The organism is Acetivibrio ethanolgignens, assembly GCF_001461035.1.
Lineage (GTDB): Bacteria > Bacillota > Clostridia > Lachnospirales > Lachnospiraceae > Velocimicrobium > Velocimicrobium ethanolgignens.
In genome coordinates this window covers 1-46596 of record NZ_LNAM01000148.1, presented here as the reverse complement: position 1 = coordinate 46596, position 46596 = coordinate 1, and the positions used below count along the sequence as shown (strand labels likewise).

Below are 46596 nucleotides of genomic sequence, written 5' to 3'. Positions count from 1 at the left end.
AAAAAGAATAAGTCTGTAAGCTAATTATCCTTGCTTACAAACTTATTATACGAGGAGAAAAAAGATGGATAAAAAGGAGGAGATTAATCGGCTGCTGTCTCTGCGGCTCAGGCGGCTTTTAGGAGAGACAAAAATAGACTATGAGAAACTGCAGGAGATACGGCTTAGAATTGGCTGGCCTGTGATGTTAATTTATAACAACCGGGAGCAGAGTCTTGGACAGGAAGGCGGCTTTGTAACAAAAAATGAATTGCGGGAAACTATGGAATATATTTGCAACTATTCGATGTATGCCTTTGAAGAGGAACTGAAACAAGGATTTTTAACGATTCAGGGCGGACATCGGGTGGGGGTAGGTGGCAAGGTCATTGTAGAAAAGGAGAAGGTTAAAAATATAAAATATATTTCCTGTTTGAATATCCGATTGGCTCATGAAGTTAGGGATTGTGCGAGAGGTGTTATGCCGGAGCTTTGGTGCAATGAGGAAAAAAGATGGTATTCTACTCTTGTTGTTTCGCCTCCCAGGTGTGGAAAAACTACATTGCTGCGAGATATGATACGGGCAGCCTCCGAAGGAAATATAATTAAAGCTGGTGGCCAGAATATCCCGGGAGTCAACGTAGGTGTTGTAGATGAACGTTCGGAGCTGGGAGCCTGCTATCTTGGAGTACCGCAGAATAATTTGGGAAGAAGGACAGATATTCTGGACTGCTGTCCTAAGGCCGAGGGAATTATGATGTTGATTCGTTCGATGTCGCCAACGATAGTGGCAGTTGATGAAATTGGTGGACAGAGAGATAAAGAGGCACTGGAGCAGGCGGTAAACTGTGGCTGTACTATTTTTGCTACTGCCCATGGAGCCTGCATGGAGGATATTAAAAGAAGGGGACTGGAGTGCTTTTTTGAACGCATTCTTATCCTGGAAGTGGCAGGAGAACCGGGAAGAGTACAAGGAATTTATAACCGAAAAGGGGAGAGGGTATGTTAAAGCTTTTGGGTGGAATTTTAGTGCTTTTATCCTGTGGGGCGGCTGGAATCTGTATGGCAGAGGAGAAAAAACAACAGCTTCAGAGCCTTAAGGAAATACGGCAGTTTTTTATGCTTTTATCCGGTGAAATCCGGTATGGAGGAACCACGTTAAGTGAAGCAATCAAAGCAGCTGCTGGAAAGCAAAAGAGGAACAAAAACAGTCTTAAGGAGGCATTTGCTGAGATTGCAGTTAAAATGGAGGGAAGAGCGGCTGGCAGTTTTTTTGAAATATGGCAGGAAGAGCTCCTGGATAAAGCAAAGAAAGCATCGCTGTCGGGAAGAAATTTAGAACAATTGCTTCGTATGGGAGAGACCCTGGGAGGACTGGACAGGGAAACACAGCTTAACAGTCTTAACTGCTATCTGGAGGAGATAGAAAGGGAAATTATAGCAGAGGAAAAAAGGATTGGAGAAAAGGTTCGTTTGTATCGCTGGCTGGGGGCATTGGCAGGTGCTTTTGTCTGGATTTTACTGCTTTAAGATAAAAAACGGACTTAAGAAATGAGGAAGGGCATGAATATAAGTTTAATTTTTAAAATAGCGGCGGTAGGAATTCTGGTTTCAGTACTAGGACAGGTATTAAAGCATGCAGGGCGGGAGGAACAGGCCTTTTTGACCAGTCTTGCCGGACTGATTTTAGTACTTTTGTGGATTATTCCTTACATAGCAGAGCTGTTTGATACGATAAAAGGATTGTTTGCATTATGATTAAGGTGGCATTATTAGGAATTGCAGCGGTATTTCTGGCACTACCTTTTCGGAGTAGCAAACCAGAATTTGGGACAGGTATTAGTCTGGCTGCCTGTGTACTGATACTTCTTTTGGGGGTAAATAAGCTGGAGAATATTGTGGCGGGAATTGGAAAGATACAGAGCTATCTTGCATTTAGCGAAAGCTATATACAGCTGCTTTTAAAGATAGTAGGAATTACTTATGTAGCAGAGCTGGCTTCCGAGCTTTGCAGGGATGCTGGATATGGAACCGTGGCAAATCAGGTAGAGATGACAGGAAAGCTTACGATACTCACCATGAGCATGCCAGTGCTTTTAACACTTTTAGAAACGATTCATGAATTTCTGGCATAGGTGGAGTTTAGATATGGGAAAATGGAAAATTTTATGGCTTGTGGGATTTTTATGTCTGGGAGGTCTTATAAATCCTCTAAAAGCAACAGCCCAGGAAAATCCGGCAGGAATAGAAGGTCTGGAAGCATGGGATTTAGATTATGGAGAGGCAGAAAGGGTTCTGAAAGAAGAGCTTGAGCTTAATAGCTTTGATCTAGGGAGCTATATTCAGAAAATTTTTTCCGGGGAGGAGAGCTTTTCCCTGGATAGCATCTGGGGATATCTGAAGGAGGGGCTGGTGAAAGAGTTTGAGAAAGATAGAAATCAGCTTCTGCGAGTTGTGGTAATTGCTGTTGCAGCGGCAGTGTTTACCAATTTTTCAAACGTATTTAAAAGTAATCAGGTAGCTGATACCGGGTTTTATGTGGCATATCTTCTGATGTTTTCTGTGCTGGCAGCCTCCTTTTTTGAGATATCCAAAACAGCCTCTTTGGTTCTTGAGAGTCTGGCTGATTTTATGAAGGCTTTAGCACCAGCTTTTTTTACCACAGTTACGATGGCTTCCGGGGCAGGTACCTCCCTCCTGTTCTATCAGATAGCTCTGGTAGTAATCTGGCTGGTAGAAATGGTACTTTTAAAGCTGATATTGCCGCTGATTCATATTTATTTTGTGCTTCATCTTTTAAATCATTTGATGGAAAAGGATGTATTGTCTAAGACAACACAGATCCTTGAAGAGGGGGTTAACTGGAGCCTTAAGGCTATGCTGGGACTGGTGGCCGGATATAATTTTATTCAGGGAATTATGCTGCCAGCGGCAGATGAATTAAAAAGAAGTGGTCTAATGCGGGCGGCAACAGCGATTCCCGGAGTGGGAAATGCGATTGGCTCTGTTGCGGAAACGGTACTGGGAGCAGGGGTTTTAGTAAAAAATGCAGTAGGTCTTGGTGGAATTATGGCACTTCTTCTTTTGATGTCGGGCCCTGTGGGAAAGCTTTTCTGTTATATGCTTTTTTATAGGCTGGGAGCTGCTTTAGTGCAACCAGTTTCTGATAAAAGGATTCTGGAATGTATGTCAGGGGCTTCGGTAGCGGCAAAGCTTCTGCTGCTTACAGTATGCACGGGAGGAGCCTTATTTTTACTTACAATTGCGATTGTTATGTCGGCGACAAATCTGAGGCTTTAAAAGAAGGGAGAAGCTATGAAAATCATAAAGGAGGCAGTACAGAATCTGGTAATTTATATGTTTTTAGTTACCATCATTTTAAATCTGGTAAAAGCTTCCAGTTTTAAAAAGTATATCGAGCTTTTTACGGGTCTTATATTGATATTAATTTTATTTACTCCTGTAGTAAGGCTGATTGCCGGAGAAAATGTATTAGAGGAGTCTTTGAAGACAAAGCAGTTTCTTTTTGAAAGCAGGGATTCGGCAGAGTTTATTTATGAAGCAGAAGCAGACACGAAAAAGGAGCTTTTGCGGCTGTATTCAGAGAAGATGAAAGAACAGATTCAGCTTTTGGGAAAGGAAAAGGAGATGGAGATAGAACGTGTCAAAATAGAGCTTAGTGAAGAAGAGGAAGGTTTTGGGAGCATAGAAAGGATAGAGGTGTGGCTTAAGGAAAAAAAGGGACAGGAGAAATTAAAACAGCTTTTAATGGGAGTTTTTGAACTTGAAGAAGCAGCTGTGTCGGTAAAGTGAGGAGGAATAGAAATGGAAAAATTAGGAAAAGACAAGCTAATTATTCTTTTTTTATGCGGTGTATTTCTTCTGGTGCTTTCCTGGCCCACAGGTTCTTCGAAAAGGGAAAAGAGCAATTCGGGAACGGAGGAGAGAAAAGTGGCGGAAACAGTGCCTCAGGAGGAATATGTGCAAAAGCTAGAAAAAAAGCTGGAGAATATGTTGTCAAAGCTGGAGGGGGTAAAGCGGGTAAAGGTCATGATTACACTGAAAAATTCGGGAGAAAAGGTGACACTCAAGGATTCGCCTTATTCACAGGAAACCGATACCCAGAAGGAGGATGGACGGGCAACAGAAAGTACCCGGTTCAGTACAGAGGAGACAACAGTACTTGTAGAAACGGAAGAAGGGACGGAGCCTTATGTGATAAAAGAAAAGGAGCCACAGGCAGAGGGTGTACTCATATTAGTGGAAGGAATGGAACGGGCAGAGCTGAAAAGCGAAATTTCGGAAGCAGTAGAGGCATTATTTGGAGTGCCTCCGCATAAAATTAAAGTAATGAAAATGGATGCAGAATAAAGGAGGAGCAAGGTGAAAAATATATTTCGGAAAAATCAGGTGATTATTACCGCATTGGCGATTATGATTGCTGTTGCAGGCTACCTGAATTTTGCAGAGGAAAAGGGAGCTACAACGGAAACGGCTACATATGGTGAACTAGGAAATGTGGAGGATACCAGCCAGATAGACCTGGGCTTGACAGAAAGTGATCCGGATTATGAGATTTCGGATGCAACACTGGCAGAGGCCGAGAACGAAACAGAGGTTGGAGATGCTGTTTTAGTAGGTAATACTATTGGAAGTGACTTTTTTTCCTCTGCACGTCTGAACCGGGAGCAAACCAGGGCAAAGAACAAGGAAATGCTGATGGAAATTGTGAATAATGCAAATGTTTCCGAGGCCCAGAAGCAGGAAGCAGTGGATACTGTTGTTAAGCTTACGAATATTGCAGAAAAGGAAACAGCAACAGAAAATCTTCTGGTGGCCAAAGGCTTTTCTGATGTTGTAGTAAGCATTGTAGATGACAGCGTGGATGTTATCGTAAATGCAAATGATCTGACAGAGCAGCAGATTGCCCAGATTGAGGATATTGTAAAGAGAAAAACAGAAATTAGTGCAGAAAACATTGTAATATCTCCCGTTGGGGTAAAAAATTAATTGCAAAAGTCTTGAATTTTGATATAATGGTTATAGACTTGTGATATACTATAAGTATGATGAATTTTGACAGAGAACATAGGAGGTTATGCTTGTGAGTAAGGAAGTTGAATTTAAGAGTTCTTATAAAGTGTTAGAAAATGGACAGATTGGTGAGGTAAGAATTGCCGACGAGGTTGTAGCGATTATTGCAGGACTGGCAGCGACAGAGGTAGAAGGTGTAGCTTCTATGGCGGGTAATGTCACCAATGAGCTGGTAAGCCGCCTTGGTATGAAGAATCTCTCAAAGGGAGTTAAGGTTGAGGTGACAAGCGAGGCAGTCAGTGTTGACCTGGCACTTAATATGGAATATGGTTACAGCATCCCTAAGACCTCTGAGCAGGTTCAGGACAGAGTAAAACAGGCCATTGAGAACATGACCGGACTTTCGGTAGATGAGGTCAATATAAGAATTGCTGGTGTAAGACCGGAAAGACAGAAATAGAGAGAAGAGAAGACTTTTCTTTTCAGAGTTTGTGGCTACTTTGCGGTCACAAACTCTTTGTTGTAAAAGTAGGAGGAAAAATTTTTTATGAGCAGAAGAGAACTGAGAGAGCATTTGTTTTTAATGCTGTTTCGCAGGGATTTCTATGAAACGGAAGAACTGAAAGAACAAATGGAGCTTTATCTAGAGCAGCTTGAGAAGCCTTCGGAAAAGGATTTAGTTTATCTGGAGAAAAAGTTCCAGACTGTGCTTGAGTATATGCAAGAATTGGATGAGAAGCTTTCCTTCGTTGCTACGGGCTGGAAGCTTAACCGTATGGGTAAGGTGGAATTGACGATTTTGCGTCTTGCCGTATATGAGATGGAATATGATGAGGATGTGCCGGTAAAGGTTGCTATTAATGAGGCAGTAGAGCTGGCAAAGAAGTATGGCGAGGATAACTCGGCCGGCTTTGTCAATGGTGTACTTGCCAAGGTTGCAAAAGATGAATAGCGAGCAGGTATATTCCGTATCGCAGATTAATCTGTATATTAAGAACATGTTTGCAAGAGAAAGCGTATTGAACCAGATTTATATCAAGGGTGAGGTTTCAAATTGCAAATATCATACCTCTGGTCATATTTATTTTACATTGAAGGATTCTAAGGGGCAGCTCGCCTGCGTTATGTTTGCAGGGCAGAGAAGCGGCCTCTCTTTTCGCATGTGTGAAGGTCAGAGTGTAGTTGTTTTGGGAAGTATCAGTGTCTATGAAAGAGATGGAAAATATCAAATGTATGCCAGAGAAATCCACCTGGATGGAACTGGGGCACTGTATGAAAAATATGAACAGTTAAAAAAGGAACTGGAGCAGAAGGGGTATTTTGATTCAGACAGAAAAAAGCCGATTCCCTGGTATGTGAAAAGGGTTGGAATTGTAACAGCGTCTACTGGGGCAGCTGTGCAGGATATTATTAATATCAGTACCCGGCGGAACCCATATATTCAGCTGATTCTATACCCGGCAAAGGTGCAGGGAGAGGGGGCTGCACTTAGCATTTCCCGTGGAATTGCAGCTTTGGATAAGCTGGGAGTGGATGTTATTATTGCCGGACGTGGCGGTGGATCAATAGAGGATTTATGGGCCTTTAATGAAAAAATTGTAGCAGAGACAATTTACCGCTGCAATACACCGGTGATTTCTGCTGTCGGACATGAAACAGATACAACAATAGCCGATTATGTTGCTGATTTACGGGCACCGACACCTTCGGCAGCAGCAGAGCTGGCTGTATGTGATATTGCATCACTTTTGGAAAATTTAAGAGAATATAACCGAAGCCTTAATTTCAGGATGAGACAGAAAATTAACCAGGAGAGGTCAAAGCTGTCACAGTACGAGCTAAAACTTAAATATGCGGATCCGGTATATAAGGTGCGGCAGGAAAGACAGTATCTGACGGATATGGAGGAACGACTGAAGGCATTCATGAAGCAGAGGGTTATAAAAGAGAGACATCGGCTGGAGCTTTACATTGAACGACTTCGAGCACTATCTCCTCTGGAACGGCTGAAAATGGGTTATGGCTATCTGGAAAAGGAAACAGGAGAAAGTCTTTCTTCGGCAGAAGCTGTAAAAAAAGGAGACAGACTGCTGATTACAATGAAGGATGGAAAGATTACTGCGGTAGCAGAAAAGATAGAGAAAGGAAGACCTATATAATGGCAAAAACAAAGAGTCTGGAGGCTTCAATGGAGGAGCTGGAAGGTGTTTTAAAGGAGCTGGAAAGAGAAGAGATAAGTCTGGAAGATTCCTTCCGGCTGTACAATGAGGGTATGAAGCTTTTAAAAAGCTGTAATGATATGATTGATAAGGTAGAAAAGAAACTGGTTGTCTTAGAAGAAGAATAGATGGAGTAAGCTATGGATTTTCAAAAGGAATTGAAGCAGAAAATTGCAGAGACAGAAAAAGCAATCTGCCGTTATCTTCCCGAAGAAGAGGGAAAGCAGAAAATTGTAATTGAAGCGATGAACTACAGTGTTCTGGCAGGAGGGAAAAGGCTTCGGCCTCTTCTCATCAGTGAGGCCTATCGTGCCCTGGGTGGCTGCAATAAAGACGTAGCAGAACCTTTTATGGCAGCTATGGAAATGATACACACATACTCTCTGGTGCATGATGATCTCCCGGCGATGGATAATGACGAATACCGCAGAGGAAAAAAGACGACCCACGCCCAATATGGAGAGGCTATTGGTATTCTGGCCGGTGATGGCCTTTTAAATTATGCCTTTGAGACAGCAGTAAAGGCTTTTGAAAGCGAAGAAGAGCCGCAAAAAATTGCGAGGGCATTAAAGCTTTTAGCTCAGAAACCGGGGATTCATGGAATGCTGGGGGGACAGGTAGTAGATGTAGAATCCTGTGATAAGCCGGTTACAGAGGAGCTTCTTTCCTATATTCATACATTGAAAACAGGCGCCTTGATTGAAGGCTCTTTAATGATAGGAGCAGCCTTAGCTGGTGCTGATGAATTAACTTTGGAAAAAATGGAGCGGATTGGAAGGTCAGTTGGCCTTGCTTTTCAGATTCAGGATGATATATTAGATGTTACCAGTACGACAGAGATATTGGGAAAGCCTGTCAATAGTGATGAGAAAAATCATAAGACTACTTATGTTACGTTAAAGGGACTTGAAAAAGCCCGCCAGGAGGTGGCAGCGTATTCTGAGGAGGCAGTAGGTTTGCTACAGAGTATTGCTGGCGATACTGAATTTTTAGAACAGTTATTTTTATGGCTGATTCGACGAGAAAAATAAGGAAGGTGTAAACTTGCCAAATATACTGGATAAAATAGAAAAGGCGAATGATATAAAGAATATTCCGCCGGAGGAATTAGAGCAGCTGGCCTGGGAAATACGTCGGTTCCTTCTGGAGCATGTCAGTAAGACCGGTGGACATCTGGCATCGAACTTAGGTTGTGTAGAGCTTACGATAGCACTTCACCGATGTCTTACCTTTCCAGAGGACAAGCTGGTATGGGATGTAGGCCATCAGGCTTATACTCATAAGATACTGACTGGTAGAAAGGACGGCTTTGATACCCTGCGGCAGTTTGAAGGGATGAGTGGATTCCCAAAGACAAAGGAAAGTGACTGTGATGCCTTTGTAGTGGGGCACAGTTCTACTTCAATTTCTGCGGCTCTCGGTATGGCAGCTGCCCGGGATATGAAGGGTGAGAAAAACAAGGTATTTGCAGTGATTGGGGATGGTGCCATGTCCGGCGGTATGGCCTTTGAGGCCCTGAATAATGCCGCCAGGCTAAAGTCCAATCTGGTAATTGTAATCAATGACAACAATATGTCTATTACAGAAAATGTCGGCGGTATGGCAAACTATTTGTCAAATATTCGTACTGATGAGGGATACCAGCATCTGAAGGATGGCGTAGAGTCTGCCTTAAGAAGTGTGCCAAAGATTGGTGACCGTCTGGCAGACCGGATTAAGCGTTCTAAAGATTCCTTAAAACGTCTGGTAGTTCCGGGGATGCTTTTTGAGGATATGGGACTTACCTACCTGGGGCCGATTGATGGTCATAATATAGAGCAGATGGTAAGGACCTTTCATAATGCAAAGCGGATGAATGAAGCCGTGGTTGTACACGTTATTACAAAAAAGGGGAAGGGCTATGCTCATGCAGAAAAGAATCCCTCTCTTTATCATGGCGTGGATCCCTTTGAGGTGAAAAATGGTGTTGCAAAGCAGGGAAAGAAGGAGACCTATACTAAGATTTTTGGAGATATCTGTGTCCGAATGGCAAAGGATAATCCTAAGATAGCAGTAGTTTGTGCAGCGATGCCTTCCGGTACCGGCCTTATGGAGTATCGAAGAGAATTTCCACATCGGTATTTTGATGTAGGAATTGCTGAAGAACATGCAGTTACCTTTGCAGCAGGTCTGGCGGCTTCCGGTATGCGTCCGGTCGTAGCAATTTATTCTACCTTTTTACAAAGAGCCTATGACCAGATTTTGCACGATGTCTGTATCGACAAGCTTCCAGTGACTTTTGCTTTGGATAGAGGTGGTCTGGTCGGAAGTGACGGAGAGACACATCAGGGAGTTTTTGATTTGTCCTATTTATCAAATATCCCAAACCTGGTGGTTATGGCACCAAAAAATAAAGACGAGCTGGTAGATATGATGTACTTTTCTGTAGCCTATGACGGACCGACAGCAGTACGGTATCCGCGGGGGGAAGCTTACGAAGGACTTAAGGAGTTTAACCAGCGGATTGCTCTGGGGAAAAGTGAGGTCATTTATGAAGGACAGGAGATAGCTCTTCTGGCTGTTGGTTCTATGGTAGAAACAGCGGAAAAGGTCAGTGATAAGCTGCGTCTGGTTGGCGTTAATCCAACCCTTATTAATGTACGATTTGTAAAGCCGATGGATGAGGAGCTTTTACTTTCTTTAGCAGACCGTCACCGGATTTTAGTAACGATGGAGGAAAATGTTAAGAATGGCGGTTTTGGTGAGCATGTAGCCGATTTTCTTCTGGAGCAGAAGAGGACAGAAAATGAATTTATTAATGTGTCACTGCCGGATGCCTTTATAGAGCATGGAAGCGTTGAGACGTTAAAAAAGAAATTTGGATTGGATGCTGACAGTATTGTAGAAAGGATTATGAGCAGAAGATGAAGGAGCGATTAGACGTACTTTTGGTAAAAAGAGGCCTGGCTGAGTCAAGGGAAAAGGCAAAGGCTGTCATCATGGCTGGTGATGTTTTTGTAGCCGGGCAAAGAGAAGATAAGGCAGGAAGTATGTTTGATGATAAGGCAGAGATTACGGTTAAGGGAAATGCTCTTAAATATGTCAGCCGTGGCGGCTATAAGCTAGAAAAGGGGATTGAGCAGCACGGGGTTGATATTAGAGGAAAGATATGTATGGATGTAGGTTCTTCTACCGGTGGTTTTACTGACTGTATGTTGCAAAATGGTGCGACTCTTGTCTATGCGGTGGATGTAGGTACCAATCAGTTGGCCTGGAAGCTCCGTCAGGATGAGAGAGTCGTGTCCATGGAAAAGACGAATATCCGTTATCTTACCAGAGAGCAGATTGAGGATGATATTGCCTTCGCTTCAATTGATGTAGCCTTTATTTCTCTGACTAAGGTTTTGGAACCGGTAAGAGAGCTTCTGGCACCGGAGGGCGAGATTATCTGCCTTATTAAGCCACAGTTTGAGGCAGGCCGGGAAAAGGTTGGCAAGAAGGGAGTAGTCCGTGACGAAGCGGTACACAGAGAGGTCATTGATATGGTGATTTCCTATGCACGTTCTATCGGATTCACAGTATTGTGGCTGGATTATTCTCCAATTAAGGGACCGGAGGGAAATATAGAATATTTGATGGAAATTAAGAAAGGGGCGGCTGCTACGGAGTTTCCTTTGGAAGCTTCCCAGCTGATTGCAGAAACTGTAAAAAAGGCACATGGCAGCCTGGATTAGGATGAAAAAATTTTGTGTTGTAACGAATGTAGAAAAAGATAAGGGATATAAAACAGCACGGCAGCTAAAAGAACTGCTGGAGAACTTGGGTGGAGAATGCATACTGGTGCAGGACAGGTTTGTAGAGACCTGCGAGGATGAATTTATTGATTACCGAGATATTCCAAAGGATACGGACTGTATTATTATTCTGGGCGGTGATGGAACGCTGATACAGGCGGCGATTGATATGCATCAGTTTAAAATTCCGTTTTTAGGAGTGAATCTGGGAACTCTCGGATTTCTGACAGAAATTGAAGTAGAAAATCTGGAAAGAGATTTAAAAAAGCTTCTGGAAACAGAAGGAAGAATAGAAAAAAGAATGCTTTTAAAGGGGAAGATTTCTATTCAGGGAGCTTTGGAGGAAGAGCTGGCACTCAACGATTTTGTTATCAGTAAGGCCGGGCTGTGCCGTCTGATTACGTTGGATGTCTATGTAAACGATGAGTGGATTGATACCTATGTGGCAGATGGCCTGATTATATCCTCACCGACGGGCTCTACTGGCTACAATCTGTCGGCAGGAGGTCCTGTTTTGGTACCGGAGGTACCGGCAATGATTATTACACCTATCTGCCCACATTCTTTAAATAAAAGAAGCCTGGTGGTGTCATCCCAAGATAAAATTAAGGTAGTGGTAGGCCAGAGTAAGACCGCTGCAGAGGATGAGGCGGTTGTAATTCCGGATGGAAGCTGTACCGGCCGACTTGTAACAGGGGACTGGATGGAAATCTGCCCGGCAAAGGACAAGGTTCAGCTGGTTCGATTGAAGGAGATGAGTCTTTTAGGACGGTTAAGGCAGAAGCTTGGAAGAGAGCTGGAGTAACGGAAAGCTGGAGAAACAGAAAGTCTTTACAAGCAGCGAAAATAGTGGTATTATGTAAAAGATTGAGATTTGAAAAGGAGAATGATTATGTCAGGACATTCTAAGTTTGCGAACATTAAGCATAAGAAAGAAAAAAATGACGCAGCTAAGGGTAAAATTTTTACAATTATTGGACGAGAAATTGCAGTAGCAGTAAAAGAAGGCGGTGCTGACCCGGCTAATAACAGTCGTCTGCGTGATGTTATTGCCAAGGCAAAGGCAAACAATATGCCAAATGATACCATTGAAAGAGGTATCAAAAAGGCTGCTGGAGATGCCAATTCTGTAAATTACGAGAAGGTTACATACGAAGGCTATGGCCCAAGCGGTACAGCGATTATCGTAGTAGCTCTTACAGATAACAAGAACCGTACAGCATCCAATGTACGAAATGCTTTTACTAAGGGAAACGGAAGTATCGGAACACAGGGCTGTGTGTCCTATATGTTCGACGAAAAGGGCCAGATTATCATTGATAAGGAAGAGTGTGATATGGACGCAGATGACCTTATGATGATGGCACTGGATGCTGGTGCCGATGATTTTTCTGAGGAAGAGGACAGCTTTGAGATTTTAACGACTCCAGAGGCCTTCAGTGGTGTCAGAGAGGCTTTGGAGGCTGAGAAGATTCCTATGGCTCAGGCAGAGATTACTATGATTCCTCAGACCTATGTAGAGCTTTCCAGCGAGCAGGATTTAAAGAATATTAACCGTATCCTTGATTTACTGGATGCTGATGATGATGTGCAGGAAGTTTACCATAACTGGGATGAATAAAAGTATGACAGGCTGTTGCCAGGGCAGATGGATTATTTGCCAGGTGGCAGCCCCTTTTCATTCGATAGGAAAGTTCTGCTTTGTATGTATGTGACAAAATATTTTTCAAAATATTATACGAAAAAACGTTAAAAATTATGTAAAATATGCACTATAGCAATTTTTTAAAACCTGTGATATAACTAGGTCAGTATGCATTATCTGTTTAATCAAATAGAATTCTGGGAGCATATCTTAGTGTGGGAACATTTCGTTATTTTATCCAGAGGATATAGTAAAAAGAAAAGCAGAGGAGGTTATACGTTGACGAAAGCAGAAAAGAAAAAATTGCAGCAGGATGAGAATTTAAAAAGACTGAAGGCATTTCGTCTAATGGATGATGATTTTATGACGAAATGCTTTGAGGGAAATACGGAATGTACCGAACTGGTACTTCGTATTGTTTTAAATAAGCCTGATTTAAAGGTAGAAAGTGTAAAAATACAGTATTTTGTGAAAAATCTTATGAAACGTTCCGTGAAGCTGGACATATTTGCCACGGATAGTAATGGGAAAAGATATAATATTGAAATTCAAAGGGAGGACAAAGGAGCAGGAGCTAAACGTGCAAGATACAATAGTAGTATGATAGATGCCAATATTCTAATGCCAGGAGAAAGCTTTGAAGAGCTTCCGGAAACTTATGTTATTTTTATTACGGAAAATGATGTTCTAGGGAGAGGAGAAGCGGTATATCATATAGACCGGTATATTAAGGAGACAAAAGAAGTCTTTAGAGATGGAACTCATATAGTATATGTTAATGGTGCTTATAGGGGGGATACACCCTTAGGGCATTTAATGGAAGATTTCTTCTGTACAAAACCATCGAAAATGTATTATAATATATTAGCAGAGAGAACAAAGTATTTTAAAGAAAGTAAGGAGGGTGTTGCGGTTATGTGTAAAGCTATGGAGGATATGTGGGAGCAGGCTTTAAAGGAAGGCTTTGAAGAGGGACGTGTGAAAGGGGAGAAAGTAGGTCATAGGATAGGACGAAAAGAAGGACGAAAAGAAGGACGAAAAGAAGGACGAAAAGAAGGTCGAAAAGAAGGACGTGAGGAAAGCAGCCGGGAAACAGCAAGAAAATTGTTGAAAAAAGAAAAACTTACGATAGAAGAAATTGCAGAATGCTGTGGACTGACAGAAGAGGAAGTAAGGACATTGAAATAAATAGAGGGATAAATCACAAAAGAAATCCTGCTTGATGAAATTTGTAAATGTATATAAAGAAATAATATAGAAAAGAACGTTATGAAATGGAGAAATAATGGAACGATTATCTGATGCAGTTCTGCAGCATGCAGACATTATGAAAAGCTTTACACAAGAAACCTATAAAAAATCTTTTTTAGAATATAAGGATAGGTATTATCCGGTGATTGAGGAGATTTCTCTTTCATGGGAGGAAAAGGAAGAAAAAGAAAGAGCGTTTTATCTGGAGACAGTAGTGGATGAGTATCTGAATGAGATAGCGGTTGCTCTCGAAATCGTGGGAAAGAATAAGATGCTTCGTAACAATAAGATAGACGGTTACCGAATGGTACAGGCTCTTTATACGATTCCAATGATTCGTGAAACAAAGCTTCCTGCAGCAGAGAGTTTGGCAGAAATGCTTGTAGAAAAATGGAAAAAGGTGTATCCAAAGTATGCCTATAATTTGGGAGATTATGAAACTCTGAAGAGTGGCTTTGAAAAAAAGCAGTTTTGCTACATTACGACAGCAGTTTGTGAGACCCTAGGAAAACCGGATAACTGTTATGAGCTTACGATGTTCCGGCAGTTCAGGGATGGTTATCTTAGAAAGCAGCCGGATGGTGAAACATTGATTCAGGAGTATTATAAAGGAGCTCCCCAGATTATCCAGAGGATTGATAAGCTAGAGGATAGCAGAGCAACCTACCAGGGTATCTGGGAGGAGCATTTAAAGCCATGCCTTTCTCTGATTGAGCATGGAGAGGATGATGCCTGTAAGGAGCAATATGTCCAGATGGTCCGTACTTTGGAAAAACAGTTTCAGTAGGAAAAGGAAGGGATTGTTATGTGGAAGAGGCTGAAAGTGTTATTTTTGGTAGCTGTACTTTTTTTGACGGGTATCAGCTGGCCGCAGTTTGCAAAGGAACCAGCATCTGTTGAAGCAGCTGAGACATATATGATTTACTTTGACAGTCAGGGGGGCAGCCAGGTGAATCCGATTACCGGTCTGACTTACGGAAGCTATCTGTCAACTCTGCCTGTACCAACCAGAGAGGGGTATATTTTTGAAGGCTGGTATACAGACCTTAACTATACAACACAGTTTTATAGCTATACCCGTATTGATGAGAATAAGGTACTGTTTGCAAAATGGAAGGAAAAAACAATTATATCTATTTCTGCGACCTATAAGGAGACAACTGCGATAAAGGACAGCCTGCTGGATAAGAACAAGATTACAGTAAAGGCGGTCTACTCTGACGGGACTACCAAAATACTGGAAAGTAAGGATTTTGAAGTGGTTGATTTAAAGGTAGGAAATTATGGATATAATCTTTTTACTGTGCGTGCAGGAAGTGCTATGGCATATTTTTCTGTACAAGGGATTCAGGAACCACTTTACTCTGTATCCTTTTACAGCAATGGAGGAAGCTATGTAGCACCTATTAACGGTATTAGGACAGACCAGACCATATCCATGCCTGCTGAGCCGGCGAGAGAAGGATATGAGTTTAAGGGCTGGTATCTGGATAACAATATTTTTTCAAACCAGTTTACCTCTGAGTACAAGATTACAAAGAGCATCATTGTATTTGCAAAATGGGAGAAGCTGGAGGTTATTGTCGAGAAAACGGAATACGAACTAAATGCTACCAACTTAGAGCTTAAAGTAAATGAAGAGAAGAGCCTTTTTATTGAAAGCTATGATGAATTTCTGGAGGTTGAGTACTTTAGTGAGAATGATGATATTGCGACAGTCTCTTCGGAAGGTATTGTAGAAGGGAAAGCTCCGGGAATCGCCACCATTTATGTTATTACACCAGAGGGAAAGATGCTGGAGTGTACGGTAGCAGTCGAGGGCACGATGGCAAAGTCAATTAAACTGAATGCTACTTCGAAAAGGCTGAAAAAAGGAAAAACCTTTCAGATCAAAACGACTTTTTCGCCATCGAATGTTACCTCTAAGAAATTAAAGTATACTTCCACCAATAAAAAAATTGCTAAAGTCAGTTCTACAGGTAAGGTTACTGCTTTGAAAAAGGGAACCTGCACCATTAAAGTACAGACAACAGATGGAAGCGGGCTGACGAAAAATCTTAAAATTATTGTGTATTAATAAGAAGAATAAGGCGGCACCGAAAGGTGCCGTTTTTGCAACCCATTGCAAGCTTTTTATTCCTGATAGAAATGAAACTATCTCCAAAATTTTGCCATAAAGTTGCCAAATTATTGGAATATTATGAAAAAAAGCTTATAATTTTATAGTTTTTGTCCGATATATACAGATAGAGATATTTATGCCTTTGGCATACCTACAGGGAGGAATTGACATGAAGAAGAAACATTATCTGCTAGCAGGGCTTTTCGTGCTTGTGGCGATAGCCTGGTTTTTGGTGGAACAGGGAGGCACGATGCAGGCGGCAGCTACTTATATGATTCGGATTGGTTCGGAGGCAACAGCAGGAAGTGGAGAATATGTGCTGAAGAGGAAACAGATATCGGCGACTTATACAGACAGCGATAACAATACGCCTTCAGTGGCAAAGATTAGATGGTCAATTAATGATGATAAGGTTTTAAAAATTGATGGAGCGGCAGATCAGCCATCAGTCAAGTTAATTGCACAGGGGGCAGGAACTGTAGATTTAACTGCAGAGATTGAGGCAAATGGTACAATCTCTACGACAACCCGTACGATTATCGTAGGCTATGCGATAGATGAAAATCCATTAAATGGATTTACTTTGAATAAAAAAATGAGTAGTGAATCAATTATGGCTCTTTCTGTAGACCAGAGTGGTACATTAGACTTTATTTTTCCTGCAACTGCGGGCATAACTTGGAGTAGTGCAGATTCCAGAGTTGTAAGTATGAAAGCTGATGGCTTTTCAGAGGAAAATGACAATGGTTATTTTAAGGCTATTGGTACAGGTAAGACTACGATTACTGCCTTTTATAAAAATGCAGAAGGAAAGCTGGCAAGTGTTTCTGTAGACGTATATGTGGGACCAAAGCTGAGCTACAATAATGAAGAGATTAAAAACAATATTATTGTAGAAAATGGAGATATTATTCATACAGGGGCTATTCTTAGTGATACCAACAAGGTTATTAAGGATAGAATTGAATGGGTTATTAAAGACTCTGGGGACTTGCTTCTTGGGGATTCTCTGACAACTCCGGTAAATTTAGTTTCTGCGTCTCCTTATGATTCTTATCTGACGGTCAATGCCAGGGCTGGAGAGTATCATATTGATGTACATACTGTTGGCACTTATAGTAAAGGGGCCGATATTGATAAGCTTCGTAAGACCTTTACACTTAGAGTAAAGGCAGCCTGCAGGGATTATGTTAATACAAATAGTATTTATTTACAGGTAGGAGATAATTATGATATTGCACAAGTATTTAACATGACTCCAGAGGATTTTGCGGAATGTTTCGAAGTAACAACAGTCGATAATCCGGCACGTTATACTTATAATGGCAAAGGCGTTATTACGGCAGAGAAAGAAGGAAAGCAAAATATTGAGATTAAGCTTAAGGATGGGAAAGCTCCTAAGTTACAGCAGTTAATGAATGATTCCAATATAGGAGCAGGAACGGTCTATAAGCTGGAGGTTAATATTTATGAAAGCTTCCAGCTGGATCGTAGTGCAGTAGCTTTAGCAGTAGGTGGAAGCGTACAGCTAAAGCCGGTTTATGGTATTATTGGAAAGATAACCTGGAGCTCTGAAAATGAAAGCTATGTAAAGATAGATCAGAATGGCATTGTTAAGGGTATCAAGGAAACCCAAGGAAACATTAAGGTAACTGCTGCGATGCAGCTTTCAGATGGACGTACGTTAAAGGCAAGCTGTTCTGTAACGGTTCACAAAACAGCAGAAAAAATTAAGCTGAGTGAAACAGATTTACGGTTACAAAATGGACAGAGCAGTACCATTACTGCGGCCTTTGTGCCGGACAGTATTACATCTATTCCGGGATTAAAGTGGATTCTTACGGATGAGGACATTGTAGATTTGGATGTGAATTCCAATAAGAGCGTGGTAGTAACGGCAAAGAAAGCCGGAACTACAATTTTGACCGCTGTAAATGAGGATAATTTTATTTCTGCCTACTGTACAATTACCGTGTTATCTCCGATTTCCAGTCTTAGCCTCAAGGAAGGAGAAAGTCTGACAATGAAGCTAAGTCAGGAGGCGATTAAGTTCCATGCAAAATATGACAGTGATGCGACTGATATTGGACTGAAATGGAGCAGTAGCAATACAGCAGTAGCTAAAGTCGATGAAACAGGTTTTACCGAGCTGCTAAGTGCCGGAACAACAGTAATTACAGTAATGCCGGAATGGAATCCTAATAATGTCATGGCACAATGTCGTGTGACTGTAGTACAGTCTGCAACTGCATTTGCTTTGAATAAAACGGCAATTACTCTGGAGGTGGGAGCGAAGGAAACATTAACTCCTGCTGTAACTCCGGATAAGGCAACGACAACTATTACCTGGAAATCCTTAAACAGTAAGGTGGCAACGGTAGGTAGTGATGGAGTTGTTACTGCAGTAGCTGCCGGACAGGCTTATGTTGTAGCTAATACGGAAAATGGTTTTGTAGATAACTGTCTTGTAACGGTTACTCAAAAAGCCAGTGGTGTGAAGCTGAGTGATTATAACGTCACTATAAATGTGGGTGAAAGCTATACGGTAACAGCTACACCAAATCCGACGACCAGTACGGAAACCAAGTTTACCTGGACTTCTAAGGATCCAAGTATCGCCACGGTAAAGGATGGTACTGTAACAGGTGTCTCAGCTGGTTCTACGATTATTTTGGTAAAGACAAAATCTGGTGATGTAGCCTACCTGTATGTGACCGTTAAAGATAAAGCAAAAGGCATGGAGTTAAATTACTCCACCAAATCAGTAGCAAAGGGTTCGTCTTTTACACTGAAGCCAATATTTACACCAACAAATACAAGTAATAAAAATGTTACCTGGACCTCTTCGAATACAGGAGTTGCTACGGTGAGTGAAAAAGGAAAGGTAACTGGTGTTAAGGGTGGTTCTGCCATTATTACAGCTGTTTCTGAAGATGGTGGTTATGTGGCTACCTGCCTGGTAACTGTAGTGCAGCCGGTATCTTCCGTAAAATTAAATCATACCAGCTATAAGCTTGGACTTGGCAAGAGTGTTACCTTAAAGGCTACCGTAACCAGTAATACTTCATCTAATCCGAAGGTAAAATGGACCTCTTCCAATACGAAGGTTGCAACCGTTTCTTCTACTGGTAAGGTAACGGCTAAAAAGCTGGGAAGCTGTACAATTACAGCCAAGGTAACGGATGGAACAGGTAAGAAAGCAACCTGTAAGATTACGGTTGTACGCGAGGCAACCAGCATTAAGCTGAATCGCTCTTATTTAACTTTGGTGACAGGCAAGAACTACAGACTGAAGGCTACCATTAAGCCAACAAATGCGACCTACAAAACAGTAAAATGGAGCTCTTCTGATACAGCAATTGCCCGCGTTGATGACAGTGGTCTGGTAAGAGGGCTTTCGGTAGGAAGCTGCAATGTCGAAGCAGCTGCAAAAGATAATAGTAAGAAATCAGATTTTTGCTATGTAGAGGTTATAGAACCGATTCCATCAACCAGTGTTATTGTTGCAGATAAAAATATGGTTATGATTCGTGGAGAATCCCAGATGCTAAGCTACAGCATTGTGCCATCCAATTCTACTGACAGTGTTAAATTTGCTAGTGGAAATAAAAATATTGCAACCGTATCCAGTAGTGGTAAGGTCTATGCAAGAAGGGCCGGAGCTACCAGTATTACGATAACCACCAGCAGTGGAAAACAGACAGTAATACAGCTGCAGGTCATTGGATTGAATAAGACATCGCTTACGTTGGAGCAGTATGATACAGAAACTCTTTATGTGGATGGAGCAACTACTGGAGTTAGCTGGTATTCAGCAAATCCGAGCATTGCAACGGTTGTTAACGGTAAAGTAGTAGGGCGTAAAAAGGGGACGACTACTATTTACGCAAAGGTAAGCGGTATTACCCTTGGATGTAAGGTTACAGTAAAAAATATTTCATAAGGCTGAAAGACAGGAATCAGAATACGAGAGATGCTCTGTTCTGGTTCCTGTCTTTGGTATAGAGATTAAAAGAGAAGTATATGATTAAGTCTATTGGGAAAATAAAGAATTAGGACTTGCTTTTTTTGAAAAATATGATAAAATGAGAAAAAGAACATATGTACTGGGAGGGGTGGCCTTGTTAGCAAATCTGCATGTTAAGAACCTTGCTTTGATTGATGAGGCAGATGTTGATTTTTCGGAGAAACTAAATATTCTGACTGGAGAAACAGGAGCAGGTAAGTCGATTTTAATTGGATCAATTAATATTGCACTTGGAGGTAAATTTTCGCAGGACAGTATTCGGAAGGGAGCAGAGTATGCTTTAGTGGAGCTGACCTTTCACATTGAGGAGAAGAGTACACTGGAGCGGCTTAAAGCGATGGATATTCCGCTGGAGGAGGATGGGCTGGTGATTATTTCCCGCCGCTTAAAGGGAAATCGTGCCGTAAGTAAGGTAAATGGAGAGACGGTGACCAGCAGTTTTTTAAAGGAGCTAGCGGGGGTTCTGATTGATATTCACGGACAGCATGAGCATCAGTCGCTTTTGTATAAGTCCAAGCACCTGGATATTTTGGATCGTTATGGAAAGGAGCGGACGGCAGCATTAAAGCAGCAGATTAAGGTGCTTTATGAGGAGTATGTAAGGCTCTTAGGCGAGCTTAATCAGAATCTAATACCGGAGGAGGAGCGTCTTAGAGAACTTTCTTTTATGGAATACGAGAAGAAGGAGCTGGAGGAAGCACAGCTTCGTGAAGGAGAAGAGGAGGAGTTAGAGCAGGAGTTCCGCAGATTGTCTAATGGTGAGGCGATTATGGAGGGGATGGCAGCTGTTTACCGGCTGACCGGTGAAGGAACTGAATCTGCAGCAGATAGTCTTGGACGGGCTGTTCGACAGATTAATAGGCTTACTGAGCTGGAGGACGGCATTGGTGATTTTGCATCCCGGCTTACAGAGCTTGAGGAGCTTTTAAATGATTTTAATCGCGATATAGCTGCTTATATGGAGGACTTTACTTTTGACGAGGAATTGCTTCACACGACAGAAGAACGTCTGAATCTGGTCCATGGGCTGATGGCGAAGTATGGTGGTTCCTATGAGCAGGTGCAGGATTATTATAAAAAGCTTTTACATAAGCTGGAAAGGTATGCGGATTACGAAAAGTATAAAGTAGAGCTGGAGAAAAGGAAGGCAGAGACGGAAGGGCAGCTATTAAAACTATGCGGACAGCTTTCTGAATTACGAAAGGAAAATGCCGCCATATTAAAAGAGGCGATAAGGAAAGCTTTAGAGGAGCTTAACTTTTTGCAGGTGGAGTTTGATATAGAATTTCGTCGGTTGGGACAGCCTGGGGCGAACGGTTTTGATGAAGTAGAATTTATGATATCGACGAATCCGGGAGAGGATTTGAAGTCCTTGGCAAGGGTAGCCTCTGGTGGTGAATTATCCCGTATTATGTTGGCGATTAAGTCGGTTCTGGCAGATAAGGATTCGGTGGATACGCTGATATTTGATGAGATAGATACTGGTATCAGCGGCCGTACTGCTCAGAAAGTATCGGAAAAGCTGTCCGCGATTTCCAAAAGTCATCAGGTCATTTCAATTACCCATCTTCCGCAGATTGCATCTATGGCAGATGACCATTATCTGATAGAAAAGTATAGTGAGTCTGAAGTGACACAGACCCGGATTCATTGCCTTACTGAGGAAGAGTCTGTGATGGAGCTGGCTCGTATGTTGGGAGGTGCAAGGATTACTGATGCAGTAATTCATAGTGCGAAAGAGATGAAGGAACTGGCCTCCGGGTTAAAATGAGTAACGATTATTTTTAAGAAAATAAGACATACTAAGACAGTGATAATTGACAGCAATTACCGCTGTCTTTTTTATTCGATAGGAAAGTGCGTCCTATCGAATAAAAAAAGCTCCGCTAAGGATCGCACTGCGGCGGCGTGGCAGATGTCGCTTTCGCGACCCGCTGTAGGCGGAGAAGTTTGCAAAGCAAACTCTTTTTTATTCAATAGGAAATAATCGCAGGAGGTTTGGCAATGAAATGTATTACCCGGTATCGTAGAGCCTTGATTGCAGCTTTAATACTTAATTTAGCTGCAATCGCATTTTTATATTTTAAACAGATTGATAATCAGATTCCCAATCAACTGTTAGTTTTTGAAAATGGTGAGATAGAGCTAAATTATAACCTACCAGTATCTGGAGAGTGGGAGGAAGAAGATGTAAAGGTTTTTAATAACCAAAAAAGCTTCAATTTTCGTGAACCTGTTTATATGCAGCTTAAAAACCAGGGAAGCTATAAAATTAATTTAAAGCTATTCGGACTCATCCACTGGAAAAACATGGAAATCAGAGTAATTGGAAAGGAACAGGTAATTCCGGGAGGTATACCGGTAGGAATTTATGTAAAAACAGATGGTCTTTTGGTTTTAGGAACAGGAAGAATAACAGGAACAGATGGGCTTAACTATGAACCAGCTTTAAATATTGTAAAAACAGGAGATTATATTGAAACAATAAATAATATGCCAGTAGAGAACACCAGAGATTTTCAGGAATTAATTGAGAATTCGGAAGGAAAAGAAGTTCTTTTAGGAATCCGCAGAAATGGAGAAAAAACAGAGGTCAAGCTTGCACCGGTAAAAGGAAATACAGGAGAATATAAGCTTGGAATCTGGGTACGTCAGGATACTCAGGGAATAGGGACTCTGACTTATTATACAAAGGAAGGGAAGTTTGGAGCTTTGGGACATGGGATAACAGATTCAGATACCGGAGAGCTGGTTGAAATTGAAGAGGGAGGAATATATCAAGCTAGTATTGTAAATATTGTGAAAGGAAAACAGGGGCAGCCGGGAGAATTGGTGGGATATATTAATCGAAGTACATCGGCTATACTGGGAGAATTAAAGAAAAATACAGCCTGTGGAATCTTTGGAACACAGCTGGAGATGGAGGATAGGGTGGAATATAATGAACCAATGGAGATTGCTCTGAAGCAGGAAGTAAAGCCTGGAAAGGCTAGCATTTTGTGCCAGATGGACGGCGAACTTGAAGAATATGAAATTGAAATTAAGAAGCTTCGTTATAATCTGGAAAATGCTAATAAAGGCATGGTAATTGAGGTTACTGACCAGACTCTTTTAGAAAAGACAAATGGCATTGTTCAGGGGATGAGCGGTTCTCCTATCCTTCAAAATGGGCGAATTGTAGGTGCAGTAACACACGTATTGGTAAATGATCCGACTAAGGGGTACGGGATTTTTATAGAGAATATGCTGGAGGAAAATTAAGGATTTTAGAACAGATTATTAACAGGAAAAGGCTTTTTCTGTGGAATTCTCTTTCTTCTTGTCGATTTCGCGACATCAAAACTAAAAATAAGGACTTGAAATTAAAAGAAAAGAGATATATAATCGCATTATGGTAATATTTTACAAACCAGGAAAAATAGAAAAGAGGGAAAAATTATCGAATTTGTAAAATATTGCTATGCTATAGGGAAAACAGGGGAAATGCACATTCAGAACTATATAAAAGGAAAATGGGAGGACAAAGTTATGTCAAAAATTAATGTTGCCATAGCAGAGGACAATGAAAAAATGGCGAATCTGCTAAAAGAAATTCTATCGGAGGATAAGAATATTGAGGTTGTTGGGGCAGTGTCAGATGGAGTAAAAGCCGTAAATATGATTCAGGAGAAAAGACCTGATGTGGTACTGTTAGACTTGATTATGCCAAAACTGGATGGATTGGGTGTAATGGAACAGGTTAAGCATAGTGGGAATATAAGTAAGGTTCCTTCTTTTATTATTTTAACGGCTATTGGACAGGATGCGGTAACAGAAAGTGCATTTGCAGCAGGGGCTGATTATTACTTAATGAAACCATTTGATGCAGGTGTGCTGCTTTCCAGAATTAAAACCATTCAGAGAGAAAGTCCCTTGAAAGAAGAGGAGACAGCAAAGGTTACAAAAAGGATGGATAAGGAAGCCTATAAAGAAAGGAATCTGGAAGCAGATGTGACAAATATTATTCATGAAATTGGGGTTCCGGCACACATTAAGGGATATCAGTATCTTCGAGATGCTATTATGATGTCTGTGGATGACGGAGAAATGTTAAATTCAATTACCAAGCTTTTATACCCAACGATTGCTAAAAGACATAAAACTACACCGAGTCGGGTGGAAAGGGCTATACGGCATGCGATTGAGGTAGCCTGGAGTCGTGGGAAAATGGATACAATAGATGAATTGTTTGGCTATACGGTCAGCAATGGAAAAGGAAAACCGACAAATTCGGAATTTGTTGCTTTAATTGCTGACAAGATTCGTTTAGAATATAAGCTGAACTATTAAATAAAAATATAAATTTATACTTTCATAAACCTCCTGTATATTGTATAATTATAGTTAAAGAATACATACAGGAGGGCTTTTCATGAAAAAAATACTTTTTGCAGCTTCAGAAGCTGTACCATTTATGAAAACAGGAGGCCTGGCAGACGTTGCAGGAACTTTGCCGAAGTATTTTAATAAGAAGGAATATGATGTTCGTGTTATTTTACCCAAATATCTTGCAATTCCATCGGAATTTAAGGAGAAGCTAGAGTACAGGACACACTTTTATATGGAACTAGCCTGGAGAAGTCAGTATGTTGGGATTTTAGAAATGGAGTATGAAGGTGTACATTTCTATTTTATTGATAATGAATACTATTTTGCAGGATTTCGACCATATGGATCTATTCATGAGGATATTGAGAAATTTGCATTTTTCAGCAGAGCTGTGCTTTCGGCACTTCCATTACTTGATTTCCGACCGGACATTATCCATTGTCATGATTGGCAGACAGGTCTGATTCCGGTATATCTTCATGATAGCTTTAGTGCAGGCGAATTTTATCAGGGAATTAAGACAATTATGACGATTCATAACTTAAAGTTTCAGGGAATATGGAATTTAAAAAAGGTTATGGATATTACGGGCTTAAGTGCGTATTATTTTGCACCGGATAAGCTGGAGGCCTATGGCGATGCCAACTATTTAAAGGGCGGTATTGTATACGCAGATATGGTTACGACAGTAAGTGAGTCCTATGCAGAGGAAATTAAGATGCCATTTTATGGAGAAGGACTGGATGGCTTAATTCGTGCCAGAAGCAATAGTTTGGTAGGTATTGTAAATGGTCTGGATTATGATGAATATAATCCGGAGACAGATACGATGATTTATAATCAGTTTAATATAAAGAATTTCCGTAAGGAAAAAATAAAAAATAAGAGAGCTTTGCAGAAGGAACTGGGACTGGCACAGGATGATAAGAAATTTATGATAGGTATTGTATCCCGTTTGACAGACCAGAAAGGATTAGATCTGATTGATTATGTAATTGAAGAGATTTGTGCAGAGGATACCCAGTTGGTGGTTCTGGGAACTGGAGAAGATAGGTATGAGAATCTGTTCCGTCACTTTGAGTGGAAATATCCAGAACGTGTGTCTGCGAACATTTATTATTCTAACCAGATGTCTCATAAAATTTATGCGGCCTGTGATGGATTTTTAATGCCATCTCTCTTTGAACCATGTGGCTTAAGTCAGCTGATGAGCTTACGCTATGGTACTGTTCCGATTGTTAGAGAGACAGGTGGACTCCGTGATACGGTAGAGCCATATAATGAGTATGAGAGTACTGGTACTGGTTTCTCTTTTACAAATTATAATGCCCATGAGATGTTGAATACCATCCGTTATGCTAAGAGTGTGTACTTCAATAAAAAACGGGAATGGAATAAGATTATAGATCGTGGAATGGCAAAGGATTTCTCATGGAACAGCTCAGCACGCAAGTATGAGGAATTGTATGATAGAATGTAAAATTTTGGGTTTATCGCAGGAATATGTTTGCAAAAAAATGCAAAGTAGATAGTAATTAATAAGAGAGAATTCTATAAAGTTTTATGTTTGATAGCTCGCTCCTCTTCAACTAAGAGCCAAGATATTCTAACGTAATCTCAGGAGTGCCTTCGATTACGAGAATATCTAAGCTCTGGATTTTCAGACTCGCTTCCGCAATATCAAACATAAAATCTTTATAGAATTCTCTCTTTTATTTACTGCAAGCTTTACTTTCTTTATAAATACATTCCTGCAATAACCCAAAATTTCATATCATTTCAGGGAAAGTTCTAACCTGGTAAAAACACCTACTATACTTTAATTTTTACTGGACTATAGGATTGTGTACATGACTTGGAATTTTGAATTGCAGATTTGTTGAATTTCAGGAGCCAAAAAAGAGTGTTGTTATTGTAGCGAATAAGCTATACGGAGAAGGGCTGATAATTCTTAAAAATGCATAGTCTACAGAGGCAAAAAACACGGAGGTTTTTTGAGCGGACTTGAGACAGGATGTCGAATGTCCGCGTACTCGTCACTTGTAATAAGCTATATGCATTTTTCTAGAATTATCGTCCTTCGTAGTCCTAGCTTAAGAGCTACAATAGCAATACTCTTTTCGTCTCTTGAAAATCAAAACAAATCTATAAATTCAAAATTTGAATAAAAACACATCTCTCTGGACAGACTATCGTTGTAAAAAAACGAAAATGGAGGGAAGTCTTATGAGCAATATCAGTGAAATGGAATTGCAGAATCTTCGTCATCTTCTTTTAGCCAGCGAACTGGAGGAGAAAAAGTATCAAAGCTATGCAGAAAATGCAAACGACCCGCAGGTAAAGCAGTTTTTCCAGAAATCAGCACAGTCCGCAACACAGAACAAGCAGCAATTTTTGCAGTATTTAAAATAGGAGGTAGGTAAGATGATGGACGAAAAAGTTATGGTAGCAGATGCGTTAAATGGAATTAACGGATGCCTGACTCGTTATGAGGAAATGATTACCCAGACAGAGAACCAGAATTTACGACAGACCTTGCAGCAGATTCGTAACCAGGCAGAGACTTCACAGTATGAGCTTTTTACAATCGCAAAGAATAAGGCATACTATGAGCCGGCAGCAAAGGCGAAGGAAGAGGAAATTATGCATGTGAGAGCTTTGGTTAACCCAGGCTGCAGCTGCAAATAATAGGATTTATAGCAGAATAAGGGAAAAGAAAAAAGGAGGATGGTCACTGTGTGAAAAAAAGGCGGAGACTATCCTCTTTTTCTGTTATTTTGCACAATGTGTTAAAAAAAGAACAAAATCCTCTTGAAATTTGGTGATATAACGGTTAAAATATACTTGAAATTTGTTGCGGTCCAAGCTGTTTGGTTCCGGGGCAAATAATTCTAATTTTAGGAGGAATTATATCATGGCAGTAAAAGTAGCAATTAATGGTTTTGGACGTATTGGACGTCTCGCATTCAGACAGATGTTCGGAGCAGAGGGATATGAAATCGTAGCAATCAACGATTTAACAGATCCTAAGATGTTAGCACACTTATTAAAATACGATTCATCTCAGGGCAGATATGCTTTAGCTGATAAGGTAGAAGCTAAAGAAGAGTCTATCGTAGTAGATGGAAAAGAAATCAAGATTTATGCAAAGGCAAATGCAGCAGAGCTTCCTTGGAAGGAGCTTGATGTAGACGTAGTACTTGAGTGTACCGGTTTCTATACATCTAAGGCTAAAGCCCAGGCTCATATCGATGCAGGTGCTAAGAAGGTAGTTATTTCCGCTCCGGCTGGAAATGATCTTCCTACCGTTGTATTCAGCGTAAACCAGGATATTCTGACAAAGGATGACACCATTATTTCTGCAGCTAGCTGTACAACAAACTGCCTGGCTCCTATGGCAAAGGCATTAAATGATTATGCTCCAATCCAGTCCGGTATCATGAGCACCATTCATGCTTATACAGGTGACCAGATGGTACTTGACGGACCACATAGAAAAGGTGATTTCAGACGTGCAAGAGCAGCAGCAGTTAACATCGTTCCTAACTCTACCGGTGCAGCAAAGGCTATCGGCCTGGTTATTCCTGAGTTAAACGGCAAGTTAATCGGTTCTGCACAGCGTGTTCCTGTTCCAACAGGCTCCACTACTATCTTAACAGCAGTTGTTAAGGGCAAGGACATTACAAAAGAAGGAATTAATGCAGCAATGAAGGCAGCTTCTTCTGAATCCTTCGGTTACACTGAAGAGGAGTTAGTATCTTCTGATATCGTAGGTATTACATACGGTTCTTTATTTGATGCTACTCAGACTATGGTTGCACCTATCGCTGATGACTTATATGAAGTACAGGTTGTTTCCTGGTATGATAATGAGAATTCTTATACAAGCCAGATGGTAAGAACAATCAAATACTTTGCTGAATTAGCTTAATTTGCGAATTTAGACCTATTAAGGGTCCGGTTCTTTGGACCGGACCCTTTTGCTTTATTTAGACTAAAAAAGGGAAAGGGGATTACAATCCATGTTAAACAAAAAATCTGTTGATGATATCAATGTAAAAGGAAAAAGAGTATTAGTACGTTGTGATTTTAATGTACCATTGCAGGATGGAAAGATTACTGATGAGAATCGTTTGGTTGCATCCTTGCCTACCTTAAAGAAGCTGATTGCTGATGGCGGAAAGCTGATTCTCTGCTCTCATTTGGGAAAGCCTAAGGGAGAGCCAAAGCCGGAGCTGTCTTTAGCACCGGTTGCTGTACGTCTTTCTGAGCTGTTAGGACAGCCGGTTAAGTTTGCAGCTGACCCAGAGGTTGTTGGGCCAAATGCAAGAGAAACAGTAGAGGCTATGCAGGATGGTGACGTAATTCTTCTTGAGAATACCCGTTACAGAGCAGAAGAGACAAAGAACGGAGAGGCTTTCAGCAAGGACTTAGCTTCTTTATGTGATGTATTTGTAAATGATGCCTTCGGTACTGCTCATAGAGCACACTGCTCCAACGTAGGTGTTACCCAGTTCGTAGATACTGCAGTTGTTGGATATCTGATGCAGAAGGAAATCGATTTCCTTGGTAATGCAGTAAACAATCCTGAAAGACCTTTTGTTGCTATTCTTGGTGGTGCAAAGGTTTCCTCCAAGATTTCTGTTATCAACAACCTGCTTGACAAGGTTGATACCTTAATTATTGGTGGCGGTATGGCGTATACCTTTATGGCTGCTTTAGGTGAAGAGGTTGGTAAGTCCTTATTAGAGGAGGATTACAAGCAGTATGCATTGGATATGTTAAAGAAAGCAGTGGAAAAGGGTGTTAAGCTGTTAATTCCTGTTGATACTGTAATTGCAGATGACTTCTCCAATGATGCAAACCGTAAGATAGTTGGCAGAGGAGAAATTCCTGCTGAATGGGAAGGCCTGGATATCGGACCTAAGACCTGCGAGCTATTTGCAGATGCTATCAAGGATGCTAAGACCGTTGTTTGGAACGGACCTATGGGTGCTTTCGAGATGCCAAACTTTGCAGGTGGTACGATTGCAGTAGCTAAGGCAATGGCAGATATTGATGCAGTAACCATTATTGGTGGCGGTGATTCTGCAGCAGCTGTTAACCAGTTAGGCTTTGGTGACAAGATGACCCATATTTCTACTGGCGGTGGAGCTTCCTTAGAGTTCTTAGAGGGTAAGGAGCTTCCTGGTGTAGCAGCAGCAAACGACAAATAATTCAAATCAATAAAAAGTGAAGAAGGGGTTGGAGTCAGAAGACTCCTCCCCTGTTTTCGCTACCTAAAAGGGAGAAGATAATATGAGAAAGAAAATTATTGCAGGAAACTGGAAAATGAATAAGACTCCAAGTGAGACCGTAGCTTTGATTAATGAGCTTAGGCCATTAGTAGCAAATGATGAAGTAGATGTTGTATTCTGTGTGCCGGCTATTTCTATTACATCGGCAATGGAGGCTGCAAAGGGCAGCAATATCTGCATCGGTGCGGAAAATATGTATTTTGAAGAAAGTGGTGCGTATACCGGTGAAATCGCTCCAAACATGCTGACCGATGTTGGAGTTAAATATGTTATTATCGGACATTCTGAGAGAAGAGAGTATTTTGCAGAAACCGATGAGACTGTAAATAAAAAAGTATTAAAGGCTTTCGAGCATGGCATTACACCAATCATCTGCTGTGGTGAGTCCTTAACTCAGAGAGAGCAGGGAATCACGATTGACTGGATTCGTCAGCAGATTAAGATTGCGTTCTTAAACGTAACTGCAGAGCAGGCAAAGACCGCTGTCATCGCTTATGAGCCAATCTGGGCTATTGGTACAGGTAAGGTTGCTACAACAGAGCAGGCCGAAGAGGTTTGTGCAGCAATTCGTGCATGTATCGGAGAAATCTATGATGAGGCTACTGCAGAGGCAATTCGTATCCAGTATGGCGGAAGTGTATCTGCGGCATCTGCTCCTGAGCTGTTTGCACAGCCGGATATCGACGGAGGCTTAGTAGGCGGTGCTTCCTTAAAGCCAGACTTCGGAAAGATTGTAAATTACAATAAGTAAAAGAGCCGGAGGGAGTTTTTCGTGGAGCTTGTTAGTCAGATTATTTTTATCACTGAACTGATAGGTGTTATTGCCTTTGCTGTTTCAGGAGCTATGCTTGGAATTGAAAAAAAGCTGGATTTATTTGGAGTTATGGTATTTGCGGTGACAACAGCCTGTGGCGGCGGTGTTGTCCGTGACATTTTGCTGGGAGTGATTCCACCTATGATGTTTCGCAAATCCATTTATCTTATGGTGGCATTGATTTCTTCTATAGCAGCTTTTTGCCTGGCGTCTGTTATGGGAAGCTTCTGGGCAAAGCATGTAGATGCTTATAATTGCTGGATGAACTTTTTGGATGCTTTGGGCCTTGGAGTATTTGCGGCGACCAGTGTGAATACTGTGATGCAGCTGTATCCGAAGAGTGGTGTATTTATGGCGACCTTCATGGGGACAATTACAGCGGTTGGCGGTGGTGCTATTCGTGACACGATGGCAAATCAGATTCCTCTGATATTTCGCAAGCGAATTTACGCAATTGCGGCGATTATAGGAAGTGTCGTTCACTATTATATGATGAAAGCAGGAGTACCTGCTGCGGCATCCATGTTTTTTTGCATCGGAAGCATTGTAGTGATTCGTATTCTGGCTGCTTATTACCGTTGGAATCTTCCAAAGGCACCGGAGGGAGAATGGCTTCATGAAAAGGATTCAAAGGATATGCATAAATAGAAATGAGGTAAAATTATGAGTAAAAAACCTACCGTATTGATGATTCTGGATGGTTTTGGATTGAATGAAAAGCATCAGGCAAATGCTGTATATGAAGCAAAAACGCCTGTTTTAGACAAATTGATGTCAGAATATCCCTTTGTAAAGGGGAATGCAAGTGGTCTGGCCGTTGGGCTTCCGGACGGACAGATGGGAAATTCTGAGGTTGGACATTTAAATATTGGTGCAGGACGCATCGTATACCAGGAGCTGACCCGTATTTCCAAGGAAATTGAGGACGGGGATTTCTTTAAAAATGAAGCCTTACTTGCAGCAGTAGAAAACTGCAAGAAAAATAATTCCGATTTACATTTATTCGGATTGTTATCTGACGGTGGCGTACATAGCCACAATACCCATATGTATGGTGTTTTGGAGCTTGCCAGAAGGGAAGGTCTTAAAAATGTATACCTTCATGCATTTTTAGATGGTAGAGATACAGCACCTACCTCTGGTAAGGGCTTTATTGAGGAAGCACAGGCTAAGATGAAGGAGCTGGGTGTAGGCAAGATTGCTACGGTAATCGGACGTTATTATGTTATGGATAGAGATAACCGCTGGGAGCGTGTAGAAAAGGCTTATCTGGCAATGACAGAGGGTGTTGGTGAACAGGCAGAGGATGCTGCTTTAGCAGTTCAGAAGTCCTATGATGCAGATGTAACCGATGAATTTGTGCTTCCTACTGTTATTACCGAAAATGGACAGCCGGTTGCTACCGTAAAGAATAATGATTCTGTTATTTTCTTTAACTTCCGTCCAGACCGTGCGAGAGAGATTACCAGAGCTTTCTGTGCCGAGGACTTCACAGGCTTTGAGAGAAAAGAAGGTAGAATTAAAACAACCTATGTCGCTTTCACAGAGTATGATGTTACAATTCCAAATAAGCTGGTAGCCTTCCATAAGGTAGAAATTAAGAATACCTTTGGTGAGTTTTTAGCAGCTCATGGTTTAAAGCAGCTGCGTACCGCTGAGACAGAGAAATATGCTCATGTTACCTTCTTCTTTAATGGTGGTGTTGAGGCTCCAAACGAAGGAGAAGAGAGAATTCTTGTAAATTCTCCAAAGGTTGCGACTTACGATTTACAACCGGAGATGAGTGCTTATCAGGTGGCAGATAATCTGGTCAACGCAATCAAATCCGATAAATATGATGTTATCATTATTAACTTTGCTAATCCGGATATGGTAGGGCATACCGGAGTTGAGACTGCTGCAGTGAAGGCTGTTGAGGCTGTAGATGAATGTGTCGGAAAGGCATACGAGGCTTTACTTGAGGTTGATGGACAGATGTTTATCTGTGCAGACCACGGAAATGCAGAGCAGTTGATTGACTATGAGACAGGAGAACCATTTACAGCTCATACGACGAATCCTGTACCATTCATCCTTGTAAATTATGATAAAGCCTACACACTTCGCGAGGGTGGCCGCCTGGCAGATATCGTACCTACACTGATTGAAATGATGGGTATGGAAAAGCCGGCAGAGATGACAGGAGAATCCCTGCTGATAAAGAAATAACTTGCAATCTCAGATGATGTATGTTAAAATAAACTCTATGAGTGTACTCGGGAAAACGAGACCGATGCTTAGGAGGTGAAACGATGGATATTTTAAGAACAATCGTTACAATTGTATATATTATCATTTGTGTAGCATTGACCGTTATTGTTTTAATGCAGGAAGGAAAGCAGGCCGGACTTACCGGTGCGATCAGCGGTGCCGCTGATACCTACTGGGGCAAGAACAAAGGACGTTCTATGGAGGGGGCTTTAGAGAAGTCCACAAAGTTCCTGGCAGTAGCATTTATTGTGCTTTCTGTTGTTTTAAATCTGAACTGGTAAAAAAGATGAGGACAGGCTGTTGCTATACTGCGACAGCCTGTTTTACGTTACACGGAAAACGGAAAATGGCTTTGCAAATTCTTTTGAATAAATGAATTGCAGTGAGGGGAAAATACGGGTATACTATAAGTAGGGTACAAAGGAAATCATGAAATTATAAGAACATGGTATACAGTATAAGGAGATGTATGTTAGAAAAGGAAATTTTAAATCAGAAAAAGGAAATGATATTTGATTATATTGCTTCCGAGGAATATATTCCGGTGAAGTTTAAGGAAATGGCGGGAATTTTGCAGGTTCCAAAAAGGGATAAGGAGGATTTTCGCCAGGTAATAGATACTCTGGTGGCGGAAGGTCGTATCCAGATTGACAGCCGTGGGTTAATTCGCCCGGCTGCAGGCAACGTAAAGAGAGGACTTTTTTCTGGTACGGCGAAGGGCTTTGGTTTTGTTACTGTTGAAGGTGAAAAGGAGGATATTTTTATCCCGGAGGATGCTTCTAAAGGAGCAATGCACGGGGATACGGTGCAGATAGAGATTTATGCGGAAAAGACGGGAAAACGAAAGGAAGGCCGGGTGCTGACTATTTTGGAGCGTGGTACGGATATGGTAGTCGGTACCTTTCATAAAAGCAAGAATTTTGGCTTTGTTGTTCCGGATAATCAGAAGCTGGGAACAGATATTTTTATTCCAAAGGAGCATACAAAAGGGGCTGTGACCGGTCATAAGGTAGTTGCACAGCTTATTAGTTATGGAAGCAGCCAGAAGAGTCCCGAAGGAAAAATTGTTGAAATTTTGGGACATGTCAATGATCCAGGTGTAGATATTATGTCAATTATTAAGGCCTTTGGACTGCCAGAGGAATATCCGGCTGAGGTTATGAAGCAGGTGGAAAAGGTGAAAGAAGAAGTAGATTCCTTTGACATTGCCGGACGCTGTGATATTCGTGATTGGCAGATGGTGACAATCGATGGAGAGGATGCCAAGGATTTGGATGATGCGATTACCCTGACAAAGGAGGACGGAATCTATCATCTTGGTGTACACATTGCAGATGTATCTCACTATGTTCAGGAAAACACACCATTAGACAAAGAAGCATTAAAGCGTGGTACCAGTGTATACCTGGTAGATCGTGTTATTCCTATGCTTCCTCACAAGCTTTCCAACGGTATCTGTTCTTTGAATGCAGGAGTAGACCGCCTGGCTTTAAGTTGTTTTATGGATATTGATGAAAAGGGAACGGTAGTAAGCCATAGGATTGCAGAGTCTGTAGTGCGGGTGAGTCGAAGAATGTCTTATACCAGCGTAAAGAAGATTATTGAGGATAAGGATCCGGCAGAGTGTGAGGAATATAAGGAGCTGGTTCCGATGTTTCTTCTGATGGAGGAACTGGCAGATATTTTGCGGAAAAAGCGTCATCAGAGAGGCTCTATTGATTTTGATTTCCCGGAGAGTAAGATTTATCTGGATGACAAGGGGTGTCCAACGGACATCCAGCCATACGAGCGGAATAAGGCAACCAAGATTATTGAGGATTTTATGCTGATTGCTAATGAAACGGTAGCAGAGGACTATTTCTGGCAGGAACTGCCTTTTGTATATCGTACCCACGATTACCCGGATTCGGATAAGATTGAAAAGCTGGGCATTTTTATCAATAATTTTGGCTACAGCATCCGTATTTCTCAGGATGAGATTCATCCGAAGGAGCTGCAGAAGCTGATGGAAAAAATTGATGGAACGCCGGAGGAGGCTTTAATCAGCCGACTGACCCTACGCTCTATGAAGCAGGCAAAATACACGACGGATAACGACGGTCATTTTGGTCTGGCAACCAAATATTACTGTCATTTTACTTCGCCAATCCGCCGGTATCCGGACCTTCAGATTCATCGGATTATCAAGGAAAATTTGCGGCGAGGTATTACCGAAAAGCGGAGGGAGCATTATGCAAAAATTCTTCCAGAGGTAGCGACTCGCTCCAGTATGATGGAACGCCGGGCTGATGAGGCTGAGAGAGAAGTAGAGAAGCTTAAAAAAGCAGAATATATGAAACAGTTTATTGGTGAGGTTTTTGAAGGCGTCATATCTGGTCTTACGACTTGGGGCATCTATGTGGAGCTTCCGAATACTGTCGAAGGTATGATTCGTGTGACGAATCTTCCCGGCGATTATTTCTACTACGATGAAGAAAATTATGTTATGATAGGAGAGCATACAAGAAAAACCTATAAGCTGGGAGAACGGATTTTAGTAGAGGTGGATAGCGTTGACAGGATACTGAAAACCATTGATTTTATTCCGGCAGAGGAATAGTATAAGTAGATTGATTTTGCAGATTTTAGGCAGACCGCCAGAAATCTGAGGAGGATAAACACATGGGAAAAGAGACAAAACGGCTGATTGCCAACAATAAAAAGGCAAGATTTGACTATTTTATTGAGGATACCTATGAGGCAGGTATTTCCTTGCATGGTACAGAGGTAAAATCTCTGCGGATGGGAAAATGCAGTGTAAAGGAATCCTTTATCCGTATTGAAAACGGAGAGGTTTATATTTACAATATGCACATCAGTCCTTATGAAAAGGGAAATATTTTTAATAAGGATCCGCTGCGGGTAAAGAAGCTTCTGCTTCATAAGTATGAAATCAACAAGCTGGCTGGTCAGATGGCACAAAAGGGCTATACGATTGTGCCGCTGGAGATCTATTTTAAGGGAGAGCTTGTAAAGCTGTCCATTGGTCTTGCCAAAGGAAAGAAGCTGTATGATAAACGCCAGGATATTGCAAAAAAAGACCAGCGGCGTGAAGCAGAAAAGGAATTTAAGGTGAAGAATCTGTATTGACGAAGTAAGCAAGGTATGTTAAAATAATTTTGCCTAAATGGGCAGATGATAAACCAGGGGGTTGTACTGGTTTCGACGGGGATTTTGAAACCCGAGCAGCTATCCGTGGACCAGGACCACGTTAAAACTTGGAATTAAATATAAACGCTGAAGATAATTTAGCATACGCTGCCTAATGGCAGCTGTTCTATCCGGCGGACCTGCACGTCGGAATAGGGCATCGACTCTGCAGGAAACGATGTATACAAAGATTTGAGTATATAGGCGTATTATGAATCTACTGAAGCAGGCAGGCTGTCAGTTGCCGGTCCGTGGAGGGAATGTCAAATAACTGACTGTGATAGGAGATACTCAGGTGGATAGATTTTCGGACAGGGGTTCGATTCCCCTCAGCTCCATATGCTAGAAGTGTTGGAAATGCTGGATTTTCGGCACTTCTATATGAGCAAAATGTTAAAAATAGTCATTTCAGACCGTTCTAGACCATATCAGACCAAAATAATTGGGGTCAAAATTGGGGTCAAATAAAAATGATAGACAGTAATTTGAAACGAATTTAACACATTTTAAAATATAAAAAAATAGGTATCACCAGACAATTGAGAGAAGGAATGGTGATACCTATTTTAATGGAATTTGGTGAGTATAACACAAAAATCCATTACTCTAAATACAAAAAGTATTATATCACATACAGTTTTGCAGTACAACAAAAATATGTATAAATTTACCATCTTGTCCATATACTTATAATATATATAATCATAAAGTATCAGGAGGCATTATGGCAAGAGGTCAAAGAAAATCTATTGAGGATAGAATAAAAGAAAAGGAAAAATTAATTTCCTCATTGCAACAAAGAATAAAAAATGAAACAAACGAGCTAGAAGCCTTATATAAGGACAAAAATGAAAGAGACATGGAATGTATCAACCAACTTCTAAAAACGGCTCATATAACGCCAGAAGAAGCTGTAAGCATAATTAAAGTGCATATAGAAGAACAAAAGTTGGTGTCGTAAAAAATAATGGTAGAAGAGAAATAATTCTCAACTACCCTTATTTATTTTAAAACACAACATTAGTTTTAATTTGCTCCTTTCATATTGACAAATAAACATAAGTTTGATAATATAATCTTATCAAACCAAACAAATGTTCACATAACAAGATAAAAGGAGCAAATTATGATTACAAAAGATAAAATAGTATTTGATACGAAACAAACATATTTATTATATAACAGTATATCGAAAACTGGAAAAATAGATTGCGTACAGTTTATAAAAGAAAATAGTGATGCAGATAAGATTATTACAATGGAAGATATCAAACCTATGCAAGATATAATGAAAATAAATCATAAAACTGCAATGATTCCTATATATAATTTCCCTAAATGGGTATAATACATAAAGATAAAACGTAAAAAAATAGGACAGAAGAGAAACTAATCTCAACTGTCCTATAATTGTACCAATAATTATCTAACACAAGCTTATGTCTTTCCCATGAAAAAAGAAGCCCTTAGGCTTCTTTCCTGTCATAATCTCTCCTGTGATTTCTTTATGCTCCTACTTTATCATGTTCTTCCACCTCCTCTAAAGGATTTCTTAGCATTTCCGAGGCTGAAAATAACAGCCCGGCATTTTTGAAGCCTTTGATTTCCAGCTCCTGAAGCAGCTGTAGGATGTTATGGATAGTTTCTTTTTCATATCTGTATGTACTCATTTCTCGCCCTCCTATAAATCAATGAAGAAAAGATTGTCGCAAAGAAATCCAACCTTCCCATTTACCTTGTATAATCCGTTTGGCATATCTTTCCAGCTTTTTACTATACAGTAAAGACCATTTATTTTGTATGGGAGAATATAATTATTATTTACAGTGAATAATGGGCTATTCAGCATGATATAGTCATTATAGCCTTCAGAAATTGTGCATGACCTTTCGACAATACCAATATTTTCATCGTCTTCTGAGTAAATTGAATTCCTATACAAAAGACAATGTTTCTCTTTTCCTGTAATCAAATTTGTTAATTTTGAAAATCCATAAGCGTCACCCATCCATTTCCTGTAATCATAATCCCTAATAGCAAAAAGAAATGTATCATCATCATATATATAGTGAAAAGATAATGAATACGATAAACTATGTTCAAATCTTTTATAACTATAACCAGATCCTGATCCTTCTGGGTTTCTTCTAAAACTACATTCCACATCAGAATTACTCTTTCTTTTTTCAAATAATAAACAAAAAGGACTATCTCCCCTTTGCAATATACATTTACAATACCTACCGTCATCCTCTTTTTTTACAATTTTAAAACCGATATTTAGGCTCACTAGATAATCTGCTAATTGGTATATTGTTTCTCCGTACTCACCATCTTTTCGTTTAAATGTCACAACATCATATTTCATTCTTCATCCATCCTTTCAAACTGAAACAAATTGCTTTCCATCTGCCCATATTGCGGTAGCTTAAATTCCAACACATACGCACCCTGTATACAAGGATACAGCTTTGTTTTTAAAACAACACATTTTATTGGAGATATACCACCTCCGTATCCCATGTCCTCTATTTTAAATATTCCTGAATTCTTTGTTTCACCGCCTCCTGATTTAATCGGAACAGCGATACCTCCCTTTGCAGCCATACCGCACAGTAGACCATTTTGGAAAGCGATTTCCTCCTGTCTTGTCAAAAATAATCACCTCCAGGTTATCTTTATGGTATTCCCGTTTCCATCGTCCATTTTTGTAATCCTTCCAGAGCTGTCCTTGGTCAGGGCATAGGTTCCGGTTCCATCCTTCGTTTCGAAAGAAAACTCTTTATCCGATACGCTCATTGATTTTACCGGCTTTGGAATGTTTTTTGCAACCAGGTAACCTTCTCCACGCCTGCCAAGACCATCCACGATATATACCGTGCTTTCTGTGGAAAGCTCCAACCCTACCGAGTGCTCATACCTGTCCTCTGACTCGTTATATTTCCTCTTGCCATAATAAAGGATACCGCCTCCGTCACTGATTTTTTTCCCATAATCAATCTCGCCCTTTGCATTTGTGTCAAACCGGTTCCTTGTAGCAAAGGTGAACTTATCGAACATATTTTTATCCGATGGGTCATATAAGGCTTGGTTTTTATTCGGGCTTACAATCACATGATTTCCATCCGATATTAGCCCAAGTGGGCTGTTTCTTGTTTTAATTGTAATCCCTTTATAAACATTTCCCTTTTTTGACTCTCCAAATACTTTGGATTTAAAGTCAATAATTCCAGAGGCTTCATTTCCATCCTTCGTTGTGGATATGCCTTCATACGAATAATAAAGGCTTCCACTCTCATTCTCATCCCGTATTCGTATCCTTCCGTTGTCCATCGTTATAGAAGCATCATGCTCTTCCTCATCCTCATCCAGCCATGCATAACGGTATTTCCCCGAAAATACACTGTATCCGGTTTCCAGGTTAACCATGGTACCCATTCCACTCTTTTTCGGTCTATGAGAGCTGTCATAAATGAGCTTTCCTTCCGCATCTCTCAAAAAGTAATTCTGTGAAAAAAGCATAGAACCAGTAATTTCTCCCCCACTAATAGTTCCCCCGCCACTTAATCCGTTAGAATCAATAGTCCATCCTCCGATAGTTCCACTATTAGCATTTATAGTTCCTGTCAAATTCAAATTACCACTTGAATCAGTATAGAAAACACTCTTCGCAGAAGAAGTACCATATCCTTTAACAATTTCAATTAAGCCACTGTTGTTATTAGGATTAATCTTGATAGCGGTATTTTTATTCTGACTTAATGCAAGAAGTCCGTCATTATTAATACTGAAGCTGTTATTTTGGTTCATAATATATAAAGATTCAGAAATAGTCATCTTGCCAAGTAGAAGAGGAGCAGCAATACCATACATAGTAATATCATTGCCTTTTGTATCTTTCCCTATATTCAATTCACCAATAGCAACATTTACACTTTCCCAAGCACTATCTGTAAGGTATATGCCATTATTAGTTTCCCACATCTGATTTGGGCTGTAATTATTTAACTCATCCACCCATTTACGGAGTCTCATACCAGAACCGTCTGTAATAACTTCCTGATTCTTACCAGAAAACAACGCATTTTTTGAAGCATCTAAGGCACTATTCATGAACTCATTAACTGGTGTTATTTGATTCTTAGCAGCGTCCCAACCAATACCTGATAAGATTTGTGAAGTAACTGTAGTATTAATCTGCTTATGTATTTCTTCTAACTGTATTAATCCATCGTCCAGTTTTGTTTTACTGCTGAATGTAAGAGTAAAATTCTTTAAATCCTCCCAATCAATACTTATTTTAAGTAGTCTTGGCGTGATAATTTCATCTTCTTCAAACTCGACTGATACCATACAGCCTAATGATAACTGTTCTGCATATTCTTTATACTTTGGCAAAGCAAGAAAATTCTCACTGTCAATTGTCATTGTATAAGAAGGGTGAGACACCTCTGCGAGTTTTCTTTCAGCTTCTTCTAACAATGCCAATTTCATTTCAAGAATTTCAGAATCATCCATAGCACGAGTAGCAACGAATGTATCATCGGTAAATGTTGTATAATAAAAATAGGAAGATAATTCTTTATATAATTCATTGCCAAGAAATTCTTCCATGTTGAGGACATAATTATTAATTATTTCTTGCTGATGTGCAATTTCAGCTTCCTTTGCAGCATATTCACTTTTTCTTTGTGTAAGAGCATTCTGAATACCATTTGTACCATATAGGATATTATAATATTCCATACGCTTAGATTCATTCTGTCCATCTAAGTAAACAGACATTTTTTGATTGTAATAATTAAACTCTGACTGTAATTCTATAACACCATATTCAGACCAATCAGTGCTATGTTCTGTTTTGGGAACACGATTATTGATATCCTCTAATTTCAACATTAATTCTTTTAATGTAGATATGGCAGTAGTATAACCGCCTTTCCTCTTAGCACAAGCTTTGTTAAACTCTGTTATCTTTACTTTTAACTCGTCACTAAACCAAGGATAATAATAGTTAAAGTTACATATATAACTCGTACCTGTAGGGTTTACATCGGTGATTTGCAAAGGATTTCCGTCATAATCACCACCGCTTACAGTCATAACCGTATAAATATCATCTGAACTTTCTTCTATTTGAGCATCAGAATAAATATTGTGACCGTTTTGAGAAGAGCCAATAATAGGAAGTGAATTATCAATGGTAATAACTTCGTTAGATGTCACATTATTTAATAAAAAATCCCTATGCTCAATTTCTGTACTGTTGATTATAGACAAGTTTCCATACCCAATCATTGAAATTTCTATATGAGGATATATATAATCATCTTCATCTGTATTAACATGTATACTTGCAGACTTATTATTATCTGTAATTTCAAATTTCCTTGTGATAAGAGGAGAGTAACCAAATGGGGCATTAGCAGTACATTCAAATTCCATACCGACTACTCTGCCAACATATAAAACTTTTGGGTTAGATATATTGATTTGCCATTGAATATTTTCATATCCTTCTGTTTCTATGCTAAACCAACAATATTTCCCTCTTTTACATAACCATTTTTTGATTTCTCTTTCTTTGATAGTATCAAAATCGGTAAAATCCTTATTAACGATTTGCAGAGTAAACTTCATTGGTTCAGAGTAGTTTTGCTCTACGATATCAAAAGTACCAGTAGCCTTATTTGCGAATGTAGATAAATCTGTTTTTAAACCAGCAGAATAAGATGTATCTGGCTTTCTGTCAAAAAATACGGCAACTACATCATATACATCACTGGATTTTCCATCAAAAATAAATCTATCGAAAATTTTTCTCACCTCCTATAAATAAAAGAGGGCAGTAAAAAAACCACCCTCTCAAAAACATACATTATCTGTTATATCCACCTCTATAAACTGCCTTTGCAATCTTATCAGGCACTTTATTGCATTCTTCAAGTATTGTCTTATTAATTTCATCCCTAGTAATTCCACTTAAATTAACAGAAGCATCCAAGTGTTCAATAACAACAGGACTTTCTTTTGTTTGAATATTGGAGAATGATGGAATATTGGTATTGATATTCCATAACTTTGACATATCTACAGGTGTCATTTTACTCAATGCGATAAGATTATCTGTTTGGGCAGAAGTAAGAACGCTATCACCTTTTTGTAAAGGAGTTAAAATACCTTCAGACGGTCTAAGGACGATTTCAGTTCCATCTTCCTGTGTAAGTGCCAACTGATTTTCTTTTAAATCTTTTACACCTTTTCGATAATTATTAGCCTTGAATTTCTTCTTGGTATTTGTACCAACAATACCATCAGCCGTAATAACTCCACCTCTAACCTTTGTACTCTTTTGGAATGATTTAACAGCAGCCAATGTATTTGAACCAAACTTACCATCAACACCAGTAGAACCAACACTAAATCCGAGTGCCTTTAATGCCTTTTGTAAAACAGTTACGTTTTTACCACTATCACCATATTTAATAGTACCAGGCAAGGTAGATGCCTTTTCTTTGGAAACAACATCTTTGTCACCAGAAGTATCTTTCTTTTTGCCTGTTGAAGAATTCCCGCTACCGCTGACTATTGCTGTACCTGCCCCAACTACAGCACCAATTCCTATGTCTCTAATAGGAATATCAGTCTGATTTTTATTTACATGTTTAGTGCTATAATCTACATTTGGGTTAATATCCATAAATTCAGTCAAGCTCTTCGCACTTTCTAACAGATTGGTAAGAGTAGAAGTCATATCTACACCAAATTGATTACCATACCCCCTCATATAATCAATCATAGTTGTCCAACCAGATTTTACGTCAGAGAAGTATTTGTTAAGGATTTTCTCTTGAGTATCAAGATTATTTTTAACATCCTTAATCTTTTGGTCTTGCATTTTTTCAAAATCGGATAATTCCTCATCTAATGCTTCTTGCTGTTGGTCTATATCATGCTGATATTGTTCTTCAGCTAAATCTTCTTTTGCTTCTTTAAGTTCTTCCTCTAATTCTAACCGCATAGCAATATCTTTACGGTCAGTAGATTTGGATAATTCAGCAATCTTTTTCTGAAGAATAGCAATATCTTCTTCTTTGTCGGCAATTTTTGATCTATAATTATGGAGTGCAACTTCGGCTTGGAGTTCCGATTTCTTTGCGGTCGTCAAATCCTCCATGGCTTTAGTTTCTTCTTCAATAGACTGAATGTAGATGTCAATAATAGACTGTCTTGCATTTTTGATATTTAAAGCGGATTCAATTTCAAGTTTCTCAATCTCTTTCAGTCTTTTTTCGTATTTTTCTCTTTCTGCTGATGTAAGATTATTATCACTCAGCATAGTATTCAATCTATTCTTCTCAGCCTGATAGTTGACTAATTTCTGTTTTTCATTAGCCATATCAGCGAACCCAAGTGCTACGTTAGCCAATCCAGTTTTAGTGATAGAAGTACCGTCAAATAAATCACCATCGAAGAAATTCTTGATTTTACTTAACTTATCGCCAATGGTATCAAGTTTTTCAATAGCTTTGTCGAATTTCTCCCATCTTATATCAATGATATTTTCTGCTAAATCTTCGATTTCGTTATTACAATCTTCGATTTCAACTTTGACACCAACGATTTTTTCTTTCCATTCATACCAAGCATCGGAATATTTTTTAATCGTTCCATTTTTCACCAAAGCATTGAACTCATCCTCTAAGGCTTTTTGTTCTTTCTGTAAATTTGCTTTGATATGATTTTGCTTTTTGATGAGATAGTTATAATCTTTTTCAGTGAGATTATCACCTGCTTTCGCTTCACGAAGATTAGCAAGTGCTTCTTGATAAGATTTCTTTCTATCGTAATCGTCTGTGATATTGGAAAGTTTTTGACTTGCAAGTTCCTTTTCTTCCAATTTAAGTTCAGTGATAGTCTTTAGTGTATCTTGTGCAAGGTCATAATATTTCTGGTATTCCTGTATTTTGTCAGCAATTGTACCAGAATACTCACTTACATTCATTGAACCATTTTGAACTTTCTTTTTAAGAGAAGCGGATAAACCAACGGAATCAGCCTGTTTCATATAAGCTGTATATGCTTTCTTATATAAAGTAATCTGACTCTCAATGTTTTCAATAGCAAGGTCTAACTGTTTATTTTGGTTTTTAAATGTGGAATAAACCTCGGATGCTTTCTTTTTGATTACGTCTAATTGCTTGGCAAGAATGTCAAATTTACGGGAAATCCAATCAATAGGCTGTTTAGTATCCTTGGATGATGAAGATGAACCAGAGTTTTTATTTGTAGTTAATCCGCTAGTATATTTGGCAGAAATAGAGCCAAACTTTTCTTGAATTGCATTTTGATATTTAGAAGTTGTATTTGCAAGAAATTGTTCTTCTGAAATTCCTTTGCTTTTAGCATATGCAAGTTGTCTTTCTACTGTCCAATAATCACTAGCTGAATCAGTAGCAATACCAAATGCCGTAGCAAGTTTTTCTAATTCTTTAACTCTGTCTGTTACGCTTAAACCAGTGGTATTAAAAACCTTTACCTGTGTAACCAAATCAAATAGGGCAGATGCAGCAATACCTGAAGCTTCACCATGATTTATTAAATCTGAAATCTGTTTGGAAATCTCATCTGTAGTGCCTTCCATATTTAGTTTCAGCTTTAATTCTTGAGCTGCTAACTTTGCAGTGACAACCTCATCAGCATTTGCAATACCCATTTGTTCAAGCATAGCAATAGTAGAAGCCTTTGTTTCTTCTGTGAGATTATCTAATACACCTGAATTATTGATATAGGCAGTTGCAAGATTATCAAATGCTGTTTGACAAGCATTAATGTCATTTGGAGAATTAGAAACTGTTTGAATAAAGTCTTCGTAGGCATTTTTATATTCGCCGTTAACATTCTGCATATTGCCAAATGTTTCTTCAAAATCTTTATTATTTAAGATGGATGACCAGTCAAAATCTTCTTTATTTTGTACATCCGTATAGATTTTACCGAGTTGGTCAAGACCTTTGGAGAGTGCTTGGACTTGGGAAAGTTGTTCTGTATAGGAAATGTCCGTTTCATTGTTTAATGTTGAACTTTGAACTTCTTTAATCTTGCTAATAAGTTCATCCCAAGTTAGAAGAGTACCTTCTGGAATTTCCAAATTCGCAGCAATCTCTAAGTCATCAATGGTAAGAGTGCCAACTTTGTCATCAAATTCATCTTGTAACTTATCTTTGACATTATTGACCATAGTATCCGTGCTTAATCCGTTTGAAGAATTTACATTAAAAATTAACTCAACAGATTTTTTCGTGCTATTATCAAAGCCATCAATAAGAGTTTTAAACTCACTTATAGCAGACAAATATTCATCAAGTGATATTTCACCATTTTGTAATTTTGTCTTCAAATTAATAGCATTTTTAAAGGCATCAGCAACTTTTTTACCATCAACACCTTTAAATTTATTCACAATATTTTCAGTGACCCAAGATGCCATATCAGTTTCATTATCAAACTGCATATAAAACTCTGAATCAAATTGACCTATAATTTGACTAACAACATCTTGTACATTAGAATCTAAAGATTGATAATCATATGACTGCTCTAAATAAGCACTCATTATTGGTTTGATTTTTGCAGTCTCGGTATTTATATTTGAAACCAACTGTCTTTGATACGCATACAGTTTTGTCATTTGAGTTTTTATCTGATCGTATCTTTCATCAGTATTCATTATACCGCCCCAATCAATACCTGCGGTCTTGGTTGCACTATACAGTACACTATAAATATCACTGTTTCCAATATACTGATTACTATAAAAATCTTCAAAGGCTTCTTGACCTTTTTCTAAACTTTCGATTAATTCATCAATATACTTTTTCTGTTCAGAATAAGCATAAGTACCTCTCTTACCTTTTAATTTTTCTGGTAAAGATGTTTCTACAACTTTAGCTTTATATCCGTCAAATGTTTCGGCACTTTTTGTTATAACTAAATCTTGATATGCTTTCTTTTGCTCTTCATATGCTCTTGTTAATTCTTCTACATTGCCTTTATTTGCAATAATTGCATTTCCTTCATCTGTATAACCTTGAACCATTTGAGGAAACATATCTGCTATTTTGTTTACAATTTCATTATATCTTGAATATTCTTCTGTATTTAGAGATATATTTCTTCCCAAACTGTCTACGCCTTGTGCTAATTTTGCGTAATCAGATGATATATTGTCAATCGTTTGTTTGTTATTACTTAATGAATCTCTCGACTCTTCAAAAGCACTAATAGCTTCTTCTGATTTATCTATTAAATCTTGTTGATAATTTATTACCTTAGAAATTCCTTTTACCGCAAGATTAATCAATAATCCAACACCTAGCCCAATAACTGCATTTAAAGCTGTCTGAGCAATTGTTAATCCAATAGTAGAACTTTCTGCTGAATTAAGCGCTTGTTCTGCTTCTTGTAGTGTAGAATTTCCTTTTGCAATAGCAACAGCTTCTTGTTTTGCCGCCTTTGAACAATTAACCATCGTATTTTTATATGCTTCTGATGGTTTTATTCCATTTGATATGTAAGTGCTTCAAAACATAGCGTTCTTAAATCTTCTTCCTATATCTGATATACTT

At 39.7% G+C, this 46596-nt stretch carries 42 protein-coding genes and 1 other RNA gene; 38 read left to right on the top strand and 5 right to left on the bottom strand.

What is annotated here, in order from left to right:
• The first annotated feature begins 64 nt into the window (after positions 1-64).
• The 38 genes from spoIIIAA (at position 65) to ASU35_RS07690 (ending at position 37316) form a co-directional block, all read left to right on the top strand.
• Positions 65-988, top strand: a complete 924-nt coding sequence (gene spoIIIAA, locus ASU35_RS07870; protein WP_058352480.1) for a stage III sporulation protein AA — start codon at positions 65-67, stop codon at positions 986-988.
• Complete coding sequence (locus ASU35_RS07865) at positions 982-1509, top strand: stage III sporulation protein AB (RefSeq protein ID WP_058352479.1); 528 nt, start codon at positions 982-984, stop codon at positions 1507-1509. Before spoIIIAA ends, ASU35_RS07865 begins: the two co-directional genes overlap by 7 nt.
• A gap of 33 nt (positions 1510-1542) precedes the next feature.
• Positions 1543-1737 carry a stage III sporulation protein AC gene (gene spoIIIAC, locus ASU35_RS07860; protein ID WP_058352478.1) on the top strand — a complete coding sequence of 65 codons (195 nt, stop codon included), beginning with the start codon at positions 1543-1545 and terminating at the stop codon, positions 1735-1737.
• On the top strand, positions 1734-2114 hold the full coding sequence (locus ASU35_RS07855) for a stage III sporulation AC/AD family protein (protein ID WP_058352477.1): 381 nt from the start codon (positions 1734-1736) through the stop codon (positions 2112-2114). Before spoIIIAC ends, ASU35_RS07855 begins: the two co-directional genes overlap by 4 nt.
• 13 nt (positions 2115-2127) lie before the next feature.
• Positions 2128-3279 carry a stage III sporulation protein AE gene (locus ASU35_RS07850; RefSeq protein WP_058352476.1) on the top strand — a complete coding sequence of 384 codons (1152 nt, stop codon included), beginning with the start codon at positions 2128-2130 and terminating at the stop codon, positions 3277-3279.
• A gap of 15 nt (positions 3280-3294) precedes the next feature.
• Complete coding sequence (locus ASU35_RS07845; RefSeq protein ID WP_058352475.1) at positions 3295-3792, top strand: stage III sporulation protein AF; 498 nt, start codon at positions 3295-3297, stop codon at positions 3790-3792.
• 12 nt (positions 3793-3804) lie between these two features.
• A complete protein-coding gene (locus tag ASU35_RS07840) occupies positions 3805-4350 on the top strand; it encodes a hypothetical protein (RefSeq protein WP_058352474.1) in 546 nt (181 codons plus the stop codon).
• A gap of 12 nt (positions 4351-4362) precedes the next feature.
• Positions 4363-4989 carry a SpoIIIAH-like family protein gene (locus tag ASU35_RS07835; protein WP_058352473.1) on the top strand — a complete coding sequence of 209 codons (627 nt, stop codon included), beginning with the start codon at positions 4363-4365 and terminating at the stop codon, positions 4987-4989.
• A gap of 94 nt (positions 4990-5083) precedes the next feature.
• Positions 5084-5473 carry an Asp23/Gls24 family envelope stress response protein gene (locus ASU35_RS07830; RefSeq protein ID WP_242861230.1) on the top strand — a complete coding sequence of 130 codons (390 nt, stop codon included), beginning with the start codon at positions 5084-5086 and terminating at the stop codon, positions 5471-5473.
• Between the two features lie 87 nt (positions 5474-5560).
• Positions 5561-5965, top strand: a complete 405-nt coding sequence (gene nusB, locus ASU35_RS07825; RefSeq protein ID WP_058352471.1) for a transcription antitermination factor NusB — start codon at positions 5561-5563, stop codon at positions 5963-5965.
• On the top strand, positions 5958-7172 hold the full coding sequence (gene xseA, locus ASU35_RS07820) for an exodeoxyribonuclease VII large subunit (protein ID WP_058352470.1): 1215 nt from the start codon (positions 5958-5960) through the stop codon (positions 7170-7172). The genes nusB and xseA overlap by 8 nt, the downstream gene beginning before the upstream one ends.
• The gene (xseB, locus tag ASU35_RS07815) at positions 7172-7360 is read left to right on the top strand and encodes an exodeoxyribonuclease VII small subunit (RefSeq protein WP_058352469.1); all 189 of its coding nucleotides are present in this window, start codon (positions 7172-7174) and stop codon (positions 7358-7360) included. The genes xseA and xseB overlap by 1 nt, the downstream gene beginning before the upstream one ends.
• Positions 7361-7372: 12 nt before the next feature.
• Positions 7373-8263: a polyprenyl synthetase family protein gene (locus tag ASU35_RS07810; protein ID WP_058352468.1), complete on the top strand. Its 891-nt coding sequence runs from the start codon at positions 7373-7375 to the stop codon at positions 8261-8263.
• A gap of 13 nt (positions 8264-8276) precedes the next feature.
• Positions 8277-10139, top strand: a complete 1863-nt coding sequence (gene dxs, locus ASU35_RS07805; protein ID WP_058352467.1) for a 1-deoxy-D-xylulose-5-phosphate synthase — start codon at positions 8277-8279, stop codon at positions 10137-10139.
• Positions 10136-10945, top strand: a complete 810-nt coding sequence (locus ASU35_RS07800) for a TlyA family RNA methyltransferase (RefSeq protein ID WP_058352466.1) — start codon at positions 10136-10138, stop codon at positions 10943-10945. The genes dxs and ASU35_RS07800 overlap by 4 nt, the downstream gene beginning before the upstream one ends.
• 1 nt (position 10946) lies before the next feature.
• Positions 10947-11810 carry an NAD(+)/NADH kinase gene (locus ASU35_RS07795; protein ID WP_172794617.1) on the top strand — a complete coding sequence of 288 codons (864 nt, stop codon included), beginning with the start codon at positions 10947-10949 and terminating at the stop codon, positions 11808-11810.
• Between the two features lie 87 nt (positions 11811-11897).
• On the top strand, positions 11898-12626 hold the full coding sequence (locus tag ASU35_RS07790) for a YebC/PmpR family DNA-binding transcriptional regulator (protein WP_058352464.1): 729 nt from the start codon (positions 11898-11900) through the stop codon (positions 12624-12626).
• Between the two features lie 303 nt (positions 12627-12929).
• Entirely contained in the window at positions 12930-13838 is a 909-nt protein-coding gene (locus ASU35_RS07785) for an Rpn family recombination-promoting nuclease/putative transposase (RefSeq protein ID WP_242861229.1), read from the top strand.
• Between the two features lie 97 nt (positions 13839-13935).
• The gene (locus ASU35_RS07780) at positions 13936-14688 is read left to right on the top strand and encodes a CFI-box-CTERM domain-containing protein (RefSeq protein ID WP_058352463.1); all 753 of its coding nucleotides are present in this window, start codon (positions 13936-13938) and stop codon (positions 14686-14688) included.
• Between the two features lie 18 nt (positions 14689-14706).
• Positions 14707-15978, top strand: coding sequence for an InlB B-repeat-containing protein (locus ASU35_RS07775; protein WP_058352462.1), 1272 nt, complete (start codon positions 14707-14709; stop codon positions 15976-15978).
• 214 nt (positions 15979-16192) lie between these two features.
• Positions 16193-19966: an Ig-like domain-containing protein gene (locus ASU35_RS07770; protein WP_058352461.1), complete on the top strand. Its 3774-nt coding sequence runs from the start codon at positions 16193-16195 to the stop codon at positions 19964-19966.
• 172 nt (positions 19967-20138) lie between these two features.
• A complete protein-coding gene (recN, locus tag ASU35_RS07765; RefSeq protein WP_341416526.1) occupies positions 20139-21821 on the top strand; it encodes a DNA repair protein RecN in 1683 nt (560 codons plus the stop codon).
• A 233-nt stretch (positions 21822-22054) separates the two neighbouring features.
• On the top strand, positions 22055-23311 hold the full coding sequence (spoIVB, locus tag ASU35_RS07760) for a SpoIVB peptidase (RefSeq protein ID WP_058352459.1): 1257 nt from the start codon (positions 22055-22057) through the stop codon (positions 23309-23311).
• Between the two features lie 267 nt (positions 23312-23578).
• Entirely contained in the window at positions 23579-24379 is an 801-nt protein-coding gene (gene spo0A / locus ASU35_RS07755) for a sporulation transcription factor Spo0A (protein ID WP_058352458.1), read from the top strand.
• 82 nt (positions 24380-24461) lie between these two features.
• Positions 24462-25898, top strand: a complete 1437-nt coding sequence (glgA, locus tag ASU35_RS07750; protein ID WP_058352457.1) for a glycogen synthase GlgA — start codon at positions 24462-24464, stop codon at positions 25896-25898.
• Between the two features lie 746 nt (positions 25899-26644).
• On the top strand, positions 26645-26830 hold the full coding sequence (locus ASU35_RS07745) for a hypothetical protein (protein WP_058352456.1): 186 nt from the start codon (positions 26645-26647) through the stop codon (positions 26828-26830).
• A 12-nt stretch (positions 26831-26842) separates the two neighbouring features.
• Positions 26843-27106, top strand: coding sequence for a spore coat protein (locus ASU35_RS07740; protein ID WP_423229974.1), 264 nt, complete (start codon positions 26843-26845; stop codon positions 27104-27106).
• A gap of 226 nt (positions 27107-27332) precedes the next feature.
• Positions 27333-28349 carry a type I glyceraldehyde-3-phosphate dehydrogenase gene (gene gap, locus ASU35_RS07735; protein WP_058352455.1) on the top strand — a complete coding sequence of 339 codons (1017 nt, stop codon included), beginning with the start codon at positions 27333-27335 and terminating at the stop codon, positions 28347-28349.
• A 91-nt stretch (positions 28350-28440) separates the two neighbouring features.
• Entirely contained in the window at positions 28441-29634 is a 1194-nt protein-coding gene (locus tag ASU35_RS07730; protein ID WP_058352454.1) for a phosphoglycerate kinase, read from the top strand.
• Between the two features lie 82 nt (positions 29635-29716).
• Positions 29717-30466, top strand: coding sequence for a triose-phosphate isomerase (gene tpiA, locus ASU35_RS07725; protein ID WP_058352453.1), 750 nt, complete (start codon positions 29717-29719; stop codon positions 30464-30466).
• Between the two features lie 21 nt (positions 30467-30487).
• Complete coding sequence (locus ASU35_RS07720) at positions 30488-31177, top strand: trimeric intracellular cation channel family protein (protein ID WP_058352452.1); 690 nt, start codon at positions 30488-30490, stop codon at positions 31175-31177.
• 15 nt (positions 31178-31192) lie between these two features.
• Positions 31193-32737, top strand: coding sequence for a 2,3-bisphosphoglycerate-independent phosphoglycerate mutase (gene gpmI / locus ASU35_RS07715; protein ID WP_058352451.1), 1545 nt, complete (start codon positions 31193-31195; stop codon positions 32735-32737).
• 83 nt (positions 32738-32820) lie between these two features.
• The gene (gene secG / locus ASU35_RS07710) at positions 32821-33060 is read left to right on the top strand and encodes a preprotein translocase subunit SecG (RefSeq protein ID WP_058352450.1); all 240 of its coding nucleotides are present in this window, start codon (positions 32821-32823) and stop codon (positions 33058-33060) included.
• A gap of 188 nt (positions 33061-33248) precedes the next feature.
• On the top strand, positions 33249-35378 hold the full coding sequence (rnr, locus tag ASU35_RS07705) for a ribonuclease R (protein WP_058352449.1): 2130 nt from the start codon (positions 33249-33251) through the stop codon (positions 35376-35378).
• A gap of 62 nt (positions 35379-35440) precedes the next feature.
• On the top strand, positions 35441-35908 hold the full coding sequence (gene smpB, locus ASU35_RS07700) for an SsrA-binding protein SmpB (protein ID WP_058352448.1): 468 nt from the start codon (positions 35441-35443) through the stop codon (positions 35906-35908).
• A gap of 57 nt (positions 35909-35965) precedes the next feature.
• Positions 35966-36309: a transfer-messenger RNA gene (gene ssrA, locus ASU35_RS18655) on the top strand.
• A 383-nt stretch (positions 36310-36692) separates the two neighbouring features.
• A complete protein-coding gene (locus tag ASU35_RS07695; RefSeq protein WP_058352447.1) occupies positions 36693-36929 on the top strand; it encodes a hypothetical protein in 237 nt (78 codons plus the stop codon).
• Positions 36930-37094: 165 nt separating this feature from the next.
• A complete protein-coding gene (locus ASU35_RS07690) occupies positions 37095-37316 on the top strand; it encodes a hypothetical protein (RefSeq protein ID WP_058352446.1) in 222 nt (73 codons plus the stop codon).
• A 157-nt stretch (positions 37317-37473) separates the two neighbouring features.
• Here ASU35_RS07690 and ASU35_RS19210 read toward each other — a convergent pair whose 3' ends face one another.
• From ASU35_RS19210 to ASU35_RS20160, 5 genes are read right to left on the bottom strand one after another with little or no spacing between them, the layout of a single operon-like run.
• A complete protein-coding gene (locus ASU35_RS19210; RefSeq protein WP_156059381.1) occupies positions 37474-37638 on the bottom strand; it encodes a hypothetical protein in 165 nt (54 codons plus the stop codon).
• Positions 37639-37649: 11 nt separating this feature from the next.
• The gene (locus ASU35_RS07685) at positions 37650-38336 is read right to left on the bottom strand and encodes a hypothetical protein (protein ID WP_058352445.1); all 687 of its coding nucleotides are present in this window, start codon (positions 38334-38336) and stop codon (positions 37650-37652) included.
• Positions 38333-38623, bottom strand: a complete 291-nt coding sequence (locus ASU35_RS07680; RefSeq protein ID WP_058352444.1) for a hypothetical protein — start codon at positions 38621-38623, stop codon at positions 38333-38335. Before ASU35_RS07680 ends, ASU35_RS07685 begins: the two co-directional genes overlap by 4 nt.
• 6 nt (positions 38624-38629) lie before the next feature.
• A complete protein-coding gene (locus ASU35_RS07675; protein WP_058352443.1) occupies positions 38630-41794 on the bottom strand; it encodes a phage tail domain-containing protein in 3165 nt (1054 codons plus the stop codon).
• 52 nt (positions 41795-41846) lie between these two features.
• The gene (locus ASU35_RS20160; protein WP_058352442.1) at positions 41847-46499 is read right to left on the bottom strand and encodes a peptidoglycan-binding protein; all 4653 of its coding nucleotides are present in this window, start codon (positions 46497-46499) and stop codon (positions 41847-41849) included.
• Positions 46500-46596 lie beyond the last annotated feature (97 nt).

Bases quoted from the DNA above. Each gene is read 5' to 3' on its own strand.
- ASU35_RS07865 (WP_058352479.1), top strand. From the start codon at position 982: ATGTTAAAGCTTTTGGGTGGAATTTTAGTGCTTTTATCCTGTGGGGCG.
- spoIIIAC (WP_058352478.1), top strand. From the start codon at position 1,543: ATGAATATAAGTTTAATTTTTAAAATAGCGGCGGTAGGAATTCTGGTT.
- ASU35_RS07810 (WP_058352468.1), top strand. From the start codon at position 7,373: ATGGATTTTCAAAAGGAATTGAAGCAGAAAATTGCAGAGACAGAAAAA.
- spoIVB (WP_058352459.1), top strand. From the start codon at position 22,055: ATGAAATGTATTACCCGGTATCGTAGAGCCTTGATTGCAGCTTTAATA.
- secG (WP_058352450.1), top strand. From the start codon at position 32,821: ATGGATATTTTAAGAACAATCGTTACAATTGTATATATTATCATTTGT.
- ASU35_RS07790 (WP_058352464.1), top strand. From the start codon at position 11,898: ATGTCAGGACATTCTAAGTTTGCGAACATTAAGCATAAGAAAGAAAAA.
- ASU35_RS07855 (WP_058352477.1), top strand. From the start codon at position 1,734: ATGATTAAGGTGGCATTATTAGGAATTGCAGCGGTATTTCTGGCACTA.
- ASU35_RS07775 (WP_058352462.1), top strand. From the start codon at position 14,707: ATGTGGAAGAGGCTGAAAGTGTTATTTTTGGTAGCTGTACTTTTTTTG.
- ASU35_RS07695 (WP_058352447.1), top strand. From the start codon at position 36,693: ATGGCAAGAGGTCAAAGAAAATCTATTGAGGATAGAATAAAAGAAAAG.
- smpB (WP_058352448.1), top strand. From the start codon at position 35,441: ATGGGAAAAGAGACAAAACGGCTGATTGCCAACAATAAAAAGGCAAGA.
- ASU35_RS07800 (WP_058352466.1), top strand. From the start codon at position 10,136: ATGAAGGAGCGATTAGACGTACTTTTGGTAAAAAGAGGCCTGGCTGAG.
- tpiA (WP_058352453.1), top strand. From the start codon at position 29,717: ATGAGAAAGAAAATTATTGCAGGAAACTGGAAAATGAATAAGACTCCA.
- glgA (WP_058352457.1), top strand. From the start codon at position 24,462: ATGAAAAAAATACTTTTTGCAGCTTCAGAAGCTGTACCATTTATGAAA.
- ASU35_RS19210 (WP_156059381.1), bottom strand. From the start codon at position 37,638: ATGAGTACATACAGATATGAAAAAGAAACTATCCATAACATCCTACAG.
- ASU35_RS07745 (WP_058352456.1), top strand. From the start codon at position 26,645: ATGAGCAATATCAGTGAAATGGAATTGCAGAATCTTCGTCATCTTCTT.
- ASU35_RS07840 (WP_058352474.1), top strand. From the start codon at position 3,805: ATGGAAAAATTAGGAAAAGACAAGCTAATTATTCTTTTTTTATGCGGT.
- ASU35_RS07770 (WP_058352461.1), top strand. From the start codon at position 16,193: ATGAAGAAGAAACATTATCTGCTAGCAGGGCTTTTCGTGCTTGTGGCG.
- gap (WP_058352455.1), top strand. From the start codon at position 27,333: ATGGCAGTAAAAGTAGCAATTAATGGTTTTGGACGTATTGGACGTCTC.
- ASU35_RS07740 (WP_423229974.1), top strand. From the start codon at position 26,843: ATGATGGACGAAAAAGTTATGGTAGCAGATGCGTTAAATGGAATTAAC.
- xseA (WP_058352470.1), top strand. From the start codon at position 5,958: ATGAATAGCGAGCAGGTATATTCCGTATCGCAGATTAATCTGTATATT.
- ASU35_RS07780 (WP_058352463.1), top strand. From the start codon at position 13,936: ATGGAACGATTATCTGATGCAGTTCTGCAGCATGCAGACATTATGAAA.
- spo0A (WP_058352458.1), top strand. From the start codon at position 23,579: ATGTCAAAAATTAATGTTGCCATAGCAGAGGACAATGAAAAAATGGCG.
- nusB (WP_058352471.1), top strand. From the start codon at position 5,561: ATGAGCAGAAGAGAACTGAGAGAGCATTTGTTTTTAATGCTGTTTCGC.
- ASU35_RS07845 (WP_058352475.1), top strand. From the start codon at position 3,295: ATGAAAATCATAAAGGAGGCAGTACAGAATCTGGTAATTTATATGTTT.
- ASU35_RS07685 (WP_058352445.1), bottom strand. From the start codon at position 38,336: ATGAAATATGATGTTGTGACATTTAAACGAAAAGATGGTGAGTACGGA.
- spoIIIAA (WP_058352480.1), top strand. From the start codon at position 65: ATGGATAAAAAGGAGGAGATTAATCGGCTGCTGTCTCTGCGGCTCAGG.
- ASU35_RS07795 (WP_172794617.1), top strand. From the start codon at position 10,947: ATGAAAAAATTTTGTGTTGTAACGAATGTAGAAAAAGATAAGGGATAT.
- ASU35_RS07850 (WP_058352476.1), top strand. From the start codon at position 2,128: ATGGGAAAATGGAAAATTTTATGGCTTGTGGGATTTTTATGTCTGGGA.
- rnr (WP_058352449.1), top strand. From the start codon at position 33,249: ATGTTAGAAAAGGAAATTTTAAATCAGAAAAAGGAAATGATATTTGAT.
- xseB (WP_058352469.1), top strand. From the start codon at position 7,172: ATGGCAAAAACAAAGAGTCTGGAGGCTTCAATGGAGGAGCTGGAAGGT.
- gpmI (WP_058352451.1), top strand. From the start codon at position 31,193: ATGAGTAAAAAACCTACCGTATTGATGATTCTGGATGGTTTTGGATTG.
- ASU35_RS07730 (WP_058352454.1), top strand. From the start codon at position 28,441: ATGTTAAACAAAAAATCTGTTGATGATATCAATGTAAAAGGAAAAAGA.
- ASU35_RS07690 (WP_058352446.1), top strand. From the start codon at position 37,095: ATGATTACAAAAGATAAAATAGTATTTGATACGAAACAAACATATTTA.
- ASU35_RS20160 (WP_058352442.1), bottom strand. From the start codon at position 46,499: ATGGTTAATTGTTCAAAGGCGGCAAAACAAGAAGCTGTTGCTATTGCA.